At 72.6% G+C, this 55,406-nt stretch carries 53 protein-coding genes (1 of these 53 running past the window's edge); 26 read left to right on the top strand and 27 right to left on the bottom strand.

The window, feature by feature from the left end:
* On the bottom strand, positions 1-311 hold the 5' end (the start) of the coding sequence (locus CHR28_RS19770; RefSeq protein ID WP_094054981.1) for an NAD(P)H-quinone dehydrogenase. 1,138 nt of this gene lie to the left of the window's left edge; only the first 311 of its 1,449 coding nucleotides appear in the window; its start codon is at positions 309-311; the stop codon falls past the left edge of the window.
* Between the two features lie 84 nt (positions 312-395).
* On the opposite strand from CHR28_RS19770, the gene CHR28_RS19765 reads away from it, so the two are divergent.
* From CHR28_RS19765 to CHR28_RS19755, 3 genes are all read left to right on the top strand, one after another.
* Positions 396-833 (top strand): gamma-glutamylcyclotransferase, encoded by a 438-nt coding sequence (locus tag CHR28_RS19765; protein WP_031132788.1) that lies wholly within the window; start codon positions 396-398, stop codon positions 831-833.
* A gap of 94 nt (positions 834-927) precedes the next feature.
* The gene (locus tag CHR28_RS19760) at positions 928-1,752 is read left to right on the top strand and encodes a purine-nucleoside phosphorylase (RefSeq protein WP_020274367.1); all 825 of its coding nucleotides are present in this window, start codon (positions 928-930) and stop codon (positions 1,750-1,752) included.
* A 267-nt stretch (positions 1,753-2,019) separates the two neighbouring features.
* Positions 2,020-3,666 carry a phospho-sugar mutase gene (locus CHR28_RS19755; RefSeq protein ID WP_094054980.1) on the top strand — a complete coding sequence of 549 codons (1,647 nt, stop codon included), beginning with the start codon at positions 2,020-2,022 and terminating at the stop codon, positions 3,664-3,666.
* Between the two features lie 422 nt (positions 3,667-4,088).
* Here CHR28_RS19755 and CHR28_RS19750 read toward each other — a convergent pair whose 3' ends face one another.
* Positions 4,089-4,793, bottom strand: coding sequence for a PH domain-containing protein (locus tag CHR28_RS19750; protein ID WP_094054979.1), 705 nt, complete (start codon positions 4,791-4,793; stop codon positions 4,089-4,091).
* Between the two features lie 124 nt (positions 4,794-4,917).
* Here CHR28_RS19750 and deoC point away from each other — a divergent pair, with 124 nt between their 5' ends.
* Genes deoC through CHR28_RS19735 form a run of 3 tightly spaced genes read left to right on the top strand, consistent with a single transcriptional unit; the run spans position 4,918 to position 8,229 of the window.
* Positions 4,918-5,880 (top strand): deoxyribose-phosphate aldolase, encoded by a 963-nt coding sequence (gene deoC / locus CHR28_RS19745; RefSeq protein WP_094054978.1) that lies wholly within the window; start codon positions 4,918-4,920, stop codon positions 5,878-5,880.
* A gap of 20 nt (positions 5,881-5,900) precedes the next feature.
* A complete protein-coding gene (locus tag CHR28_RS19740; protein WP_094055102.1) occupies positions 5,901-7,337 on the top strand; it encodes an aldehyde dehydrogenase family protein in 1,437 nt (478 codons plus the stop codon).
* Positions 7,330-8,229 (top strand): aldehyde dehydrogenase family protein, encoded by a 900-nt coding sequence (locus CHR28_RS19735; RefSeq protein ID WP_094054977.1) that lies wholly within the window; start codon positions 7,330-7,332, stop codon positions 8,227-8,229. The genes CHR28_RS19740 and CHR28_RS19735 overlap by 8 nt, the downstream gene beginning before the upstream one ends.
* 68 nt (positions 8,230-8,297) lie before the next feature.
* Here the strand turns inward: CHR28_RS19735 and CHR28_RS19730 are convergent, their stop codons facing one another.
* Complete coding sequence (locus CHR28_RS19730; RefSeq protein ID WP_094054976.1) at positions 8,298-8,705, bottom strand: hypothetical protein; 408 nt, start codon at positions 8,703-8,705, stop codon at positions 8,298-8,300.
* 101 nt (positions 8,706-8,806) lie between these two features.
* On the opposite strand from CHR28_RS19730, the gene CHR28_RS19725 reads away from it, so the two are divergent.
* Entirely contained in the window at positions 8,807-9,466 is a 660-nt protein-coding gene (locus CHR28_RS19725; RefSeq protein WP_373453369.1) for a uridine kinase, read from the top strand.
* Between the two features lie 194 nt (positions 9,467-9,660).
* Here the strand turns inward: CHR28_RS19725 and CHR28_RS19720 are convergent, their stop codons facing one another.
* A complete protein-coding gene (locus CHR28_RS19720) occupies positions 9,661-10,452 on the bottom strand; it encodes a SigE family RNA polymerase sigma factor (RefSeq protein ID WP_094054974.1) in 792 nt (263 codons plus the stop codon).
* A 237-nt stretch (positions 10,453-10,689) separates the two neighbouring features.
* Here CHR28_RS19720 and afsQ1 point away from each other — a divergent pair, with 237 nt between their 5' ends.
* The 5 genes from afsQ1 (at position 10,690) to CHR28_RS19695 (ending at position 14,512) form a co-directional block, all read left to right on the top strand.
* Entirely contained in the window at positions 10,690-11,367 is a 678-nt protein-coding gene (gene afsQ1 / locus CHR28_RS19715; RefSeq protein WP_010048893.1) for a two-component system response regulator AfsQ1, read from the top strand.
* A complete protein-coding gene (locus CHR28_RS19710) occupies positions 11,364-12,956 on the top strand; it encodes a sensor histidine kinase (RefSeq protein WP_094054973.1) in 1,593 nt (530 codons plus the stop codon). The genes afsQ1 and CHR28_RS19710 overlap by 4 nt, the downstream gene beginning before the upstream one ends.
* Complete coding sequence (locus CHR28_RS19705) at positions 12,956-13,564, top strand: hypothetical protein (protein WP_094054972.1); 609 nt, start codon at positions 12,956-12,958, stop codon at positions 13,562-13,564. Before CHR28_RS19710 ends, CHR28_RS19705 begins: the two co-directional genes overlap by 1 nt.
* 85 nt (positions 13,565-13,649) lie before the next feature.
* A complete protein-coding gene (locus tag CHR28_RS19700) occupies positions 13,650-14,234 on the top strand; it encodes a VanZ family protein (RefSeq protein ID WP_094054971.1) in 585 nt (194 codons plus the stop codon).
* 65 nt (positions 14,235-14,299) lie between these two features.
* Positions 14,300-14,512, top strand: a complete 213-nt coding sequence (locus tag CHR28_RS19695; protein ID WP_094054970.1) for a PspC domain-containing protein — start codon at positions 14,300-14,302, stop codon at positions 14,510-14,512.
* An 84-nt stretch (positions 14,513-14,596) separates the two neighbouring features.
* Here CHR28_RS19695 and CHR28_RS19690 read toward each other — a convergent pair whose 3' ends face one another.
* Positions 14,597-14,950, bottom strand: a complete 354-nt coding sequence (locus CHR28_RS19690; protein ID WP_094054969.1) for an ATP-binding protein — start codon at positions 14,948-14,950, stop codon at positions 14,597-14,599.
* 141 nt (positions 14,951-15,091) lie between these two features.
* Complete coding sequence (locus tag CHR28_RS19685) at positions 15,092-16,249, bottom strand: adenosine deaminase (protein WP_094054968.1); 1,158 nt, start codon at positions 16,247-16,249, stop codon at positions 15,092-15,094.
* A gap of 123 nt (positions 16,250-16,372) precedes the next feature.
* Here CHR28_RS19685 and CHR28_RS19680 point away from each other — a divergent pair, with 123 nt between their 5' ends.
* The gene (locus CHR28_RS19680) at positions 16,373-17,131 is read left to right on the top strand and encodes an alpha/beta hydrolase (RefSeq protein WP_094054967.1); all 759 of its coding nucleotides are present in this window, start codon (positions 16,373-16,375) and stop codon (positions 17,129-17,131) included.
* A 75-nt stretch (positions 17,132-17,206) separates the two neighbouring features.
* Here the strand turns inward: CHR28_RS19680 and CHR28_RS19675 are convergent, their stop codons facing one another.
* Positions 17,207-18,157 carry a LysR family transcriptional regulator gene (locus CHR28_RS19675; RefSeq protein ID WP_094054966.1) on the bottom strand — a complete coding sequence of 317 codons (951 nt, stop codon included), beginning with the start codon at positions 18,155-18,157 and terminating at the stop codon, positions 17,207-17,209.
* A 63-nt stretch (positions 18,158-18,220) separates the two neighbouring features.
* On the opposite strand from CHR28_RS19675, the gene CHR28_RS19670 reads away from it, so the two are divergent.
* Together CHR28_RS19670 and CHR28_RS19665 are read left to right on the top strand one after the other, a co-directional pair.
* A complete protein-coding gene (locus tag CHR28_RS19670; protein WP_094054965.1) occupies positions 18,221-19,492 on the top strand; it encodes an MFS transporter in 1,272 nt (423 codons plus the stop codon).
* A gap of 246 nt (positions 19,493-19,738) precedes the next feature.
* Positions 19,739-20,755 (top strand): sigma-70 family RNA polymerase sigma factor, encoded by a 1,017-nt coding sequence (locus tag CHR28_RS19665; RefSeq protein ID WP_094054964.1) that lies wholly within the window; start codon positions 19,739-19,741, stop codon positions 20,753-20,755.
* Here CHR28_RS19665 and CHR28_RS19660 read toward each other — a convergent pair.
* A complete protein-coding gene (locus CHR28_RS19660; RefSeq protein WP_143655863.1) occupies positions 20,639-21,025 on the bottom strand; it encodes an STAS domain-containing protein in 387 nt (128 codons plus the stop codon). The genes CHR28_RS19665 and CHR28_RS19660 overlap by 117 nt on opposite strands.
* 135 nt (positions 21,026-21,160) lie before the next feature.
* Between CHR28_RS19660 and CHR28_RS19655 the strand changes: the two genes are divergently transcribed.
* On the top strand, positions 21,161-22,081 hold the full coding sequence (locus CHR28_RS19655; protein WP_094054963.1) for an AEC family transporter: 921 nt from the start codon (positions 21,161-21,163) through the stop codon (positions 22,079-22,081).
* Positions 22,082-22,088: 7 nt separating this feature from the next.
* Here the strand turns inward: CHR28_RS19655 and CHR28_RS19650 are convergent, their stop codons facing one another.
* On the bottom strand, positions 22,089-22,853 hold the full coding sequence (locus CHR28_RS19650; protein ID WP_094054962.1) for a GbsR/MarR family transcriptional regulator: 765 nt from the start codon (positions 22,851-22,853) through the stop codon (positions 22,089-22,091).
* A gap of 221 nt (positions 22,854-23,074) precedes the next feature.
* On the opposite strand from CHR28_RS19650, the gene CHR28_RS19645 reads away from it, so the two are divergent.
* From CHR28_RS19645 to CHR28_RS19635, 3 genes are read left to right on the top strand one after another with little or no spacing between them, the layout of a single operon-like run.
* Positions 23,075-23,743, top strand: coding sequence for a DUF4097 family beta strand repeat-containing protein (locus tag CHR28_RS19645; RefSeq protein ID WP_094054961.1), 669 nt, complete (start codon positions 23,075-23,077; stop codon positions 23,741-23,743).
* Positions 23,744-23,773: 30 nt separating this feature from the next.
* Complete coding sequence (locus CHR28_RS19640) at positions 23,774-24,733, top strand: ATP-binding cassette domain-containing protein (RefSeq protein WP_094054960.1); 960 nt, start codon at positions 23,774-23,776, stop codon at positions 24,731-24,733.
* Positions 24,730-25,548 carry an ABC transporter permease gene (locus CHR28_RS19635; RefSeq protein WP_094054959.1) on the top strand — a complete coding sequence of 273 codons (819 nt, stop codon included), beginning with the start codon at positions 24,730-24,732 and terminating at the stop codon, positions 25,546-25,548. The genes CHR28_RS19640 and CHR28_RS19635 overlap by 4 nt, the downstream gene beginning before the upstream one ends.
* A gap of 113 nt (positions 25,549-25,661) precedes the next feature.
* On the opposite strand, the gene CHR28_RS19630 is transcribed toward CHR28_RS19635, so the two are convergent.
* The 8 genes from CHR28_RS19630 to CHR28_RS19595 form a co-directional block, all read right to left on the bottom strand.
* The gene (locus CHR28_RS19630) at positions 25,662-26,945 is read right to left on the bottom strand and encodes a thymidine phosphorylase (RefSeq protein ID WP_094054958.1); all 1,284 of its coding nucleotides are present in this window, start codon (positions 26,943-26,945) and stop codon (positions 25,662-25,664) included.
* Positions 26,946-27,017: 72 nt separating this feature from the next.
* Positions 27,018-27,422 (bottom strand): cytidine deaminase, encoded by a 405-nt coding sequence (locus CHR28_RS19625; protein ID WP_094054957.1) that lies wholly within the window; start codon positions 27,420-27,422, stop codon positions 27,018-27,020.
* On the bottom strand, positions 27,419-28,693 hold the full coding sequence (locus CHR28_RS19620) for an ABC transporter permease (RefSeq protein ID WP_094054956.1): 1,275 nt from the start codon (positions 28,691-28,693) through the stop codon (positions 27,419-27,421). The genes CHR28_RS19625 and CHR28_RS19620 overlap by 4 nt, the downstream gene beginning before the upstream one ends.
* Positions 28,690-29,808, bottom strand: coding sequence for an ABC transporter permease (locus CHR28_RS19615; protein WP_094054955.1), 1,119 nt, complete (start codon positions 29,806-29,808; stop codon positions 28,690-28,692). Before CHR28_RS19615 ends, CHR28_RS19620 begins: the two co-directional genes overlap by 4 nt.
* Complete coding sequence (locus tag CHR28_RS19610) at positions 29,808-31,397, bottom strand: ABC transporter ATP-binding protein (protein WP_094054954.1); 1,590 nt, start codon at positions 31,395-31,397, stop codon at positions 29,808-29,810. The genes CHR28_RS19615 and CHR28_RS19610 overlap by 1 nt, the downstream gene beginning before the upstream one ends.
* 210 nt (positions 31,398-31,607) lie before the next feature.
* Entirely contained in the window at positions 31,608-32,657 is a 1,050-nt protein-coding gene (locus tag CHR28_RS19605) for a BMP family lipoprotein (protein WP_094054953.1), read from the bottom strand.
* A gap of 293 nt (positions 32,658-32,950) precedes the next feature.
* The gene (locus CHR28_RS19600; protein ID WP_094054952.1) at positions 32,951-33,994 is read right to left on the bottom strand and encodes a BMP family lipoprotein; all 1,044 of its coding nucleotides are present in this window, start codon (positions 33,992-33,994) and stop codon (positions 32,951-32,953) included.
* Between the two features lie 320 nt (positions 33,995-34,314).
* On the bottom strand, positions 34,315-35,547 hold the full coding sequence (locus CHR28_RS19595; RefSeq protein WP_094054951.1) for a M20 family metallopeptidase: 1,233 nt from the start codon (positions 35,545-35,547) through the stop codon (positions 34,315-34,317).
* A 298-nt stretch (positions 35,548-35,845) separates the two neighbouring features.
* Here CHR28_RS19595 and CHR28_RS19590 point away from each other — a divergent pair, with 298 nt between their 5' ends.
* Positions 35,846-36,532 (top strand): class I SAM-dependent DNA methyltransferase, encoded by a 687-nt coding sequence (locus tag CHR28_RS19590; RefSeq protein WP_256984309.1) that lies wholly within the window; start codon positions 35,846-35,848, stop codon positions 36,530-36,532.
* Positions 36,533-36,550: 18 nt separating this feature from the next.
* Here the strand turns inward: CHR28_RS19590 and CHR28_RS19585 are convergent, their stop codons facing one another.
* The 4 genes from CHR28_RS19585 to CHR28_RS19570 are packed head-to-tail and all read right to left on the bottom strand — an operon-like array spanning position 36,551 to position 41,443.
* Positions 36,551-37,777 carry a hypothetical protein gene (locus CHR28_RS19585; protein ID WP_094054949.1) on the bottom strand — a complete coding sequence of 409 codons (1,227 nt, stop codon included), beginning with the start codon at positions 37,775-37,777 and terminating at the stop codon, positions 36,551-36,553.
* A 47-nt stretch (positions 37,778-37,824) separates the two neighbouring features.
* The gene (locus CHR28_RS19580; RefSeq protein ID WP_094054948.1) at positions 37,825-38,763 is read right to left on the bottom strand and encodes an N-acetylneuraminate synthase family protein; all 939 of its coding nucleotides are present in this window, start codon (positions 38,761-38,763) and stop codon (positions 37,825-37,827) included.
* Positions 38,764-38,777: 14 nt separating this feature from the next.
* Positions 38,778-40,061 carry an N-acylneuraminate cytidylyltransferase gene (locus CHR28_RS19575; RefSeq protein ID WP_094054947.1) on the bottom strand — a complete coding sequence of 428 codons (1,284 nt, stop codon included), beginning with the start codon at positions 40,059-40,061 and terminating at the stop codon, positions 38,778-38,780.
* Positions 40,062-40,096: 35 nt separating this feature from the next.
* Positions 40,097-41,443 carry a DUF6716 putative glycosyltransferase gene (locus CHR28_RS19570; protein ID WP_094054946.1) on the bottom strand — a complete coding sequence of 449 codons (1,347 nt, stop codon included), beginning with the start codon at positions 41,441-41,443 and terminating at the stop codon, positions 40,097-40,099.
* 198 nt (positions 41,444-41,641) lie between these two features.
* On the opposite strand from CHR28_RS19570, the gene CHR28_RS19565 reads away from it, so the two are divergent.
* From CHR28_RS19565 to CHR28_RS19550, 4 genes are all read left to right on the top strand, one after another.
* On the top strand, positions 41,642-42,628 hold the full coding sequence (locus CHR28_RS19565) for a glycosyltransferase family 2 protein (RefSeq protein WP_094055101.1): 987 nt from the start codon (positions 41,642-41,644) through the stop codon (positions 42,626-42,628).
* Entirely contained in the window at positions 42,628-43,962 is a 1,335-nt protein-coding gene (locus tag CHR28_RS19560; RefSeq protein WP_094054945.1) for an alpha-2,8-polysialyltransferase family protein, read from the top strand. The genes CHR28_RS19565 and CHR28_RS19560 overlap by 1 nt, the downstream gene beginning before the upstream one ends.
* A gap of 178 nt (positions 43,963-44,140) precedes the next feature.
* Entirely contained in the window at positions 44,141-45,298 is a 1,158-nt protein-coding gene (locus CHR28_RS19555) for an acyltransferase family protein (protein WP_094054944.1), read from the top strand.
* Positions 45,299-45,361: 63 nt separating this feature from the next.
* Positions 45,362-46,279, top strand: coding sequence for a class I SAM-dependent methyltransferase (locus CHR28_RS19550; RefSeq protein WP_094054943.1), 918 nt, complete (start codon positions 45,362-45,364; stop codon positions 46,277-46,279).
* 244 nt (positions 46,280-46,523) lie between these two features.
* On the opposite strand, the gene CHR28_RS19545 is transcribed toward CHR28_RS19550, so the two are convergent.
* On the bottom strand, positions 46,524-47,174 hold the full coding sequence (locus CHR28_RS19545) for a TetR/AcrR family transcriptional regulator (RefSeq protein WP_094054942.1): 651 nt from the start codon (positions 47,172-47,174) through the stop codon (positions 46,524-46,526).
* Between the two features lie 75 nt (positions 47,175-47,249).
* On the opposite strand from CHR28_RS19545, the gene CHR28_RS19540 reads away from it, so the two are divergent.
* The gene (locus CHR28_RS19540; RefSeq protein WP_094054941.1) at positions 47,250-48,695 is read left to right on the top strand and encodes an FAD-dependent oxidoreductase; all 1,446 of its coding nucleotides are present in this window, start codon (positions 47,250-47,252) and stop codon (positions 48,693-48,695) included.
* Positions 48,696-48,711: 16 nt separating this feature from the next.
* Here CHR28_RS19540 and leuE read toward each other — a convergent pair whose 3' ends face one another.
* Both leuE and CHR28_RS19530 read right to left on the bottom strand, forming a co-directional pair.
* Entirely contained in the window at positions 48,712-49,359 is a 648-nt protein-coding gene (gene leuE, locus CHR28_RS19535; protein WP_094054940.1) for a leucine efflux protein LeuE, read from the bottom strand.
* Between the two features lie 61 nt (positions 49,360-49,420).
* Entirely contained in the window at positions 49,421-51,001 is a 1,581-nt protein-coding gene (locus tag CHR28_RS19530) for an acyl-CoA mutase large subunit family protein (RefSeq protein WP_094054939.1), read from the bottom strand.
* A gap of 139 nt (positions 51,002-51,140) precedes the next feature.
* On the opposite strand from CHR28_RS19530, the gene CHR28_RS19525 reads away from it, so the two are divergent.
* Positions 51,141-51,983 carry a L,D-transpeptidase family protein gene (locus tag CHR28_RS19525; RefSeq protein WP_094054938.1) on the top strand — a complete coding sequence of 281 codons (843 nt, stop codon included), beginning with the start codon at positions 51,141-51,143 and terminating at the stop codon, positions 51,981-51,983.
* Between the two features lie 158 nt (positions 51,984-52,141).
* Here CHR28_RS19525 and CHR28_RS37500 read toward each other — a convergent pair whose 3' ends face one another.
* The 3 genes from CHR28_RS37500 to CHR28_RS19510 form a co-directional block, all read right to left on the bottom strand.
* Positions 52,142-53,278, bottom strand: coding sequence for a hypothetical protein (locus CHR28_RS37500; RefSeq protein ID WP_094054937.1), 1,137 nt, complete (start codon positions 53,276-53,278; stop codon positions 52,142-52,144).
* Positions 53,278-53,952, bottom strand: a complete 675-nt coding sequence (locus CHR28_RS19515) for an RNA polymerase sigma factor (RefSeq protein ID WP_031119846.1) — start codon at positions 53,950-53,952, stop codon at positions 53,278-53,280. Before CHR28_RS19515 ends, CHR28_RS37500 begins: the two co-directional genes overlap by 1 nt.
* Positions 53,953-54,436: 484 nt before the next feature.
* On the bottom strand, positions 54,437-55,406 hold a 970-nt coding region (locus CHR28_RS19510), incomplete at its 5' end, for a hypothetical protein (protein ID WP_179272493.1).

The raw sequence follows: 55,406 nt of genomic DNA, 5'->3' as shown, positions 1-55,406 counted from the left end.
AGCGCGAGCCGCTTCACACGCCGGTTGACCTTGCCCAGGTCGACGCCCACGACCCGGGCGGCCTGCTCGATGTGCGGCGTGTCGTCGGCGACGATGATGCCCAGCTCCTCGTAGGAGGAGTCGAAGGTGGTCATCACCTCGGCCGTGGCGATCAGAGTCTTGGACGGCACGCAGTCGGTCAGCACCGACGCCCCGCCCAGACCGTCGCGGTCGACGACGGTCACCTCCGCGCCGAGTTGAGCGGCCACCAGGGCCGCTTCGTATCCGCCGGGTCCGCCACCGATGATCACGATCCGAGTCACGTACTCCATTGTCCCGCACCCCCCGGCGCGCCACCGCCCCGGGGCGGCTCTGTTACGGGAGTGACGCCGTACGGCCTGCCGTACCCTCTCCCCATGTCGCTCTACGCCGCGTACGCCGGCAACCTCGACGCGCGGCTGATGTCCCGCCGCGCCCCGCACTCGCCGCTGCGCGCCACCGGCTGGCTGAACGGATGGCGACTGACCTTCGGCGGCGAGCACATGGGCTGGGAGGGCGCCCTGCCGACGATCGTGGAGGACCCCCTCAGCCAGGTCTTCGTCTCCCTCTACGACATCGCCCCCATGGACGAGGAGTCGCTGGACCGCTGGGAGGGCGTGGGCCTCGACATCTACCGCCGCACGCGCGTACGGGTGCACACCCTGGACGGTGAGGAGTCCGCCTGGGCCTTCACCCTCAACGCGTACGAGGGCGGCCTGCCCTCCGCCCGCTACCTGGGCGAGATCGCCGACGCGGCGGAGTCGGCCGGCGCCCCGCACGACTACGTCATGGAACTGCGCAAGCGCCCCTGCTGAGGGACGGCCTCGTCGGAAACGACAAGACAACGATCGCCACCCCGTCAGCTCCACCATCTACGCGCGTAGGCATTCACCGGCTACCCTCGTCGGCGTGAACGCATCTCTTCTTCCGGACGACATCCAGGGCGACCCCCACGCGGCCGCCGACGCCGCCGCGGCCCGCCTGCGCGAACTCACGGGCGCCGAGACCCACGACGTCGCCCTCGTGATGGGCTCCGGCTGGGCCCCGGCCGTGGACGCCCTGGGCGCCCCCGAGGCCGAGCTCCAGGTCACCGAACTGCCCGGCTTCCCGCCCCCGGCGGTCGAGGGGCACGGCGGCAAGATCCGCTCCTACCGGATCGGCAACAAGCGCGCCCTGGTCTTCCTGGGCCGCACGCACTACTACGAGGGCCGCGGGGTCGCCGCCGTCGCCCACGGCGTCCGCACCGCCGTGTCGGCCGGCTGCAAGACGATCGTCCTCACCAACGGCTGCGGCGGCCTGCGCGAGGGCATGCGCCCCGGCCAGCCGGTCCTGATCAGCGACCACATCAACCTCACCGCCACCTCCCCCATCATCGGCGCCAACTTCGTCGACCTCACCGACCTGTACTCCCCGCGCCTGCGGGCCCTGTGCAAGGAGGTCGACCCCACGCTGGAGGAGGGCGTCTACGCCCAGTTCCCCGGCCCGCACTACGAGACGCCGGCCGAGATCCGCATGGCCCGTGTCATCGGCGCGGACCTGGTGGGCATGTCGACGGTTCTGGAGGCGATCGCCGCACGCGAGGCGGGCGCGGAGGTCCTGGGCATCTCCCTGGTGACCAACCTCGCCGCGGGCATGACGGGCGAGCCCCTGAACCACGAGGAGGTCCTCCAGGCGGGCCGCGACAGCGCCACCCGGATGGGCTCCCTGCTGGCACAGGTCCTGGGCCGCCTGTAAGTCCAGGCAGCCGCGGTGGCGCCCTCCCGCACGCTCCCGCACTCCCGTACGGCGAGAAGGGGACGTGCCGGGGGGTGTCCGCCCGCAGCGGTTGGCGCGTCGACGAAGGGTTAGTCGGTACGCAACCCCGTCGCGCCGTTCCGAGGACGGGGGGGGAGGCGACGGGCACCCCCGGCGCGGCCCCGGCCCACCGCCCACCCTCAGGCGAAGACGCGCCCCCCACCCACACTCGCCCACCCACGACACCGGAGAGGCTGACACCACACCGTGCACGAGGAACTCATCGCCCAGGCCCAGGCGTGGCTCACCGAGGACCCCGACCCGGACACCCGCGCCGAGCTCGCCGGCCTCATCGACGCCCGGGACCACGCCGAGCTCGCCGCCCGCTTCAGCGGCACGCTCCAGTTCGGCACCGCCGGCCTCCGCGGCGAACTGGGCGCCGGCCCGATGCGCATGAACCGCACGGTCGTCATCCGCGCCGCCGCGGGCCTCGCCGCGTACCTCAAGAAGCAGGGCGTCCCGCACGGGGACGACACGGCCGGCCTCGTCGTCATCGGCTACGACGCCCGGTACAAGTCGCGCGACTTCGCCCTCGACACCGCCGCGGTCATGACCGGCGCCGGCCTGCGCGCGGCGATCCTCCCCCGCCCCCTCCCCACCCCGGTGCTCGCCTTCGCGATAAGGCACCTCGGCGCGGTCGCGGGCGTGGAGGTCACCGCCAGCCACAACCCGCCCCGCGACAACGGCTACAAGGTGTACCTCGGCGACGGCTCCCAGATCGTCCCGCCGGCGGACGCCGACATCGCCGCGGAAATCGCCGCCGTCCCCTCCCTCACCACGGTCCGCCGCCCCACCGAGGGCTGGGACACCCTCGACGACAGCGTCCTCGACGCCTACCTCGCCCGCACGGACGCCGTCCTCGCCGAGGGCTCCCCGCGCACCGCCCGTACGGTGTACACGGCGATGCACGGCGTCGGCAAGGACGTCCTCCTGGCCGCCTTCGCCCGGGCCGGCTTCCCGGAGCCGGTCCTCGTCGCGGAGCAGGCCGAGCCCGACCCGGACTTCCCGACCGTCGCGTTCCCCAACCCGGAGGAGCCCGGCGCGATGGACCTGGCGTTCGCCAAGGCCCGCGAGACCGCCCCGGACCTGATCATCGCCAACGACCCGGACGCGGACCGCTGCGCCGTCGCCGTACAGGACGGCTCGGACTGGCGCATGCTGCGCGGCGACGAGGTCGGCGCGCTCCTCGCCGCCCACCTGGTCCGCCGCGGCGCGAGGGGCACCTTCGCGGAGTCGATCGTCTCGTCGTCCCTGCTCGGCCGGATCGCCGAGAAGGCGGGCCTGCGCCACGTGGAGACGCTGACCGGCTTCAAGTGGATCGCCCGCGCGGAGGGCCTGCGCTACGGCTACGAGGAGGCCCTCGGCTACTGCGTGGACCCCGACGGCGTCCGCGACAAGGACGGCATCACGGCGGCGCTCCTGGTCACGGAACTGGCCTCGCAGCTGAAGGAGGAGGGCCGCACCCTCCTCGACCTGCTGGACGACCTGGCGGTGGAGCACGGCCTGCACGCGACGGACCAGCTGTCGGTCCGGGTGGAGGACCTCTCCCTCATCGCGGCGGCGATGAACCGCCTGCGCGAGCAGCCCCCGACCGAGCTCGCGGGCCTGCCCGTCACGCGCACCGACGACCTCACCCAGGGCACGGACACCCTCCCGCCCACGGACGGCCTGCGCTACACGCTGGAAGGCGCCCGGGTCATCGTCCGCCCGAGCGGCACCGAGCCGAAGCTGAAGTGCTACCTGGAGGTCGTCGTCCCGGTCGCCTCGCACGCCGGCCTCCCCGCGGCCCGCGCGCAGGCCACCGAGGTACTGGAGTCGATCAAGCGCGACCTGTCGACGGCCGCGGGCATCTGACACAAGGGGCGCCCGGCTCACCACCGAGCGCCCCGAACGCCGGACCACCCGCCGGGGCGGACCCACCGGGGCCCGCCCCGGCCCCTTTCAGAGCCTCAGCACCGGAACGCGAAAGCGCCTGGGCCGCCCCGCCAGGACCCCCGGCCCTCCGGACCACCCGGCCCCTCCGGGACCACCCGCCCCGCCAGGACCCCCGGCCCTCCGGACCACCCGGCCCCTCCGGGACCACCCGCCCCGCCAGGACCCCCGGCCCTCCGGACCACCCGGCCCCTCCGGGACCACCCGCCCCGCCAGGACCCCCGGCCCTCCGGACCGCCCGGCCCTCCGGACCGCCCGCCCCGCCAGGCCCCCCGGCCCTCCGGACCGCCCGGCCCTTCCAGGACCACTCGGCCCTTCCGGGACCACCCGCCCCGCCAGACCCGTCAGCCCACCGCCACCAGGATCAGGACCAGCACCGCCCCGGCGAGAGCCGGGCCCAGGATCTCGTAGGCCCACCGCACGGTCACCTCGCCCTGCGCCGAGGCCGCCTCCCGCCGGTCCTCGTGCAGCGCGCGCAGATCGTCCATGATCCGGTCGGTCTCGGCCCGCACCGGCCCGTCGGACATGGGCCCCGCGTCGTAGCCGCCGCCGGCCCCGGACCGGGAACCGAGCGCGCCACCGCGCCCCCCGTCCTGCCCCAGCCGCCGCCGCGCCTGCGCCGTCGCCCGCATCTCGCGCCGCGCGGCCCGCTTGCGCGCACGCAGCGAGACGGGGACGGCCCACAGCTGGTACTTCGCGCCGGACTCGGTGAGGACCTCGTTCGAGTAGGCGGACCGCAGGGAGGCGACCCGGCCCCAGGGCACCACGACGACGCGCCAGGGATTGCGGATCCGCAGCCGGTCGTCCCCCGCGTACACGGCGGGCCGCAGCGTGAAGGCGACGACCAGCGGTACGACGAGGAGCAGCACGGCGAGCGCCAGCCAGGGCGTGCGGCCCTCGCCGTTGATCACCGCGTCGATGCCGATCCACGCGGCGATGGCGAGCAGCATCACGCCACCGGCGATGGCCGGAACCGACCGGAACACCCGGTCCCGGGACTCGGCCTCCGACGGCTGCGGCGCTGGTGACTGGGGTTCGGGGCTCGTCATGTCTCGATTCTGCCGGACCGGTTCCGCGCTCGGTCATCCGCCCGAGGCTCTCCCGAGGAGGGTCCCGGGAAGAATCGGAGGGCTGTACAGCCGCTACGCGCGTAGATATGCTCGTCTGGTGACCATGCCCAGTTCTGCACTCACCGCAGCTCACCCCCTCAAGGACGTCACCGCGTCCGACAGCGCGCTGCGCCGCTTCCTCCACGGGCTCCCGGGCGTCGACGCGGTCGGACTCGAGGGGCGTGCGGCCTCCCTCGGCACGCGTTCGATCAAGACGACCGCGAAGGCGTACGCGATCGACCTGGCCATCTCGATGGTCGACCTGACGACGCTGGAAGGCGCGGACACCCCGGGCAAGGTCCGGGCGCTCGGCGCGAAGGCGGTCAGGCCCGACCCGACCGACCGCACGACGCCCACGACGGCCGCCGTCTGCGTCTATCCCGACATGGTGGCCGTCGCCAAGGAGGCCGTCGCCGGCTCCGGCGTGAAGGTCGCCTCGGTGGCCACGGCGTTCCCGGCCGGCCGTGCCTCGCTCGACGTCAAGCTGACCGACGTCCGCGAGGCCGTCGCCGCGGGCGCCGACGAGATCGACATGGTCATCGACCGCGGGGCGTTCCTGGCGGGGCGATACTTGAAGGTGTACGACGAGATCACCGCCGTGAAGGAGGCCTGCGGCACGTCCGCGCGCCTGAAGGTCATCTTCGAGACGGGCGAGCTCTCGACGTACGACAACATCCGCCGCGCGAGCTGGCTCGGGATGCTGGCCGGGGCGGACTTCATCAAGACCTCCACCGGAAAGGTCGCGGTCAACGCGACCCCGGCGAACACGCTGCTGATGCTGGAGGCGGTGCGCGACTTCCGCGCCCAGACCGGCATCCAGGTCGGCGTGAAGCCGGCCGGCGGCATCCGCACGTCCAAGGACGCCATCAAGTTCCTCGTGCTGGTCAACGAGACGGCGGGCCAGGACTGGCTGGACAACCACTGGTTCCGCTTCGGCGCCTCCTCGCTGCTCAACGACCTGCTGATGCAGCGCCAGAAGCTGGCCACCGGCCGCTACTCCGGTCCCGACTACGTGACGGTGGACTGAGCCCCATGAACATGGACAACGTGTCATCGGTTTTCGCATACGCCCCGGCCCCCGAGTCCCGCTCGATCGTCGACATCGCGCCCTCCTACGGCCTGTTCATCGACGGCGAGTTCGTCGAGGCGGCGGACGGCAAGGTCTTCAAGACCGTCTCGCCGTCCTCCGAGGAGGTCCTGTCCGAGATCGCGCAGGCCGGTTCCGAGGACGTCGACCGCGCGGTGAGAGCCGCGCGCCGGGCGTTCGAGAAGTGGTCGGCGCTGCCCGGCTCGGAGCGCGCCAAGTACCTGTTCCGCATCGCGCGGATCATCCAGGAGCGTTCGCGTGAGCTCGCCGTCCTGGAGACCCTGGACAACGGCAAGCCGATCAAGGAGACCCGCGACGCGGACCTGCCCCTGGTCGCGGCGCACTTCTTCTACTACGCGGGCTGGGCCGACAAGCTCGACCACGCCGGCTTCGGCGCGAACCCCCGCCCGCTGGGCGTCGCCGGCCAGGTCATCCCCTGGAACTTCCCGCTGCTGATGCTGGCGTGGAAGATCGCCCCGGCGCTCGCGACGGGCAACACGGTCGTCCTGAAGCCGGCCGAGACCACGCCCCTCTCGGCGCTGTTCTTCGCGGACATCTGCCGCCAGGCGGGCCTGCCCAAGGGCGTCGTCAACATCCTTCCGGGCTTCGGCGACACGGGCGCGGCGCTGGTCGCCCACCCGGACGTGGACAAGGTGGCGTTCACCGGCTCCACCGCCGTCGGCAAGGAGATCGCGCGGACGGTCGCGGGCACCCGCAAGAAGGTCACCCTCGAACTGGGCGGCAAGGGCGCCAACATCGTCTTCGACGACGCTCCCATCGACCAGGCCGTCGAGGGCATCGTCAACGGCATCTTCTTCAACCAGGGCCAGGTCTGCTGCGCGGGCAGCCGCCTGCTGGTCCAGGAGTCGATCCACGAGGAGCTCCTCGACTCCCTCAAGCGCCGCCTGTCCACGCTCCGCCTCGGCGACCCGCTGGACAAGAACACCGACATCGGCGCGATCAACTCCGAGGAGCAGCTCACGCGCATCACCTCGCTCGTCGAGCAGGGCGAGGCGGAGGGCGCCGAGCGCTGGTCCCCGGCCTGCGAACTGCCGGAGAGCGGCTACTGGTTCGCCCCGACGCTGTTCACGAACGTCACCCAGGCGCACACGGTCGCCCGGGACGAGATCTTCGGCCCGGTGCTGTCGGTGCTGACGTTCCGCACGCCGGACGAGGCGGTCGCCAAGGCCAACAACACGCCGTACGGCCTGTCCGCCGGCATCTGGACGGAGAAGGGCTCGCGCATCCTGGCGGTCGCGAACAAGCTCCGCGCGGGCGTCGTCTGGTCCAACACGTTCAACAAGTTCGACCCGACCTCGCCGTTCGGCGGCTACAAGGAGTCGGGCTTCGGCCGCGAGGGCGGCCGCCACGGCCTGGAGGCGTACCTCGATGTCTGAGAAGTCCGAGCAGCAGCGGCTGAGTGTCTTCAAGACCTACAAGCTGTACGTCGGCGGGAAGTTCCCGCGTTCCGAGAGCGGCCGGGTGTACGAGGTGACCGACGCAAAGGGCAACTGGCTGGCCAACGCGCCCCTGTCCTCCCGCAAGGACGCCCGGGACGCGGTCGTCGCCGCGCGCAAGGCGTTCGGCGGCTGGTCCGGGGCGACGGCGTACAACCGGGGCCAGGTGCTCTACCGCGTCGCCGAGATGCTGGAGGGCCGCCGGGACCAGTTCGTGCGCGAGGTGGCCGACGCGGAGGGCCTGGGCAAGTCCAAGGCCGCCGCGGTGGTGGACGCGGCCATCGACCGCTGGGTCTGGTACGCGGGCTGGACCGACAAGATCGCCCAGGTGGTCGGCGGCGGCAACCCCGTGGCGGGCCCGTTCTTCAACCTGTCCTCCCCGGAGCCGACGGGCGTGGTGGCGATCGTCGCCCCGCAGGAGTCGTCGTTCCTCGGCCTGGTCTCCGTGGTGGCCCCGGTGATCGCCACCGGCAACACCGCGGTCGTGGTGGCCAGCGAGAAGGCCCCGCTGCCCGCGCTGTCCCTGGCCGAGGTGCTGGCCACCTCCGACGTCCCCGGCGGCGTGGTCAACGTCCTGTCGGGCCGCACGGCGGAGATCGCCACCCCGCTCGCCGCCCACCAGGACGTCAACGCGATCGACCTCGCGGGCGCCGACGAGGTGCTGGCGGAGGAGCTGGAGATCGCCGCGGCCGACAACCTCAAGCGCGTGCTGCGTCCACAGCCTGTGGATTATGGGCGGACGCCCGGCATCGACCGCATGACGGCGTTCCTGGAGACCAAGACGGTCTGGCACCCCACGGGTTCGCTGGGCGCCTCGGGCTCCTCCTACTAGGAGCCCGCACAGCCGGAGCCCCGGCCCTCCTCCGTCCGGGAGGGCCGGGGCTTCTTCCGTGCGCGTGCCTACTGCTGCGACAGCAGCCCCGCGGCCTGCCCCACCACCGGGATGCCCGCGATCGACTGCGCCTGCGCCACCGGCCCCGTCAGCGCCTGGGACGTCATCGGCTTGAAGTCGGCGAGCTGGGTGCCGACGCCGTTGTCGAGCGGGTCGACTCCCGTGCCGGCGAGCGGGTTGGGCTTGAGACCGGCGACCGGGCCGGTGACGTAGCCGAGCGTGCCGGTCGTGGCCTGGAGGCCGGACTGGGGGTCGATGCGGCCGAGGTCGGTGGGCCGCGTGTTGACCACGCCGAGGAGGGACGCGGTGTCCGCCGCGGCCGTCGTCGTGCCCGCGCCCAGCGCCGCCCCCGCGGTGGCGAGGAGGGCCAGAGCGCGCCGGGCGGTCGGCTTCTTGGGGGAGTCGTGTCGGGCCATCGCTGCCACCTTCTGATGCACTCGGTAACCGAATCAACGCGAAGGGTAGTTGAGGTGTGGCGCGCGCATCAAAGCCGACCCGCGGGGTCGTACGGCGCCCGATGGATGCCTCACACTGGTGTCCCGTGAGTTCCCCTCTGCCCATACCCACGCGAGTCGTGCTGCTCTGCGGCCCCTCCGGCTCCGGCAAGTCCCTCCTCGCGGCCCGCTCCGGCCTGCCGGTGCTGCGGCTCGACGACTTCTACAAGGAGGGCGACGACCCGACACTGCCCCTGGTGGCGGGGAGCTCCGACATCGACTGGGACCATCCGGAGTCCTGGGACGCGGAGGCGGCCGTGGCCGCCATCGTCGAGCTGTGCGGCACGGGCCGCACGGACATCCCCGTCTACGACCTCTCGCTCAGCGCCCGGACCGGCGCCGAGACGGTCGACATCGGCCGGACCCCGCTGTTCATCGCCGAGGGCATCTTCGCCGCCGAGATCGTCACGCGCTGCCGGGAGCTGGGCGTCCTCGCCGACGCGCTCTGTCTGAGCCGCGGCCCGGTGAAGACCTTCCGCCGCCGCTTCCTGCGGGATCTGCGCGAGGGCCGCAAGTCGGTGCCGTTCCTGCTGCGCCGCGGCTGGCGCCTGATGCGGCAGGAGCGCTCGATCGTCGCCCGCCAGACGGCGCTGGGCGCGTACGCCTGCGACCGCGACGAGGCGATGGGCCGGCTGGCGGACGCGGCGGCGGGCCGCTGCGCGGGACTGCGCACGGCGGCCTGAGCGCCCCCGGAGCGCCCGAGCGGCCCGAGCGGAGGTACGCACACGAAAGCGGGACTGGACGGACCCCCCGGCCCTCCAGTCCCGCTCCCCGTTTCCCCCGTGCCCCCCGTGTCCCCACTCTCCTGGGGAGACGCCCCCCAGCGTCTCCACAGATCCCCCGTGGGCCCCCTCTTGTGGTGCTTCCCCCCCAGCCTTCAGGCGACGAGCTCGCCGAAGGCGTCCTCCTCGTCACGGCCGAAGCTGAGGACCTCGTCCTCGCGCAGCCGGCGGAGCGACCGCCAGATGCTGGACTTCACCGTGCCGACACTGATGTCGAGGATCTCCGCGATCTCCGGGTCCGTGCGGCCCTCGTAGTAGCGCAGGACCAGCATGGTGCGCTGGAGCTCGGGCAGCCGGGCCAGCGCCTGCCACAGGACCGCGCGCAGCTCGGTGCCGCGCATCGCGTCCGTGTCGCCGGGCGTCTCCGGCAGTTCCTCGGTCGGGTACTCGTTGAGCTTGCGGCGCCGCCAGGCGCTGATGTGCAGGTTGGTCATGGTGCGGCGGAGGTATCCGCCGACCGCGGCCTTGTCGCTGATGCGGTCCCACGCCCGGTAGGTCGAGAACAGCGCGCTCTGCAGCAGGTCCTCGGCCTCGAAGCGGTCGCCGGTGAGGTGGTAGGCGGTGGCGTACAGGGAGGCGCGGCGCTCCTGGACGTAGGCGGTGAACTCCGCCTCGGTCAGCGAACGGCGCTCCCCCGAGTCCTCCCCGTACGCGGTTCCCCCGTGAACCGCCCCCGTCCCCTTGTTCTCCCCCGTGTGTGCGTCAACCACCGTCATGAACCCGGTGTGCTGACGCCCGGTGCCGCGAGCGCACCCCCGCCCTCCCCCACGCTCGAAACCGCTCGCGCGGGAGGGACCCCCATCGGCACCGGACTTCTCCCCACCCCGGTGCACGTCGTGCAGACGCGTGATCACTGCGCTGGTGCTGGTGCCGTGCAGCGTGTTCATCTCGCGCCCCCCGTCGTGGACTTCCGGTGTGCGGCCCGCCGGTCGGGCGGGCTTCCTTGCCTGTGCCGAAAAGCTTGCCGCGGCACTTTCATCGCCGTGTCCGCCGACTGTCACAGACCTGTCACAGGGGTCGGCCACCGCACGAACACACCTCGTCCACAGGGTTCGGGGGTACCGGCGGGATCCTCTCGGGCCCACCGGTCGAACCCCGAGCCCTCCATGGGCCAGAATGAGCCCGTGCCTTCCCTGTTGCTGATCGAGGACGACGACGCCATCCGGACGGCCCTGGAGCTCTCTCTGACGCGCCAGGGCCACCGCGTGGCGACCGCTGCCAGCGGTGAGGACGGTCTGAAGCTGCTGCGCGAGCAGCGGCCGGATCTGATCGTGCTGGACGTGATGCTGCCCGGCATCGACGGGTTCGAGGTGTGCCGGCGCATCCGGCGCACGGACCAGTTGCCGATCATTCTGCTGACCGCGCGCAGCGACGACATCGACGTGGTGGTCGGGCTGGAGTCCGGCGCCGACGACTACGTGGTGAAACCGGTGCAGGGGCGGGTGCTGGACGCCCGGATCCGGGCCGTGCTGCGGCGCGGCGAGCGGGAGTCCAACGACGCCGCGACCTTCGGCAGCCTGGTCATCGACCGCTCGGCGATGACCGTGACCAAGAACGGCGAGGACCTCCAGCTCACGCCGACCGAGCTGCGGCTGCTGCTGGAGCTGAGCCGGCGGCCGGGGCAGGCGCTGTCCCGGCAGCAGCTGCTGCGGCTGGTGTGGGAGCACGACTACCTGGGCGACTCGCGGCTGGTGGACGCCTGTGTCCAGCGGCTGCGCGCCAAGGTCGAGGACGTGCCGTCGTCCCCGACGCTGATCCGTACCGTGCGGGGTGTCGGCTACCGGCTGGATCCGCCTCAGTGACCCAGCAGGACCCGGGGGGGACCCGCGGCTGGACCGCGGCACGCAAGGGAGTTCTGTCGCGGCTGCGCTTCACCAGCCTGCGGCTGAGGCTGGTCCTCGTCTTCGGCCTGGTGGCCCTGACGGCGGCCGTGTCGGCGTCCGGCATCGCGTACTGGCTCAACCGCGAGGCCGTGCTCACCCGCACCCAGGACGCCGTCCTGCGGGACTTCGAGCAGGAGATGCAGAACCGCGCGAGCGCGCTGCCCGAGCAGCCGACACAGGACGAACTGCAGCACACGGCGGGCCAGATGGCCGGCAGCGACCAGCGCTTCAGCGTGCTGCTGGTGGCCCGCAACGCCGACGGGAAGACCGTCTACGGCAGCTCCGGCGGGCTGAGCGGCTTCTCGCTGCGGGACGTGCCGGTGTCGCTGCGCACGGCGGTGAACAAGACGCAGAAGGCCGACGGGGCCGACAAGCACCCGCACCACCTGTACTGGCAGCGGATAGTCGACCACGACACCCCCTACCTCGTGGCGGGCACGCGGGTGATCGGCGGCGGCCCGACCGGTTACATGCTCAAGTCGCTGGAGCCGGAGGCCAAGGACCTCAACTCGCTGGCCTGGTCGCTGGGGATCGCCACGGCCCTGGCCCTGATCGGCTCGGCGCTGCTCGCCCAGGCCGCTGCGACGACCGTGCTGAAGCCGGTGCAGCGGCTCGGGGCGGCCGCCCGGCGGCTCGGCGAGGGCAAGCTGGACACCCGGCTGCGGGTCTCCGGGACCGATGAACTGGCCGATCTGTCACGGACGTTCAACAACGCGGCCGAGGCCTTGGAGAAGCGGGTCGCCGACATGGCCGCGCGGGACGAGGCCTCCCGGCGGTTCGTGGCGGACATGAGCCACGAGCTGCGGACGCCGCTGACCGCCATCACCGCCGTCACGGAGGTGCTGGAGGAGGAGCTGGAGGCGGAGACCGGGAGCATGGACCCGATGATCGAGCCGGCCGTACGGCTCGTCGTCAGCGAGACCCGGCGCCTGAACGACCTGGTCGAGAACCTGATGGAGGTCACCCGTTTCGACGCGGGCACCGCCCGGCTCGTCCTGGACGACGTCGACATCGCCGACCAGATCACCGCCTGCATCGACGCCCGCGCCTGGCTGGACGCGGTCGAGCTGGACGCCGAGCGCGGCATCCACGCCCGGCTGGACCCGCGCCGGCTGGACGTCATCCTGGCCAATCTGATCGGCAACGCGCTGAAGCACGGCGGCTCCCCGGTGCGGGTGTCCGTCCGTGAGGAGGACGACTCGCTCGTCATCGAGGTGCAGGACCACGGGCCCGGCATCCCCGAGGACGTCCTGCCGCACGTCTTCGACCGCTTCTACAAGGCCAGCGCCTCCCGGCCGCGCTCCGAGGGCAGCGGCCTCGGCCTGTCCATCGCCCTGGAGAACGCCCACATCCACGGCGGCGAGATCACTGCGGCCAACTCGCCCGACTCCGGCGCGGTGTTCACCCTGCGCCTGCCCCGCGACTCCTCCGAACCCGGGGAGCAGCCCGCCGGGAACGGGGACGGGCCCGGGGACGGCACGGGCGAGGACGCGAAGGGGGACGCCTGATGACCGTACGACGCTCACGGGTCGCCGGGCTGTCCGTGCTGGCCCTGCTGCTGGCCGGGTGCGGGATCCGGGCCACGGAGGTGCCGACGAACTTCGGGCCCGCTCCCTCGCGGGTGCAGTGCTCGCTCGCCGAGCCGGACGTGTCGACGCAGGCGGCCCGCGGGCTGCCGGTGCAGGTGTTCCTGCTGTGCGGCTCCCAGCTCGTCACCGTCGACCGGACCGTACGGGTGCCGGACGGCGCGGCCGACTCCGAGCGGCGCGTCCTGGTCGCGCAGGGCCTGCTGGACGAGCTCGCGCAGCCGCCGTCGCCCGCCGAGAAGGAGGCCGGGTACAGCACGGACGTCCGCGGTGGCATCGCGGTGGGCGGGCCCCGGCCCGGCGACCCGGAGGACACGCTGCGGCTCGGCACGGCGCCGGACAGCCTCACCTCGTACGCCCTCGCGCAGATCGTCTGCACGTTCTCCGACTCGGCGGCCGCCGAGGGCGACGGCTCCGTGGTCCTGGCGGGCCCGGGCGCCGAACCGCCGCGCCGCTACGAGTGCACCGACGAGGTGCGGTCCCGCCCGGGCAGCACGGAACCGCCCTCCAAGGAGGTCGCCGCGGAGTGACGCGGGCCGGCTGTGGCGCATGCCTCACCGGCCTCCCGGGGCCCCTCCCGGAACCGTTCCCGCCACGGGCGGCGTCTAGGGGGGCGTGCAGCGTCAAGGCTCCATCGGCGGCAGCGCCGCGTTCCGTGTCCGGGTGACAGGAGGTGTCCTCCTCGTCGCGCATCTCGCGTTCGTCGCCTGGTTGACGCTGCGACCGCTGGACGTGCCCTGGGTGATGCCCGCCAATCTGCGGCCCTTCGCCGGCATCCGGGCCGACCTGGCCCTGGGCTGGCCCGGGGCGGTCCGCCCCATCGGCGAGCAGTTGGCCCTGCTCGCCCCGCTGGGCGTGCTGCTGCCGATGGCGAGCGGCCGGCTGCTGGTCTCGCCCCTGGTGTCCCTGCTGCGCACCGTCGCGGCCGGCGCCCTGCTGTCGCTCGGCATCGAACTGCTGCAGACCGGCGTCCCCGGCCAGGTCGTCGACGTGGACTCGCTGTTCCTCAACACCGCGGGCGTCGCCCTCGCGCATCTCGCGCTGGTGCCCGCCGGCCGCTCCTGGCTGCGCCGTCGCGCCACCGTCCGCCCGCCCCGCGCGCCCCTGCCCGCGGAGGAGCCGGCTCAGGGTCGGACCCCGACGATTCCCAGGGTCGGGATCGCCCCGTGGAGCGACGTTTTGCCGCCTTCGTCTCCGTAGCGTGGAGTGCAGATGGGGTACTCGGACGAGAGGCCTCACGCACACCGACGTTGAAGGAGTCGCACATGTCCCGCCTCGCCCGCCCCACCCACGGCCGCATGATCGGCGGAGTGTGCGCCGCACTGGCACGGCGCTTCGGCACCTCCGCGACGACGATGCGGGTGATCTTCCTGGTCTCGTGTCTGCTGCCCGGCCCGCAGTTCCTGCTCTACATCGCCCTGTGGATCCTGCTGCCCTCGGAGAGCGGGACGCAGAGCAAGGCGCAGACCGCCTGGTGACGCACCCGCGCGAGAACGCCGATGGGGCGCACCCCGTGTCCAGGGGTGCGCCCCGTCGGCGTGTGGGTCCGCCTGGGCGTGCGGTCAGCCGACCGGGACGCCGTTCACCGGCAGGCCGTGCGTGGGCAGGCCCTGCACCGGGAGGCCGCCCAGCAGCTTGGCGGCGGGACCGGTCGGGCCCTCGGCCAGCAGCTGCTCGGCGACCGGCTGGGCGGCGGCGAGTCCGGCAGAGGCCGCCGTCTGCCCCTGGCCCAGCGCCTCGGCCGAGCCCGGCAGCGTCTGGGAGAGCTGCTCCGCCGGAAGCGCCGTGGTGACGGTCTCGAGCGTCTGGGCGGTGTCCGGGAGGGCCGGGGCGGCGTTGGCGGCGCCCGCACCGGCGGCGGCGAAGGCGGCACCGAGAGCGGCGACACCGAGGGACTTGGCAGCAGACTGCTTCATGAAAGGCGTCCTCGTAATGGGATGACGGGGTGTGTGAGCGGTCCAGCGACCGTAGACACCCCGCGCCACCCGCCGCAAACATCGAAATGCGGACGGATTGTGAACACCGCCGGTATGCAATGTGTGCCGCTTTCCGCCCGGTCAGCCGTCGGAGGGTGAAGAACCGCTGGTGGAGGCGGTCTGGCGGAACAGCCATTCGGATTTCAGCTCGGCATATCCGGGCTTGATCACGTCATTGATCATGGCCAGTCGTTCATCGAAAGGAATGAACGCTGATTTCATCGCATTGACGGAGAACCACTGCATGTCGTCGAGCGTGTAACCGAATGCCTCGACAAGGTGCTCGAATTCCCGGCTCATGCTGGTGTGGGACATCAGACGGTTGTCCGTGTTGACCGTGGCCCGGAAGTGCAGCCGGCGCAGCAGCCCGATGGGGTGTTCGGCGTAGGAGGACGCGGCCCCGGTCTGCAGGTTGGAGCTGGGGCACAGCTCCAGGGGGATGCGCTTGTCCCGGACGTACGAGGCGAGCCGCCCGAGTTCGACCCGGCCGTCCTCGTGCACCTGGATGTCGTCGATGATCCGCACCCCGTGCCCGAGCCGGTCGGCCCCGCACCACTGCAGGGCCTGCCAGATGGACGGCAGTCCGAAGGCCTCGCCGGCGTGGATGGTGAAGTGGTTGTTCTCGCGCTTGAGGTACTCGAAGGCGTCGAGGTGCCGGGTGGGCGGGTAGCCGGCCTCGGCGCCGGCGATGTCGAAGCCGACGACGCCCAGGTCGCGGTAGCGGTTGGCGAGTTCGGCGATCTCCAGGGCCCGGGCGGCGTGCCGCATGGCGGTGAGCAGGGCGCCCACCCGGATGCGCTGCCCGTTCTCCCGGGCCCGCCGCTCCCCTTCCCGGAAGCCCTCGTTGACGGCCTCGACGACCTCTTCGAGGCTCAGGCCGCCCTGGAGGTGCTGCTCGGGCGCGTAGCGCACCTCGGCGTAGACGACACCGTCCGCGGCGAGGTCCTCGGCGCACTCGGCAGCGACCCGGGCCAGGGCGTCACGGGTCTGCATGACGGCGACGGTGTGGGAGAAGGTCTCCAGGTATCGCTCCAGCGAACCGGAGTCGGCGGCCTCGCGGAACCAGACGCCGAGCTTCTCCGGGTCGGTCTCGGGAAGCTGGGTGTAGCCGGTGTCGCGGGCGAGTTCGACGATCGTGGCGGGGCGCAGGCCGCCGTCGAGATGATCGTGCAGCAGAACCTTGGGCGCCCGGCGGATCTGGTCCGGAGTCGGGGTGTTCGCGATGGTCTGGCTCGTCATTTCCGCACTCTAACTCCTACGCGCGTAGACGGCGCGTCCTCGGCTGCTTCACCTGTGCGTCGATACGTAACGGTGACCCCGAGGACGGGTCGAGTACACCCACCCTTCTGACACTGTTCTGTCATGGCACACCAAGCGACGCCGGCTCGCAGGGCCCGGCTGGGAAGGGCACTCGGACCGGAGCCGACGGCGGTGAGCGGCGTGGTGCTGCTGCTTCCCGGTGGTGACGAGGTCTCCGGCCGCAGACCGTCGCCGTTGCTGGCGACCGCCTCCGTGCGCGGCCTGGGGCGCCGACTGGCCCGCGCGGGCCGGGAGGAGGGTATCGCCGCGCACGTGGTGCACTACCGCTGCCGCGGCTGGAACGGCAGCGAGGCCAATCTCGCCCGCGACGCGGCGTGGGCGGCGGACGAGGCCGTGCGGCGGTACGGGGACGTCCCGGTCTGTCTGGCCGGGGTGGGGATGGGCGGCCGGGCGGCACTGCACGCGGGTGGGCACGAGGCCGTCAACTCCGTCGTGGCGCTCGCTCCTTGGCTGCCGGAGGAGGACGTGGCGGCGCCACCCGAACCGGTGAAGCAGCTGGTGGGCCGGCAGGTGCTGATCGTGCACGGCACGAACGACGAGCGGACGGATCCGGAGCTGTCGTTCCGGCTGGCGGCGCGGGCGAAGAAGGCCAACCGTGACGTGTGCCGGTTCGAAGTGCACGCGGACGGACACGGGTTGCACCAGTACCGGGACGAAGTGCTGGCGCTGGCCGAGGACTTCGTGATGGGCGCGGTGTTCGGGCGGGCCGTGTCGCGGCCCGTGCGGGACGCGCTGGCCGCGCCGCCGCCGCTGGGCTTGCGGATGCCGCTCGCTGCGGGGTTCAGTCCTTCGCGGCGGTAGCGCCGTCCGGGTTGCCGTGTTCTTCGGCCCGCGGGTCGTGTGCGGCTGCTCGCGCGGTTCCCCGCGCCCCCGGGATCAGGGCAACAGGCTGCCCCTTCTCGAGAGAAGGAACTTCTTGAAGGCCGCCACCGGGGGTGTGTCCGGGTGGCCCTCCAGCCAGGCCACGCCGATCTCGCGGACGGCCCGGGGGGCCGTGACGGTCAGTTCGACCACGCCCGGGCGCGGGACCGCCGGTGGTGGCAGGAGCGCGACTCCCAGCCCCGCCGCCACCAGGCCCCGCAGGGTCTCGGCCTCCTCGCCCTCGAAGGCGATGCGGGGTTTGAAACCGGCCTCCGCGCAGAGGTCGTCGGTGATGCGGCGCAGGCCGTAGCCCGGCTCCAGGGTGACGAAGGTTTCGTCGGCCGCCTCGGCGAGGCGGATGCGGCGACGGCCGGCCAGGCGGTGGCCGTCGGGGACGACCAGGCGCAGCTTCTGCTCGTCCAGGCGGCGGGCGACCAGGTCCGGGGCGTCCGGGACCGGGGAGGTCAGGCACAGGTCGAGGTCGCCGGCGCGCAGGCCTTCGAGCATGGCCTCGCCGTAGTTCTGCACGAGGCTGAAGCGGACGCGGGGGTGGTCGGCGCGGAAGGCCTGGAGGAGGCCGGGCACGGTCTCGGCGCCCATGGTGTGCAGGAAGCCGAAGGCGACCTTGCCGGTGGTGGGGTCGGCGTCGGCCCGGACCTCCTCGACCGCCCGCCCGACCTCCGCCAGGGCACGCTCGACGGAGGTGAGGAACGTGCGGCCGGCCGGGGTGAGGGAGACCGTGCGGCCGTGCCGGGCGAACAGGTCGACGCCCAGGTCCTGCTCCAGCCGGGCCATGGACCGGGACAGCGTCGACTGGGGGACGTTCATCTCCCGGGCCGCGCGGGTGACGTGCTCGGTGCGGGCCACGCCGGCGAAGTACGCGAGGCGGGGCGCCAGCGACAGCACCATGTCTTCTGTGTCACTGGTCGGTGACAGCCACTCCGCTGAACTGGGTTGATGCGCCATGGGAACGATTATGACCGTTCCATGCATTGGACGGATCAGTGGGCACGTCCGTACGTTCGAGGCATGTCTCCCGCCAGTACCGGGGCGTCCACCGTCGTGGGCGCCGATGCCTCCGTCCCTGTCTCCGACTCACGCATGTCGCCGGGCGGGCCCGGCTACCGCCGGATGAGCCTCGCCCTCTTCCTCGCGGGTGTCGCGACCTTCGCGCTGCTGTACTCCACCCAGGCGCTCCTGCCGCTGATCTCCGGCGAGTTCGGGGTGGCGGCGAGCGACGCGAGCTGGACCGTGGCCGCCGCGACGGGCGGGCTGGCGCTGTTCGTGCTGCCGATGAGCGCGCTGTCCGAGCGCTTCGGGCGGCGTACGGTCATGACGGCCTCGCTGGCCGTGGCGGTGACCGTGGGGCTGCTGGTGCCCTTCGCGCCCTCGCTGGGGGTGCTGGTGGTGCTGCGGGCCCTGCAGGGCGCCGCGCTGGCCGGTCTGCCCGCGTCGGCCACGGCGTACCTCGCGGAGGAGGTCAGCCCCAAGGCGCTGGTGACCGCGATCGGGCTGTTCGTCGCGGGCAACAGCGTCGGCGGGATGAGCGGCCGGGTCATCACCGGCTGGGTCGCGCAGGAGTGGGGCTGGCGCGTCGCCGTCGGTGTCATCGGCGTGCTCGCCGTGGCCTGCGCGGTGGCCTTCCGGGCGCTGCTGCCCGCCCCGCGGCACTTCGCGGCCGGCTCGCTGCGGCCCCGCGTGCTGGCCCGCACGGTCCGCGACCACCTGTCCGACCCGCTGCTGCGCCGGCTGTACGCGATCGGCGCGCTGTTCATGACGGTGTTCGGCGGGGTGTACACGGTCATCGGCTACCGGCTCACCGAGGCGCCGTTCTCGCTGCCGCAGGGCATCATCGGCTCGGTCTTCCTGGTGTACCTGGTCGGCACGGTGTCGGCGTCGACGGCCGGACGCCTGGTGGGCCGGCTGGGCCGCCGGGGTGCCCTGTACGCGGGGGGCGGCACGACGGCGGCGGGCCTGCTGCTGTCCCTGGCGGGCTCGCTCCCGCTGGTCCTGCTGGGCCTGGTCCTCATCACGGCGGGCTTCTTCGCGGGCCACGCGGTGGCCTCCTCGGCGGTCAGCAAGACCGCCACGCACGGCCGTGCCCAGGCCTCCGCGCTGTACCAGTCCGCCTACTACATCGGCTCCAGCGTGGGCAGCACGGCCGGCGCCCTCGCCTTCCACGCGGGCGGCTGGGCCGGGACGGTCGGGGTCGGGCTGCTGGCGGTCCTGGGCGTCGTGACGATCACGGTCTTCGGCACGCGCGCGGCCCGCCTGCAACGCCGCCTGGCCCCCGCCGCCTGAGCCACCCGACCGGACCGCTCCCCCTGTGGACCGCTCCCCCTGCCGGGCCCGGCTTTCCCGTTCGCACCACCGGGCCGGGCGGGGGATGTCCCGTGCGCGGGCCCCGGGGTCCGCAACCGCTGTGGATCACCGGCGTTGACCTGCGCCTTCGTGTGCTCGGGGGGCCGTTGTCAGTGGGCTGCGGTAGCTTCCGAAGTGCTGGGGCGCAATGGCGCGTGAACAGAACGTCCACAGGGGTGGGTGGAGATGGCGAACGGCACGGCGACACCGACGGATCTGGACACCAGGCTGGAGGCGCACCGCACGGAGCTGACGGGCTACTGCTACCGGATGCTCGGCTCCTCCTTCGAGGCGGAGGACGCGGTGCAGGACACGCTGGTCCGCGCCTGGCGCAGCTACGACAAGTTCGAGGGCCGCTCCAGCCTCCGCTCCTGGCTCTACCGCATCGCGACGAACGTGTGCCTGGACATGCTGACCGCGGGCAACAAGCGCGCCCGGCCCATGGACCTGACGGACTCCACCCCGCTGGCCCAGGCGGCGCTCTCCCCCCGACCGGACAACACCTGGCTGGAGCCCATGCCGGACGCCCGCGTGCTGCCCACGACCCACGACCCGGCGGAGGCGGCCGTCGCCAAGGAGTCCGTGCGGCTCGCGTTCATGGCCGCCCTGCAGCGACTCCCGGCCAAGCAGCGGGCCGTGCTGATCCTGCGCGAGGTGCTGGCCTGGAAGGCGAGCGAGGTCGCCGAGCTGCTCGACACGTCGGTCGCGTCGGTCAACAGCGCCCTGCAGCGGGCCCGGGCCACCCTCGCCGAGCGGCAGGAGCCGGGCGCGGAGGCGGCCGTCTCGGACCCGCTCGACGAGGACCAGCAGAAGCTGCTGGACCGCTATGTCGCGGCCTTCGAGGGCTACGACATGACGGCGCTGACGGCCCTGCTGCACGAGGACGCCGTGATGACGATGCCGCCGTTCGACCTGTGGCTGACCGGCGTGCGGGACATCACCGGCTTCATGACCACGCTCGGCGCGCCTTGCGCGGGCTCCCGGCTGGTGCCGGTCCAGGTCAACGGCCTGCCCGGCTTCGCGCAGTACAAGCCGGACCCGGACAAGGGCGGTTTCACACCGTGGGCGGTCCAGGTGCTGGAGATCTCAGACGGCCGGATCACCGGGTTCCACTGCTTCCTCGACACCCAGCGCTGGTTCCCGCTCTTCGGCCTGCCCCTCCACCTCGAAGCGGAGACCGACCAGGTCGAGCAGGGCGCGTAGGGCCGGATCGGGGTCGCGCAGCCGGATCCGGCCACCGGCCCGGCGGGCGGCCAGCTGGAGCCGCGCCAGCAGGTCCACGGCGGCCAGGCCCGGCGGGCCGATCCCTCCGACGTCACAGACCACGACCCGGGCACCGCCGGCCTGCAGCAGTGCCCGTACGTCGTCGCTCGGCCCGCTCACCTCGTCCCGGGTGACGGGTCCGGGCAGTACGAGCACGGGCGGTGTCATGGCGTCCACGACCGGTAGACCGGGCGGGCGGCGGTAACTCATCGGGGGTTCCGTCCCTCGGGGCGCCGCGAGGATCACATTGACCTGGCCGCCGCCTTCCCCGGAGGGTGGCTGTATGCCCCATGCATCCGCTCCTCCCGTGCCGTGTGACTCCTTCCGCACTGGTCGGGGGGTGCCGTGCAGGGGGTGCTGAGCGGTTTCGCCGTCATCGCCGTCGTCATCGGGGTCGGCTATCTGATCGGCCGCCGGGGGTATCTGGGCGACGGCGGGCGCGAGGTGCTCACCAAGCTCGCCTTCCACGTGGCCTCCCCCGCCCTGCTCTTCACGACGCTCGCCGGGGCGGACCTGTCGGTGATCTTCTCCGACCGGCTGCTGGTCACGGCGCTGAGCACGGCAGCGGCGGCGGGTGTCTTCGTGGCGGTGGGGGCCGCCCGCGGCTGGGGGGTGGGCCGGACGACGATCGGCGCCCTGTGCTCCAGTTACGTCAACTCCGGGAACCTGGGCATCCCGATCGCCGTGTACGTGCTGGGCGACGCGTCCCTGGTCGCGCCGGTGCTGCTGTTCCAGCTGGTCGGTGTCACACCGGTGGCGCTGACGGTCCTGGACCTGGCGACCGGCGGGGCGAAACGGCCCCTGTGGCAGCGCCTGTTCACGCCGCTGCGCAATCCGATAGCGCTGGGCTCCCTGGCCGGGGTGGCGGCGTCGGCGTCGGGCCTGACGGTGCCCGGGCCGCTGCTGGACCCGCTCACCCTGATCGGCAACATGTCGGTCCCGGCGGTCCTGCTGGCCTTCGGCATCTCCCTGCGCGGCAGCACCCTTCCCCTGCGGGGTGCGGAGCGGGCCCCCGTCCTGCTCGCCGTGACCCTCAAGTCGGTCGTCCAGCCCCTGGTCGCCTGGGCCCTGGCGGCGGGCGTGTTCGGCCTGCGCGGGGCGCCCCTGCTCGACGTGGTGGTCACGTCCGCCCTGCCGGCGGCGCAGAACCTGTTCACGTACGCGAGCAGTTACCGGGTGGGCGAGGTGCTGGCCCGGGAGGCGATCCTGCTGTCGACGGTCCTGGCGGTGCCGGTCCTGGTGGTGGTGGCGACCCGGCTGGGGTGACGGGCCCTCAGTCGGCGGCGGTCCCGGCCGGGGCCGGCTCGGGGGTGCCGTCCGCCGCCGCGGGAGGCTTCGCGTAGAGGACGTCACGGGCCTGTTCCGCCGCGCGGGTCATGCTCTCGGTGACGAAGTCGACGAAGCGGGCGATGCCCTCCAGGCGGTCGGCGGCCGGGGTCCCGGGGCCGAGGACGCCGACGCCCTGCCGTGCGGCCTCGGCGATCTCGGCGCTGCCCCGGGCGGCGGCGATCATCGACTGGTACCAGACGTCGTCGTCGACGATGTAGTGCTCGCGGCGGCGTTCGTCGCGTTCGCGGCGGATGAGGCCCTGGCTTTCGAGGAACGCCACGGCCTTGGAGACGGACGCCGGGCTGACCTGGAGGCGGCGGACGAGTTCGGCGGCGGTGAGACTGCCCTCGTCGGTGGTGTAGAGGCAGGTCAGCACCCGGGACATCATCTTGGGCAGGCCCTGCCGCATGAAGAGGGTCGTGAACACCTCCTCGTAGGCGCGCACGGCCTCGGGGTCCCGGCCGTGGGGCAGCGGGGGCGCGCCGGCGTCCCGGGGCACGGCCCGCCTGCGGCGGTGGGCGCGCTGCTCGGTGGCCCGGTGGGCCAGGTCGGCGCGGTACGCGGTGGGGCCGCCGTTGCGCATCACCTCGCGCGTGACGGTCGAGGTCGGGCGGTCCAGGCGCCGGGCGATCTCCGCGTAGGCGAGTCCGTCGGCCAGTCCCAGTGCGATCTGCTGGCGTTCCTGCTGGGTGAGCCTGCCTCCCGGCATCGCGATCTCCTCCGTCGTGCGTGGAAGCCCCACAGTAGCGTTCACCGCGCGTGGTTGCAACGCCTTCTGGGGCAGATTGTTGCATTGAATATCAACCCATTGCAATGAGATCTATCGTTTCACCTGCGTCGATACACTTCGTACGCAACGAGGTTGTTGCCAGATCCCTGAACGCAACGTAGCGTTTGCGATGTCAGAAACACGGATCGAAGGAGTGCACGATGCAGACGTTCGCCACCACCGCCCCGGTCTCCGCCCTCGTCGACATCCCCGCCGGGGCCATCCGGTTCATCGCCGCCGACCGCGCCGACACCACGGTCGAGGTCCGGCCCGCCGACGCCTCCAGGAGCCGTGACGTGCAGGCCGCGGAGCGGATCGAGGTCGCCTGCGCCGACGGCGTCCTGCGGATCGCCGCCCCCGAGGCGGGGAACCGCGTGCTCGGGCACTCCGGTGCCGTCGAGATCACCGTCCAGCTGCCCGCCGGCTCCCGCGTCGAGGCGAAGGCCGCCGCCGGCGAGCTCCGCGGCGTCGGCCGGCTCGGGGACGTCGTCTTCGAGGGCGCGCAGGCCACGGTCAAGCTCGACGAGGCCGCGGGCGCCCGGCTGACCCTGTCGGCCGGCGAGGTGTCCGTCGGGCGCCTGAACGGCCCGGCCGAGATCAGCACCCGGAAGGGCGACATCACCGTCGCCGAGGCCCTGTCCGGCACCCTCACGCTGCGCACCGAGCACGGCGGCATCACGGTCGGCGCCGCCCGCGGCGTCTCCGCCTCCCTGGACGCCGGCACCTCCTACGGCCGGGTCCACAACGCGCTGCGCAACGCCGACGGTGCCGCCGCCCTGGCCATCCACGCCACCACCGCCTACGGCGACATCACCGCCCGCAGCCTGTAGCCACCCGAGACCCCGAAGGAGCACCTCCCCATGACGGACCTGGCCATCGCGGCGACCGGGCTGCGCAAGTCCTACGGCGACAAGACCGTCCTCGACGGCGTCGACCTGGCCGTCCCGGAGGGAACGATCTTCTCCCTCCTCGGCCCGAACGGCGCCGGCAAGACCACCGTCGTCAAGATCCTCTCCACCCTGACCGGCGCCGACGGGGGCGAGATCCGCGTCGGCGGCCACGACCTCGCCACCCACCCGCAGGCCGTGCGGGCCGGGATCGGCGTCACGGGGCAGTTCTCCGCGGTCGACGGGCTGATCACCGGCGAGGAGAACATGCTCCTCATGGCCGACCTGCACCATCTGCCCAAGGCCGAGGGCCGCCGCGTCGCCGCCGAGCTGCTGGCACGCTTCGATCTCGCCGACGCGGCGAGCAAGCCGGCCTCCACCTACTCCGGCGGCATGAAGCGCCGCCTCGACATCGCGATGACCCTGGTCGGCGACCCGCGCATCATCTTCCTCGACGAACCCACCACCGGCCTCGACCCGCGCTCGCGCCACACGATGTGGCAGATCATCCGCGAACTCGTCACCGGCGGCGTGACCGTCTTCCTCACCACCCAGTACCTGGAGGAGGCCGACGAACTCGCCGACCGGATAGCGGTCCTGAACGACGGGAAGATCGTCGCCGAGGGCACGGCCGAGCAGCTCAAGCGGCTCGTCCCGGGCGGACACGTCCGGCTCCGCTTCACCGACCCGGCCGCCTACCGCCGCGCCGCCTTCGCCCTGCACGACGAGGTCACCCGGGACGACACCTCCCTCGTCCTGCACATCCCCAGCGACGGCAGCCAGCGCGAGCTGCGCCTGCTGCTCGACCGGCTGGACGCCTGCGGCATCGAGGCCGACGAGCTGACCGTGCACACCCCCGACCTCGACGACGTCTTCTTCGCCCTCACCGGCGGCACCCGCCGGCCCGTCCAGCCCGAGGAGGCTGCCCGATGAGCTCCCCCCTGGCCCCCACCCGCCCGGCCCGGCTCTCCCTGGCCCTGCGCGACTCGGCCACGATGCTGCGCCGCAACCTGCTGCACGCCCGGCGCTACCCGTCGCTGACGCTGAACCTGCTGCTCACGCCGATCATGCTGCTGCTGCTCTTCGTCTACATCTTCGGCGACACCATGAGCGCGGGCATCGGCGGCGGAGCGCCGGACCGGTCCGTGTACATCGCCTACATCGTCCCGGGCCTGCTCCTGATGACCATCGGCAGCACCACGATCGGCACCGCGGTCTCCGTCTCCAACGACATGACCGAGGGCATCATCGCCCGCTTCCGCACCATGGCGATCCACCGCGGCTCGGTGATCATCGGGCACGTCGTGGGCAGCGTGCTCCAGTCGATCGTCAGCGTGGTCCTCGTGGGCGCCGTCGGGGTGGCCATCGGCTTCCGCTCCACCGACGCCACCGTCCTGGAATGGCTCGCGGCGTTCGGGCTGCTCGTGCTCTTCGCCACGGCGCTCACCTGGATCGCGGTCGGCATGGGCCTGGTCAGCCCGAACGCCGAGGCGGCGAGCAACAACGCGATGCCGCTGATCCTGCTGCCGCTGCTGTCCAGCGCCTTCGTGCCGCTGGACGCGATGCCGGGCTGGTTCCGGCCGATCGCCGAGTACCAGCCGTTCACCCCGGCCATCGAGACCCTGCGCGGGCTGCTCCTGGGCACGGAGATCGGCCACCACGGATGGCTCGCGGTGGCCTGGTGCCTGGGCCTCGCGGTCCTCGGCTACGTCTGGTCGACGGCCAGGTTCGACGCCGAGCCGAAGTGACCGCCGTGGCGCGGCGGGCCGGCTCCCGCACCGCGGCACACGCCCAGGGGCGGCGCACACCGACGGATGTCGGTGTGCGCCGCCCCTGTCGTGTCCCCGCGGACGGGCGCGGGTCAGGCGATGCGCTCCAGCACCACCGGCGACGGCGTGAAGTCCGTGCCCGCGGCCGCGATGTCGTAGGAGCCCTCGACCGCCTGCAGGGCGTACGCGAAGCGGTCCGGGGTGTCGGTGTGCAGGGTGAGCAGCGGCTGGCCCTCGGTCACGGTGTCGCCCGGCTTGGCGTGCATCTCGACACCGGCGCCCGCCTGCACCGGGTCCTCCTTGCGGGCCCGGCCCGCGCCGAGCCGCCAGGCGGCGACGCCGATGTCGTAGGCGTCGAGCCGGGTGAGGACGCCGGAGGCCGGGGCCTTGATCACGTGCTGCTCCCGGGCGACCGGCAGCTCCGCGTCGGGGTCGCCGCCCTGGGCCGCGATCATCCGCCGCCAGACGTCCATGGCCGAGCCGTCGGCCAGCGCCTTCGCCGGGTCGGCGTCCTTCACCCCGGCCGCGTCGAGCATCTCGCGGGCCAGGGCGATCGTCAGCTCGACCACGTCGGCGGGGCCGCCGCCGGCCAGGACCTCGACCGACTCGCGGACCTCCAGTGCGTTGCCGGCCGTGAGGCCCAGCGGGGTCGACATGTCGGTGAGCAGCGCGACCGTCCGCACCCCGTGGTCGGTGCCCAGGCCGACCATGGTCGAGGCCAGTTCGCGGGCGTCCTCGATGGTCTTCATGAAGGCGCCCGTGCCGACCTTCACGTCCAGGACCAGCGAGCCCGTGCCCTCGGCGATCTTCTTCGACATGATCGAGGAGGCGATCAGCGGGATCGCCTCGACCGTGCCCGTGACGTCGCGCAGCGCGTACAGCTTCTTGTCGGCGGGGGCCAGGCCGTCGCCGGCCGCGCAGATCACCGCGCCGGTGGTGTCCAGGACGTGCAGCATCTCCTCGTTGGACAGCAGCGCGCGCCAGCCGGGGATCGACTCCAGCTTGTCGAGGGTGCCGCCGGTGTGGCCGAGGCCGCGGCCCGACAGCTGCGGGACGGCAGCGCCGCAGGCGGCGACCAGGGGGGCCAGCGGGAGGGTGATCTTGTCGCCGACACCGCCCGTGGAGTGCTTGTCGGCCGTCGGGCGGGACAGGGACGAGAAGTCCATGCGCTCGCCGGAGGCGATCATCGCGGCCGTCCAGCGGGCGATCTCACGGCGGTTCATGCCGTTGAGCAGGATCGCCATGGCGAGCGCGGACATCTGCTCGTCGGCGACCTCCCCGCGGGTGTACGCGTCGATGACCCAGTCGATCTGCTCGTCGCTGAGTTCGCCGCGGTCCCGCTTGGTGCGGATGACGGAGATGGCGTCCATGGCCATGGCTTGGCTTCCTTCCGAGGTTTCCAGAAGCCGTACGGCCCCCCTGATCGACTCAGGAGGGCCGCACGGGAGTTACTTGCTGAGGTGGCCGGGCCCGAAGGCCTGCGGCAGCATCTCCGACAGCGGCAGGATTCCCGCCGGGGTCTCCAGCAGGAGGTCCGGGCCGCCGAACTCGTACAGCAGCTGGCGGCAGCGGCCGCACGGGACGAGCACGTCCCCGTCGCGGTCGACGCAGGTGAAGTGCGTCAGCCGGCCGCCGCCGGTGTTGTGCAGCTCGGAGACCAGGCCGCACTCGGCGCACAGGCCCAGTCCGTACGAGGCGTTCTCGACGTTGCAGCCGGAGATGACCCGGCCGTCGTCGACCCGGGCCGCCACACCGACCGGGTAGCCGGAGTAGGGGGCGTACGCCCGGGACATGGCGTCCCGGGCCACCGCGCGCAGCCGCTCCCAGTCGACGGCCGGGCCGGCGTCGGTCACTTGCCCTGCCCCTTCCGGTACGGCAGCCCGTCCGCCTTCGGCATCCGCAGCCGCTGCGCGGACAGCGCGAGGACGACCAGGGTGATGACGTACGGCGTGGCGGAGACGACCTGGTTGGGGACCTCGTCGGTGGAGGCGTACCAGGCGAACACCAGGGCGGCGACGACCGCGGTGATGATCGACGGGGCGTACTTCTTGCGGACGACCAGCCAGATCGCGCCGATGATCAGCAGCAGCGCGCCGAGCAGCAGCAGGGCGTGCACGTTGGCGGAGCCGCCGCGCAGGTTGAGGCTGTCGGTGTAGCCGAACAGGCCCGCGCCGAGGGCGAGGCCGCCCGGCATCCAGTTGCCGAAGATCATCGCCGCGAGGCCGATGAAGCCGCGGCCGCTGACCTGGCCCTCCAGGTAGAAGGGGTTGGCCACGATGGACAGGAAGACACCGCCGAGGCCGGCCAGACCGCCGGAGATCACGACGGCGATGTACTTGTACTTGTAGACGTTGACGCCGAGGGACTCGGCGGCGACCGGGTTCTCGCCGCAGGAGCGCAACCGCAGGCCGAACGCCGTGCGCCACAGGATCCACCAGGTGGCGGGGATCAGCGCGACGGCGATCAGGGTCAGCCAGGACACGTTGGTGACCAGGCCGCCGAGCAGGCCGGCGATGTCGGAGACGAAGAACCAGCCCTGGTTGTTGAGGTCCCGCAGGGCGTCGGACAGGCCGGGCACCGTGAAGTGGCCGAGGGAGTCCACCGCCGGGGACTGCTTGGCGGAGCCGCCGGTGTGTCCCTCGAAGGCGAGGGGCGCGAGGTAGCGGGTGGCGCCGAGGGCGAGGATGTTGATCGCCACACCGGAGACGATGTGGTTGACGTTGAAGGTGACGGTGACGAAGGCGTGCAGCAGACCGCCGATCGCGCCGCCGAGGATGCCGACCAGGACACCGGTCCACGGGCCCCACTGGAAGCCGGCCCAGGCACCGAACCAGGTGCCGAGGATCATCATGCCTTCGAGGCCGATGTTGACCACGCCCGCGCGCTCGGCCCACAGGCCGCCGAGACCGGCGAGGCCGATCGGCACGGCGAGCTGGAGCGCGGTGGACATCTGGCTGACGTTGGTGATGCCGTCGGCGCCGGTGATGAGACGGACGATCGAGGTGAGCGCCAGTCCGCCGGCGATGATCAGCAGCAGGACGGGCCACGACAGGCGGCGGCCGGTCGGCGCCGCGGGCTGCAGCGTGGGCTGGTTGACGTCGATCGCCGAGGTAGGAGCGGTCATCGGCCAGCCACCTCCTTCGTGTTCTGGGCGCCGAGGACGTGGCCCGCGGCGAGTTCGGCGCCGACGCGGCGCTGCTGGCGGCGCAGACCCCACTCACGGACGGCTTCGTAGGAGACGACGACCGAGAGCACGATCAGGCCCTGCATGATGACCGCGATCTCCTTGTCGTAGCCGTGGAAGTCCAGCTCCGGCGAGGCCTTGTCGAGCCAGGCCCACAGCAGGGCGGCGAAGGCGATCCCGACGGGGCTGTTGCGGCCGAGCAGGGCGATGCCGATGCCGAGAAAGCCGATGCCGGTTGGGAAGTTCAGGCTGTAGGTGTGGGTGTCGCCGAGCAGGATCGGCAGGCCGGCCAGGCCCGCGATGCCGCCGGAGATCAGCATGGCGCTGAGGACCATGCGCTTGGGGTCCACACCGCTGGCCGCGGCGGCGGTCTGCGAGGCGCCGGAGGCGCGCAGGTCGAAGCCGAAGCGGGTGCGGTTGAGGACGACCCAGTAGCCGATGCCGAGCAGCACGGCGAGCAGCACCAGGCCGTAGATCTCGCCGGCGGCCCCCATGGGGATGCCGGGGATCCAGCCGGACTCGTACATCTCGCCGGTGGTGTTGTTGTTGCCGACCTTCACGCCGAAGACGTCCGGCAGCCACAGGTAGGCGATCACGGAGGTGGCGATCGCGTTGAGCATGATCGTGGCGACGACCTCGCTGACGCCGCGGGTGACCTTGAGGACACCGGCGATGCCGGACCAGAAGGCGCCGGTGAGGACGGCCGTCAGGAGCAGCAGCGGGATCTGCAGGGCGGCCGGCAGGTTCATGTGGGCGCCGACGATGGCGGCCATCATGGCGCCGAGCTGGTACTGGCCGTCGACGCCGATGTTGAACAGGTTCATCCGGAAGCCGATGGCCACCGCGAGAGCCGCGATGTAGTACATCGAGGCCTGGTTGATGATCAGGACCTGGATGTCGGAGAAGCTCAGCTGCTCGAACATCAAGGCGAACGGCTCGACCGGGCTCTTGCCCGACGCGATCAGCACGATCGCGCTCAGGACGAAGGCCACGGCGAGCGCGATGACCGGTCCGGCCACCGCGAGGAGCACGCGCTCCTTGTCGAACTTCTTCATCAGCGGGCCTCGTCTTCCGGAGACTCGGACGGCTCGGGGGCCTTCGCCGGGGTCTCGGGGGTCTCTTCGGCGGTCTCGTCGTGTGCGAGGTGCCCGGTGACGGCACCGGTCATGGCCGAGCCGAGCTCCTCGGGGGTGATGGTGGCCGGGTCGGCGTCCGCGACCAGCTTGCCGTTGTAGATCACGCGGAGCGTGTCGGACAGGCCGATGAGCTCGTCCAGGTCGGCGGAGATCAGCAGCACGGCCAGGCCTTCGCGGCGGGCCTCACGGATGTGGTCCCAGATGGCCGCCTGGGCGCCGACGTCCACGCCGCGGGTGGGGTGGGCGGCGATGAGGAAGCGCGGCTTGTGGCTCATCTCGCGGCCGACGATCAGCTTCTGCTGGTTGCCGCCGGACAGCGAGGCCGCCGTGACGTCGATGCCGGGGGTGCGCACGTCGTAGGCCTCGACGATGCGCCGGGTGTCCTCCTGGGCCGCCTTCGGGTCCAGCCACACGCCCTTGGCGAGGGGCTTCTCGGTGACGTGGCCGAGGATGCGGTTCTCCCACAGGGGCGCCTCCAGCAGCAGGCCGTGGCGGTGCCGGTCCTCGGGGATGTAGCCGATGCCCTGCTCACGGCGCCTGCGCGTCGGCCAGGCGGTGATCTCCTCGTCGGCCAGCCGGATGGTGCCGGAGTCGGCGGTGCGCAGGCCGATCAGCGCGTCGACGAGCTCGGTCTGGCCGTTGCCCTCGACGCCCGCGATGCCGAGGACCTCGCCCGCGTGGATGGTGAAGCTGATGTCGTCCAGGAGCGCCTTGCCGCCGGGGGCCGCCAGGTGCAGCTTGTCGACGCTGATGACCGGGCGGTCGGTGACCGTGGACTCCGCCGTCTCGGGCGTGGGCAGCTCGCTGCCGACCATCATCTCGGCCAGCTGGCGCGGGGTGGTCTCGCTGGGGACGGCCGTGCCGACGGTGGTGCCGCGGCGGATGACGGTGATCTCGTCGGCGACCGAGAGCACCTCGCCGAGCTTGTGCGAGATGAAGATGACCGACAGGCCCTCGGACTTCAGTTCGCGCAGGTTGGCGAAGAGCGCGTCGACCTCCTGCGGCACGAGCACGGCGGTCGGCTCGTCCAGGATGAGGGTGGTGGCGCCGCGGTAGAGGACCTTGAGGATCTCCACGCGCTGGCGGGCGGCGACGCCGAGCTCCTCGACCAGGAGGTCGGGCCTGACGTCGAGGCCGTAGCGCTCGGAGAGCTCCTTGATCTTGCGGCGGGCCTTGGCGCCGATGCCGTAGAGCTTCTCGCTGCCGAGGACCACGTTCTCCAGGACCGTGAGGTTGTCGGCGAGCATGAAGTGCTGGTGGACCATGCCGATGCCGCGGGCGATGGCGTCGGCCGGGGACGAGAAGGCGACCTGCTGCCCGTCGACGGCGATGGTGCCCTCGTCCGGCTTCTGCATGCCGTAGAGGATCTTCATCAGGGTCGACTTGCCGGCGCCGTTCTCTCCGACGAGGGCGTGCACGGTGCCCTTGCGGACGCTGAGGTGGATGTCGTGGTTGGCCACGACACCGGGGAAACGCTTGGTGATCCCGGCGAGCTCGACGGCGGTCACCGATTCGTTGACCGCCGCTCCGGCCGGAGGGCTGCTGGACGCGTTGATGGCGCACTCTCCTGGGGACGGGGGCCGTCTACGCGCGTAGCGCCCCTACGGCATACAAAGGGGCCGACACCCCGCGGCGACGGGGCACGAGGAGCGGCTCCCCGTACCCCGTCGAGCGGACGCAACCCCGGGGGTTACCGCCTGCTTCGAGGCAGTCGCTCGTCAGCTGCTCTTGACCTTGATCTCGCCGCTGATGATCTTCTCCTTGGCCGTCTTGATGGCTTCCTGGAGCTCGGCGTCGTCCGCGAACTTCGGGTTGGAGTTCGACAGGCTCACCTCGCCGGTCTTCAGATCGCCACGAACGATACCGGTCTCGGGCTTGCCGTCCTCGACCGACTTCGCCAGGTTGTACACCGCCTTGGCGACGTCCTTCATCGCCGAGGTCAGGATCGAGTCCTTGTACTTGGCGAGGGCTTCCTGCTGGTACTGGTCGGAGTCGACACCGATGGCCCACACCTTGTTGGCGGCGGCGGCCTCGATGACGCCCTGGCCGGACAGACCGGCGGCCGCGTAGACCACGTCGGCCTTCTTCTCGATCTGACCCTCGGCGGCCGTCTTGCCCTTGTCGGGGCTGGAGAAGCCGCCCTCCTCCGCCGTCTGGGTGAGGTACTGGGAGAGGACCTTGACCTTCGGGTTCGTGTCCTTGACGCCCTGCTCGAAGCCCGCCTGGAACTTGTGGATCAGCGGGATGTCCACGCCGCCCACGAAGCCGACGACGTTCGACTTGGTGCTCTTGGCCGCGGCGACGCCGGCCAGGTAGGAGGCCTGCTCCTCGCTGAAGACCAAGTCGGCGACGTTCTTGGAGTTGATGGTGGCGTCGTCGACGATGCCGAAGGTGGTGTCCGGGAACTTCTCGGAGGCACCCTTGATGGCCGCGGCGTACGCGTAGCCGACGCCGATGACCGGGTTGTAGCCCTGCTTGGCCAGGGAGGCCAGGCGCTGCTCCTTGTCGGCGTCCGTCTCGCCCTCGGTGGGCTCCACGTCGGCCGTCTGGTACCCGAACTCCTTCTTCGCCTGCTCCAGGCCCGCGTAGGCCGCGTCGTTGAAGGACTGGTCGCCCTTGCCGCCGACGTCGTACGCGATGGCGAGGCCCTTGTCGCCCTTCGAGTCCGAGGACCCGGCGGAGGTCGAGGTGCCGCCGCAGGCGGAGAGCGCGAGGGCCAGGGAGGCGGTCGCTGCGCCTGCGACCGTGATCCGGGAAATCCGGCGCATGTGTGGGTGCTCCTGTCGTACAACCGAGGTCGCGCAGCGCCGGGACGGTTCAGCTTCAGCGCTGGCTTCGCCGCAGATTAACGCGCGTAGACCTGCCTGAAAACCCCTTCTGTCCACCTTGTTATCCGCCCGTGGCCAAGCCATCACCGCGCCTTGGCCCGGGTGTTGCCGACCGCAAACGCGAGGTGGCACTCGGTGATCCGCCTCCCGGGACAGGCGGACAGCAGAAAACGGGCGGACACCGTGAGGTGCCCGCCCGTCCTGGTGCCCTGCGAGGGCCGTTCCACTCGGTGCTACTCGGTCTTCACCTTGATCGTGCCGTCGTCGATGCCCTGCTTCGCCTTGTCCACGGCCTCCTTGAGGCCCGCGACCTTGGCGAACTCGGGGTTCGACTCGGACAGGCCGACGCCGTCGACCTTCAGGTCGAAGGTCTGCGTGCCGGTCAGCGGCTTGTCGTCCTGGACCGACTTGGCCAGCGCGTAGACCGCTCCGCCGACGTCCTTGAGCGCGGAGGTGAGGATGTAGTTCTTGTACGGGGCGAGCGCGGCCTGCTTGTACTGGTCGGAGTCGACACCGATCGCCCAGACCTTCGCCTTGGCGGCGGCCTCGATCACGCCCTGCCCGGACAGGCCGGCGGCCGCGTAGAGCACGTCGGCCTTCTTCTCGATCTGGCCCTCGGCGGCGGCCTTGCCCTTGTCGGGGCTGGAGAAGCCGCCCTCCTCGGCCGTCTGGGTGAGGTACTGCGACAGCACCTGCACGCCGGGCTTGGTGTCTTCGACGCCCTGCTTGTAGCCGGCCTCGAACTTGTGGATCAGCGGGATGTCCACACCGCCCACGAAGCCGACGACGTCGCTCTTGGTGGCCTTGGCGGCGGCGACACCGGCGAGGTACGAGGCCTGCTCCTCGGCGAAGACGAGGGAGGCGACGTTCTTGCCCTCGACCACGGAGTCCACGATGCCGAAGGTGGTGTCCGGGTACTTGGAGGCCACCGCCTTCATGGCCGGGCCGTAGGCGAAGCCGACGCCGATGACCGGGTTGTAGCCCTGCTTGGCCAGGGAGGCCAGGCGCTGCTCCTTGTCGGCGTCCGTCTCGCCCTCGGTGGGCTCGATGTCGGCCGTCTTGTAGCCGAACTCGTCCTTGGCCTTCGTCAGGCCGGCGTAGGCGGCGTCGTTGAAGGACTGGTCACCCTTGCCGCCGACGTCGTAGGCGATGGCGACGCCGCGGTCGCTGCTGTCGCTGTCGCCGCTGTCACTGCTGGTGCCGCCACAGGCCGTGGCGACGAGCCCCAGCGACGCGACCCCCACCGCGACGCGGGTCAGTTTCGAAATCCGACGCATCTGAAGTTCCCCATTCTCCGAAGCTCCGCAGCGGGTGCTCAGTTCGGCGCACATTAACGCGCGTAGACACTCCTGGGAACGGGTCGCCGCGGGGCCGTTATCCATTCGTGCCGATGGCCGGTTACGCCCTTGTGAACCACGGGATCGAACGGGGTCGAAAGGTGCACTCGGGGACACGGCGCGTGCCTGCTCGTCACGCGCACCAGGCTGCCCCGGGGCTGCGCCGCTCGCAACCGGGGGCCGCCGTGGGGGGCGCGGGCGTCATCCCGGCGCGGCGCCGTCGTGGCTCGTCGCGCGGTTCCCCGCGCCCCTGACGGGGTTTACCGCAGGCCGTTGACCAGAGCTGCCGCTGTGAAGAGTTCGACGCCTACCGTGATCGCCGACTCGTCGACGTCGAAGTCGCCCTGGTGGAGGTCGCGGATCTGGCGTTCGCCGGGGGTGCGTACGCCCAGCCGGGCCATCGCGCCGGGCACGTGCTCCAGGTACCAGGAGAAGTCCTCGCCGCCGAGGCTCTGCTCGGTGCCCACGACGGAGTCGACCCCGCGCCGGGCGATCATGGCGTCGCGCAGCAGCTCGGTCACGCCGGGCTCGTTGACGACGGGCGGGACGCCGCGCACGTAGTTGATCTCCGACTTGGCGCGGTGCAGGTTGGCGATCTCGTCGATCGCCGCGACCACCACGTCGGGAGCCTGCCGCCAGGCCTCGATGTCGAGGCAGCGCACGGTGCCGGAGAGCTCGGCGTGCTGCGGGATGACGTTCGGCGCGTGGCCGGACTCGATGCGGCCCCAGGTGATGGCGAGGCCGCTGCGGCTGTCGAAGCGCCGGCCGACCAGGGCGGGCACGTCGGTGACCACGCGGGCCGCCGCGGTGACCAGGTCGGTCGTCAGGTGCGGACGCGCGGTGTGGCCGCCCGGGCCGTCCAGGCCGATCTCCAGCCGGTCGCAGGCGGAGGTGATGGGACCCTCCCGGAGCCCGATCTTCCCGGCGTCGACCCGCGGGTCGCAGTGCACGGCGATGATCGCGCCGACGCCTTCCAGCGCGCCGCACTTGATCGCGTCGGCGGCACCGCCGGGCAGCACCTCCTCGGCCGGCTGGAAGATCAGCCGGACGGGCCGGGGCAGCTGGCCCCGCTTGTGCAGTTCGGCGAGGACGAGGCCGGCGCCGAGGACGACGGTGGTGTGCACGTCGTGGCCGCAGGCGTGGGCGCGGTCGGGCACGGTCGAGCGGTACGCGCACTCGGTCTTGGTGTCCGGGATGGGCAGGCCGTCGATGTCGGCGCGCAGGGCGAGCATGCTGGGGCCCCCGTCCCACTGGTCGCCCTGTACGCCGATGTCACAGACGAGCCCGGTCCCGACCGCGAGGACGCGTGGCTTGAGGCCGGCCCGGACCAGCCGCTCCTTGATCGCCGCGGTCGTGCGGAACTCCTGGTTGCCGAGCTCCGGGTGCATGTGCAGGTCGCGCCGGAACGCGATCAGCTCGGCGCGCAGAGCGTCGGGAAGCGCGCCGGGAAGCACGGCTCCCGCGGGAAGGTCGACCTCGGACTCCAGTGACATCAGTGGCTTCACCCTCTGAAGGGTAGGGCGCCGGGGTGGCCGCCCGACCCTGGATCAACAAAACTTCAACCCGTTAGGGGAAGAAAATATGACTGCCGGACGCATGGCTATCAACTGAGATGGGTAAACTCGCCCGCCTTTCAGGCCGAGTCGGCGCTTGCGGCCCTCGACTATGACGTCGGCCACATCCGGCTCGGCGGTTCGGTGTCCCTCCATCCTCCTTCACGGATACCACGCCTTGCGCGGTGAACACGGGCGCGTTCATCTGCCGGACGCGTACGCCGATAGGGTGCGCCCCGTGCGCGCCGACCGTTCCGAGTTCCTCGACCCGACGCGGGCCTCCTACGACGCCGTCGCCGAGGCCTATGCCGCCGAGCACCCGGACAGCCTGGCCGGCAGGCCGCTGGAGAGCGCGCTGCTCACGACGTTCGCGGCGCTGGCCGGTGCGGTCGGCGGGCCTGCGCGGCCCCCGGTGGCAGACCTCGGCAGCGGCCCCGGGTACGTGACGGCCCGGCTGCGCGACCTCGGGCTGCCGGTGTTCGGGGTGGACCTCTCGCCCCGCATGGTGGCCCTGGCCCGCCGGGCGCACCCGGACCTGCGGTTCCACGTGGGTTCGATGACCGCGCTCGACCTGCCGGCCGAGTCGCTCGGGGGCGTCGTCGCGCTCTACTCGGTGATCCACGTGCCGGACGACCACCTGCCGTCGGTCTTCGCCGAGTTCCACCGGGTGCTCGTACCGGGCGCGCCCGTCCTGCTCGCCTTCCAGTCCGGCGCGGCCGACGGGCACCGGCGTCTGACGGAGCGCTTCGGCCGGCGGATCTCGCTCGACTACTACTGGCGCACCCCGGAGTCGGTGGCCGCCCGGCTCCGGCAGGCGGGCCTCGACCTCTACGCCCGGGTCGTCCGGGAACCCGAGGACGGCGAGACGCTGCCACGCGCGTTCCTGCTGGCCCGGAAACCGGCAGTCGCCGACGCGACCGCCTGATCCGGCCGACGGGGCCGTCTAACCCGCTGCCATCGCGCCCGCGGTGCCCGACGGGCCGGCCAGACCTGCCGGGCCCGGCAGGCCGGTGAAGGGCGCCGTGTTCGCCGTGTTCGCCGTGCCCGGCGTTTCCGTCGGGGCCGCCTGGACCGTGGGGTCGGCGGGGGGCGTGGCGGTCGTCGGGGCCGTCGGGGTCGCCGTCGTCAGGCCGTGGGTCTCGCGGGCCGTGCCCGTGACGCCGGCGAGGAAGCCCTGGGCGCGGGGCGAGGCGTGCTCGGTCAGCCAGGCCGGGTCGATGTCGCAGACCGCGACGCGCACCTCCGTGCCGGACAGGGCGAGCGGGAGGGTGTGGACGACCGTGGACGGGAAGCTGAGGATCGTGCGGCCGATGGGGCCGCGGCGGGCGATCAGTTCCAGGGGGAGTTCGGGGCGGACGATCTCCAGGCCGGTCTCGACCGCCAGCCGGTGCAGCTTGTCGGTGCTCTCGCGGCGGTGGGCGAAGTAGCGCGTGGCGCCGTGGGCCGCGGCCAGGGCGCGGACGGCCTCCAGGTAGCGGCCGCCGTCCACCACGCCCGTCTCCACCAGGGACGTGCCCACCATGTCCGCGCCCTTGGTCAGGCGCGGCGGGCCGAAGCGCTCCCGGGTCCAGGCGAACGTGTGGGCCCGGACCGTGACGCCCTCCGGGGTCTCCGCCATCGGCATGGAGGAGAAGATCTCGACGTGCCGCCCGTCGCCGGGGGTCAGGCGGCGGCGCGCCGAGGCGGACACCGGCGCGAAGAGCACGTCCCGCGGGCCGGGCCGGCCGCCCTTGCGGTGCCAGCGCACCAGGCGTTCGCCCCGGGCGAGCTGCCCGACGAACTCCATCGTCGCCGTGCCGTCGTCGACGACGACCAGGTCACGGGCGCGGGTGATGGTCAGCAGCAGCTGGACGTAACGGGAGAAGGGGTCCCCCAGCACGACGCGGTGTGCCCGGCGGAGCAGACCGGTCAGGCCGCCGATGGTCTGGAAGGGCGCCAGCGGCCCGCCGCGCGCCTCCTCCCAGCGGACCTCGTGCCCCTCGTCGCGGGCCAGGTCGGACATCCGCCGCAGCTGGCCGCGCGTCATCGGGTCGACGGGCGACAGCACCACGAGGGTGAGCTCCACGCCGGGCGCATGCGCGTGCGCCCACTCCAGCACGTTCAGCAGCTGTACCGGGCTCTCGACGAAGGCGAGAGTGTGGGGGCCGGCGTTCCCGGCGCGGGGGCTCATCGACGTACGACCGTCCCGTCGTAAGGGGGGTTGTGGGGGTGGTGCGCTCAGACGCCGACCGGCTCGCCCGCGGCCGTGGCGATCTCCGCCTCGGCGACCACGCCGGCGACGCGGCGCAGCTTCTTCATCGGGCCCAGCTCGGACTCGTAGACCTTCTTGACGCCGTCGCCGAGGGAGGCCTCGATGGTGCGGATGTCGCGGACGAGGCGGGTCAGGCCCTGCGGCTCGACGGAGGCGGCCTGGTCCGAGCCCCACATGGCGCGGTCGAGGGTGATGTGACGCTCGACGAAGGTGGCGCCCAGGGCGACCGCGGCGAGGGTGGTCTGCAGGCCGGTCTCGTGGCCCGAGTAGCCGATCGGGACGTTCGGGTACTCCTGCTGCAGGGTGTTGATCACGCGCAGGTTGAGCTCCTCGGCCTTGGCCGGGTAGGTCGACGTGGCGTGGCACATCAGGATGTTGTCCGAGCCGAGGACCTCCACCGCGTGGCGGATCTGCTTGGGCGTCGACATGCCGGTGGAGAGGATCACCGCGCGGCCGGTGGCCCGCAGGGCGCGCAGCAGCTCGTCGTCGGTGAGGGAGGCGGAGGCGACCTTGTGGGCGGGGACGTCGAACTCCTCCAGGAAGGCGACGGCCTCGGTGTCCCAGGGGGAGGCGAACCAGTCGATGTTCTTCGACTTGCAGTAGTCGTCGATGGCGCGGTACTCGTCCTCACCGAACTCCACGCGGTGGCGGTAGTCGATGTAGGTCATCCGGCCCCAGGGGGTGTCGCGCTCGATGTCCCACTGGTCGCGCGGCGTGCAGATCTCCGGCGTGCGCTTCTGGAACTTCACCGCGTCGCAGCCGGCCTCGGCGGCGGCGTCGATCAGCTTGAAGGCGTTCTCGAGCTCGCCGTTGTGGTTGATGCCGATCTCACCGCAGACGTAGACCGGACGGCCCGGGCCGACCTCGCGCGAACCGAACTGGCGGATACGGGAGTTGGTGCTCATGGCAGGAGATGTCCTTACTTGGTGAGGGAATCGAGAGAGGGGCCGAGGATCCAGCTGGCGATCTCTCGGATCGCGCCGTCGCCACCGGGGACGGTGGTGACCGCGCGTGCGGCGCCGCGCACGACGTCGTGGGCGCTCGCGACCGCCACGGGCCAGCCGACGAGGGCGAAGCACGGGAGGTCATTGACGTCGTTGCCGACGTAGAGCACGCGCTCCGGCGCGATGCCCTGCTCCTCGCACCACTGCTTCAGCGCGAGGTCCTTGCGGTCGATGCCGTGCAGCACCGGGAGCTTGAGCTTCCGGGCCCGGGCGGCGACCACAGGGTTCTGTTCCGTGGACAGGATCAGCATCTTCAGGCCGCTCCTGCGGAGGGCCGCGATGCCGAGTCCGTCCCCGCGGTGCACGGAGACGAACTCCCGTCCGTCGGAGTCGACGAGCACCCGGTCGTCGGTCTGGGTGCCGTCGAAGTCGAGGACGACCGCGTCGATGTCGCCGGCGGTCGGGAGGGCGCCGGGCCGGTCCGCGTCGAACAGCGGCGCGAGGGCCCGGGCGCGGGCGAGGTCGTGCGGGTCGTCGATCTCCAGCACGCGCGCCGGGTCCGTGCGGACCAGTTCGGTGCGGCCGAAGAAGCGGTGCTGGTGCTCGCGGAAGCCGGTCGCCTCCATGGCGTAGGCGGCACCGGTCTCCAGCAGGTCCTGGGGGCGGTCCTGGCGGCGGGGCCGGAAGGACTTGTCGTGGTTGACGCCGTAGCCGCCGCCGGCCGCCGCGCCGGCCTCCGTCACGGAACCGGCCTCCGTCACGGAACCGGCCGCCGCCTCGTCGTCGGCGTCGCGCCAGATGAAGCCGTGGAAGGGCGCGACGGTGACGGCGGTGTCGGCGCCGTTCCGGGCGATCGCCCCGACGACCCCGTCGATGTCCTCGCGGACCAGGAACGGGCTGGTGCACTGCACGAGCAGGACCACGTCCACCGGCGCCCCGTGCAGGGCCTCGTGGGCGTCCATGGCGTGCAGGACGGCGGCCTCGGAGGTGGCGGTGTCGCCGGCGATGGCGGCCGGGCGCAGCACGACCTCGGCGCCGGCCTGGCGGGCCGCGGCCGCGATGGCCTGGTCGTCGGTGGAGACCACGACGTCGGTCACGAGCCGCGCGGCGCGGCACTCGCGGACCGCGCGCGCCACCAGCGGCACCCCGCCGACGGGCAGGAGGTTCTTCGCGGGCACGCCCTTGGAGCCGCCGCGTGCGGGGATCACCGCGAGCACGCGGCGCACGGAGGCGCCTTGGCCGGCTTCCGGTCGGGACATGGGGTCTACTCCTTGGGCAGGGGTCTCGGGGCGGCTCACAGCTCCCCCATCCGCCGGATGACGGGCGCCACGCGCTGCACGCCGTGCCGGTAGGCGCCGCGCGCCGCCCGGCGCACGATCTGCCGGACCGGTCCGGGCTCCTTGTCGGCGGCGGGCGCACCGGGCAGGGGCGTGCCGTCCGGGCCGAGGTGGTGGCGGGCGAGGATCCCGGGCAGGTAGCCGGGCGCGGTGACGGGGGTGTAGTACGGGGTCAGCGGGGGCAGGCCGCCGGGCCGGCCGAGCAGCTCGGCGATGCGCCCCCGGGCCGCGTCGAAGGCGGAGTCGTAGGAGCCGTCCGCGACGACGCCCTGCCGGGAGACCCACTCCTCGTCGGGGACGGGCCGGTGCCCGGCGTCGAGCTGGTCCCAGGAGGCGAGGCACCCGGAGCCCACGAAGTGGTGGTTGCCGAGGGACTCGCGCACGCCCAGGTCGGTCAGCACGACCGTGGGGATGCGGCGGTGCAGCGACTCCAGGGCGGCCGTGGAGCTGACCGTGACCAGCAGGTCGGTCCGGTCCAGGACCTCGCCCATGTTGCCGTAGACCAGCCGGAAGTTGGCCGGCGGATCGAGGCGCTGCACCAGCTTCTGGTACGGCAGTTCCTCGATGTGGGTGGTGTGCTCGCCCGGCTTGGAGCGCAGCTTCAGCAGCACCTCGCGCTCGGGGTGCCGGCGGGCGTGCTGCACCAGCCGGTTCAGCAGGTACGTACGGTCCTTGCGGCTCTCGGGGACCGAGGGCTGGGCGGCGAACACCACCGTGTACCGGTCGCGTTCGCCTTCGTAGGGCGCGCCGCCGAGGAACGGCAGGGCCACCTCCGTCACCGACGCGGCGTCGGCGCCCACGCCTTCGTACACGGCCCGGAAACGGTCCGCGTCCTGGCGGGAGTTGGCGAGGACGAGGTCCGCGCCGTGCCGCAGCAGCAGGCCGTCGGCGAGCTTCTCGTAGACGACGCCGACGTAGCCGGTGACGACGACGGGCCGTGAAGTGCGGCCCTCCCAGGCCCGCCTGAGGCCGTGCAGCATGGCCTGCACACCGCCGCCCACCAGGGACAGCACGAGGACGTCGTAGGACTCCTCGGTCATGGCGCGCAGGAACTCGACCGCGGTGACCTCCCGCAGCGAGTCGGCGCGCACGCCCACTTCCCGGAGCTGGCGCGGGGTGGGCGTGGCCCGGCCGCGCAGCAGGAATCCGTCGAGGACGGGGCCGACTTGCGCGTCCTCGCGCGCTCCGGTTTCCATGGACGGTCCCGGGGCGATGCGGTGCGCGGTCAGCGCACCCCATTTCCATCGGGTGTCGGAGTCCGCGAGGACCGCGATGCGCGGGCGCTTCGGTGTACTTGCTGGCACGTCGATGACGCTAGGAAGCGAATCCTAGGTATGGCGGAACCGGGACTCAACGAAAAGTTAACAACACCCCACCGAGAGCCGAACTGGCCTGCTGGAAAGCGGGAAGTACACGGGGTGCACCGTTCTGACACATGGAGTTCACCCGGTGTACGTTCACCGGAAAGTTCCGCTGCCGGCCGGCCTCCTAACGTTTTGCGGGTGCCTAAGCTTTCCGTGATCGTGCCGTTCTACAACGTGCAGCAATATGCCCCGGACACCCTCAGAAGCCTTCGGCTGAACGCCGACCGCGATTTCGAGTTCATCCTGGTCGACGACCATTCGAAGGATGAAACCCCGGCCATTCTCGAACGGGCGGCCGAGGAGCTTTCGGATGTCGCGCGGGTGCGTTACATCCGACACGAGAAGAACGGCGGCCTCGCCACCGCCCGCAACACCGGCCTGGACGCGGCGCAGGGCGAGTACCTGACGTTCCTGGACGGTGACGACTGGCTGGCCCCCGGCTACCTCACCGAACTGGTGTCCGCCATCGACCGGTTGGGATGCGACTTCGTGCGCACCGACCATGTGCAGGCCACCGCCCGGGCCCGCTCGGTGCACCGGGTCCCGGTCGGCCGCCGCTGGGAGGCGTTCGACCCGCGCGAGGCGATCCTCCCGGCCCACCGCTCCACGTCGGTGGACTACGCCTACGCCTGGGCCGGCGCCTACCACCGCCGTCTCGTCGACAAGGGCCTGCTCCACTTCACCGACGGGCTGCGCACGGCCGAGGACCGGCCGTGGATCTGGAAACTGCACCGGGAGGCGGAGTCGTTCGCCGTGGTCAGCCTGCTGGGCGTCTTCTACCGGCGCGGGGTGGCCTCGTCCCTGACGCAGATCGGCGATGTCCGCCAGCTCGACTTCATCCGCGCCTTCGACCAGGTGATCGAGGAGACGGCCGCGGACCGGGAGGCGGACCGGCTGCTGCCCAAGGCGGTGCGCACCTACTGCGCGATCATCGCCCACCACCTCTCCAACGAGGACAGGTTCGAACCGGCCGTGGCCAGGCAGCTGCGGTCGATGAGCGCGGCGGCCATCAAGCGGATGCCGCAGGACGCGCTCGCCGACGCCCTGGAGGCCATGGACATGGACCGCGCGTCCAAGCTGCGGCGGCTGCGCCGCCGGGTGACCACGACGGGAGCGGCCGCCTGATGCCCGGGACCACTCAGATCTTCTGCGCCTCGACGCTGTACGGCGTCGCCACCCTGGCCGCCGCGATCGACTCCGACCTCTTCGAGGAGCCGGACCGCCGGGTGCTGCTGGTGTTCAACAACTCCGCGACGCCGGAGACCACCCCGGCCCTCGACGAGATGCCGGGCTTCGCGCCGCTGCGCGAGCACTTCGACGACGTGCTGTCCTGGAACGAGGCCATCCGCCCCTTCCACCCCGGGGCGTGGACCCCGCGCGCCGACGACATCCCGCTCTTCGAGCGCTACCTGCGGATGCTGTGGGGGCTCGGCGACGACCACGTCAGCCTGGTCCTGGAGTCGATCCAGGTGGCGCCCGCGCTCACGGTGGCCCAGCTGTTCACCGACGCCCCCGTCGACGTCTACGCCGACGGCCTGATGAGCTACGGCCCCACGCGCAACAAGCTCGACCCGCTGGTCGGCACCCGCGTGCGGCGGCTGCTCCACCTGGACCTGGTGCCGGGCCTCACGCCCATGCTGCTGACCGAGTTCGGCGTGCCGGCGCACCTGGTGCCGACGCCCGCGTTCCTGAAGGTGCTGGGCGAGGTCACCGAGACCGTGCCCGAACTGCCCGCCCTGCCCGCCGGCTCGGCGCTGCTGCTCGGCCAGTACCTGTCGGCGCTGAACATCCTCTCCCCCGAGGAGGAGGAGGACCTGCACGTGCGGATGATGCGGGGCGCCGTCGCCCGCGGCCACCGCACGGTCGTCTTCAAGCCCCACCCGACCGCCCCGGCCCGCTACAGCCGCGCCCTGGAGACCGAGGCCGAGAAGCTCGGCGTCGACCTCACCGTGCTGGACACGCCCGTCCTCGCCGAGGTCCTCTTCGACCGCGCCCGGCCCGCCCTGGTCGTCGGCTGCTTCTCCACCGCCCTGTTCACGGCGTCGGCCTTCTACGACCTGCCGGTCGCCCGCATCGGCACCGAGCTGCTGCTGGAGCGGCTGACGCCCTACCAGAACAGCAACCGCGTCCCGACCACGCTGGCGGACGCCCTGCTGCCCGGCCTGGACGGCGGCACGGAGGGCGACGTCCTGCCGGCCGAGCGCCTGCCCGGCCTGCTCACCGCCGTCGGATTCACCATGCAGCCGCAGATCTACCCGGAGCTGCGGGAACAGGCCGAGCAGTTCCTGGCCCGGCATCTCGGCCCGCGCACCCGGCGCTACTTCAAGAAGCGCCGCCTCACCTCGCTCGGACTGCCCGGGGGAATTCCGCAGCGGCTGGCGTTCCTGCCCCGCAATTCCACGGCGCGCCGGGTGGTACGGCGGGCGCGGGCGCTGCGCAACAAGGCGGTGCGCCGCTGAAGAAGGTGTGCCCGAAAGCCGGTGACGGCGACATCCAGATGAACCCATGGAAACCGGCAGGCGAAGCCTGTCGCCATCGAACAAGATTCCGTCAACTCCCGTCCTAGGGTGACAGGCGCCCTGCCCGCCCACAGGCGGCTCAGGTAAAGGACATACGAGCCACACAGAGGTTTTGAGCGTGACCGAGACGGTCGTCAGCACCCGTAAGCCCCGGCCCGGCCGCGCCGTGCCGGTCGAGTCCCCGGGCGCCGCGACCGTCCCACGGCGCCGGGAGAAGAAGTCCGCGGGCCGGCTGCGCGCCCTCGACGGCCTGCGGCTGGTGGCCGCCCTGATGGTCGCGGCGTACCACTACGGCGGGCGCGACGGCGATGTCGCCGAGGCGTGGGGCTCCTCGCCGAAGCTGCAGTTCCCCACGCTGCACGAGTGGTTCGCCTACGGCTGCCTCGGTGTGCAGGTGTTCTTCGTGATCAGCGGATTCGTGATCTGCATGAGCGGCTGGGGCCGGCCGCTGAAGTCGTTCTTCGCCTCCCGCGCCTCCCGGCTGCTGCCCGCCTACTGGGTGGCGGTCGTGCTCGTCACGGCCGTCTTCGCCCTGCCGGTGGTCGCCTACCAGGCGGTCTCGCCGAGTGACGCGCTGGTCAACCTCACCATGCTGCAGATGCCGCTCGGCGCGGACCGGGTGCTCGGGGTGTGCTGGACGCTGTGGGCGGAGGTCCGCTTCTACGCCCTGTTCGCACTGTGCGTCGTGCTGCCCGGGGCCACCCGGCGCCGGGTCGTGATGTTCTGCGCGCTCTGGACGCTGGCCGCGGTGATCGCCGACAACGCGCAGATGCCGCTGCTCGACATCGTCCTGATGCCGGAGTACGCCCCCTTCTTCATCGGCGGTGTCGGCCTCTACCTCGTCCACCTCGACCGGCGGGACGTCCACGGCTGGGGCATCGTCGCCGTCAGCTGGCTGCTCGGGCAGCACTACGCGGTGCAGGACCTGTGGCACGCGGCCGACGCGGGCGGCTTCTCGTACCGCTCCTCGCTCGGCATCATGCTCGTCGTCACCTTCGGCTTCGTGGCGGTCGCGGCGATCGCGCTGGGCCTGCTGCACCGGGCGAACTGGCGCTGGCTGACGGTGGCGGGGGCGCTGACCTACCCGTTCTACCTGGTCCACGAGCATCTGGGCTGGGTGGCGATCCACGCCCTGCACCGCGGTCTGGGGCTGCCGTCGGCGGCGACTTTCCCGCTGACGGTGGCGTCAATGCTGCTGCTGGCGTGGGTGCTGCACAAGTATGTGGAGAAGCCGCTGACACCACGGCTGCGGGAGCTGCTGGCCAAGGCCGGCTGAGCTGTTCACGGGCCGTTCAACCACCCGTCGGTTCGGGCAACGCTCACAGAGAAGGCTCGTCTCATGACCCACCCACACGTGACCGACAAGCACCCCGGCGAACTGGCGGACGTCCCGGGCTGGTTCCCGCCACTGGACCAGATGCTCTTCACCTGGTTCCTGGAGCGGCAGCACAAGCAGGGAACCCACGGCGACCTGCTGGAACTGGGCGTCTACATGGGCAAGAGCGCGATCCTGCTCGGCCGTCACCTGCGGCCCGGCGAGACGTTCACGGTCTGCGACCTGTTCGAGGGCGAGGCGCCGGACGGCGCCAACCAGGCGGAGGCGGCGAAGTCGTACTCCTCGCTGACCCGGCAGGCCTTCGAGCGGAACTACCTCTCCTTCCACGACACCCTGCCGACGGTGATCGCCGCGCCCAGCTCGGTGGTGGCCGAGAAGGTGGCCCCGGGCACCTGCCGCTTCGTCCACATCGACGCCTCGCACCTGTACGAGCACGTGCACGGCGACATCGGCGCGGCCCACGACATCCTGCTCCCCGACGGCATCGTGGTCCTCGACGACTTCCGCTCGGAGCACACGCCGGGCGTCTCGGTCGCCGCCTGGGAGGCCGTCCTCAACCGCGGTCTGCGGCCGGTCTGCCTCAGCACGCAGAAGCTGTACGGCACCTGGGGCGATCCCGAGCCGCTCCAGGAGGATCTGCTGGAGATGCTGCGGCAGCGGACGGACGTCGGGCTGAGCGTGCAGGAGGCGGCCGGGCACCGGCTGATCCGCACCCGCTCCCGGGGCATGAAGCCGCCGCCCTTCCCGGCCTCCCGGCACTACGTGGCCCCGGTCCCCGCGCCGGCCCCGGCCGAGACCGCCGGGCCCCGTGCCGCGCGCCCGGCCCGGCCCGCCCCGTCCCGGGCCCGCCGGCTCGCCAGGGACCTGCTGCCGCCGGTCCTCACCCGGGCCGTACGGCGGGCGCGCGCGAGCAGGGCCTGAGACACCGGGTGCCGTGGGGCGCCGGGGTGCCGTGGGGCGCCGGGGTGCCGTGGGGCGCCGGGGTGCCGTGGGGCGCCGGGTGTCCCGGGCGCCGGGTGTCCCGGGCGCCGGGTGTCCCGGGCGCCGGGTGTCCCGGGCGCCGGGTGTCCCGGGCGCCGGGTGTCCCGGGCGCCGGGTGTCCTGGGCGCCGGGTGTCCTGGGCGCCGGGTGTCGTGGGGCGCCGGGTGTCGTGGGGCGCCGGGTGTCATGAGAGGCCGTAGCGTGCCGCGATCCCCTCGATCACGAGGGCCAGCCCCTCCTCGTAGTGCCGGCCGTAGTCCTCGAAGATCTCCGCGCCCGCCCGGGCCGACAGCGGGAAGTCGGCCATCAGGCGGGCGCGTTCGTCCATGTCGTAGCCCTCACGGCGCTCCCCGGGCAGGGGATGGACGCCCTGCTCCTCGGTGACGAAGCCGAGCGTGTACAGGTAGGTCGTGTTGAGCGCCCGGGCGGCCTGCGCGAGCGTGAGGCCGGCGGCCGTGAACAGGCGCAGGTTGTCCTCCATCTGCGCGGCGTGCTCGATGCCGGTGAAGCGTGAGCCGCTGAAGACCTTCGCGCCGTCGCGGTAGCCGAGCAGCGCCGTGCGCAGTCCCCGGTTCGCCTTCAGCAGCCGCTCCCGCCACGTGTCGGCGGGGTCGAGCGAGCTCCCGGCGACCATCCGGCGGTACATCTCCGTCGCCATCTCGTCGAGCAGCGCCTGCTTGTCCTTGAAGTGCCAGTAGAGGGCGGGCGCCTTCACGTCCAGTTCCCGGGCGATGGCGCGCAGGGTCAGGCCGTCCAGGCCCACCTCGTTCAGCAGCCGCAGCGCGGTGTCCGCGACCCGGCGGCGGTCCAGGGGCGCGCGTCGTTCCGTCGTCACGCTTGACAACTTAACACCGTTAAGGCCACGCTCGGGACACAGCAGCACTTAACAGCGTTAAGGAGTGGTGGGCGTATGGACACGGACGTGCTGGTGGTGGGCGCGGGCCCGGCCGGGCTGGTGCTCGGCATCGATCTCGCCCGGCGGGGCGTGCCCGCGCTGGTCGTGGAGCGGGCGGAGAAGCTGTTCCCCGGCTCCCGGGGCAAGGGGCTGCAGCCGCGCACCATGGAGGTCTTCGACGACCTGGGCGTGCTGGGCGCCGTCCGCGCGGCGGGCGGAACCTACCCGGTGGGGATGGTCTGGCAGGACGGCAGGCGCGCGGGTGAGCACCGGATGTTCGACCCGGCCGAGCCGAGCGAGGACGCCCCGTACAACGAGCCGTGGATGGTGCCGCAGTGGCGCACGCAGGAGATCCTGCGGGCGCGGCTGGAGGAGCTGGGCGGGCGGGTGGCCTTCGGCCGGGAGGCCGCATGTCTGACTCAGGACGCCGAGGGGGTGCGCGCGGAGTTCGCCTCCGGCGGGGCGGTCACCGCCCGCTACCTCGTCGCCGCGGACGGCGGCCGCTCGACGGTGCGCCGGCTGCTGGGCATCGGCATGACGGGCGAGACCGTCGACCCGAACCCGACGCTGGTGGCGGACGTCCGCGTCAGCGGCCTGGACCGGGAGAACTGGCACCTCTTCCCGCCCGGCCGGCACGGCTTCCTCGCGCTCTGCCCGCTGGCCGGCACCGAGGACTTCCAGCTGATGGCGCACTTCCCGGACGGGACGGCCCCGGACCTCTCCCTGGAGGGCGTCCGCGAGGTCGTCGCCGCCCGTACGCATCTCGCGCCGGAGGCCGTGACGGAACTGCGCTGGGCCTCGGACTTCCGCCCCCGGGCCGCCCTCGCGGACCGCTTCCGCTCCGGGCGGGTGTTCCTCACCGGCGACGCGGCCCACGTGCACTCCCCGGCCGGCGGCCAGGGCCTCAACACCAGCGTCCAGGACGCCTACAACCTGGGCTGGAAACTGGGCGCGGTCCTGCGCGACGGCGCGGCGGCGGACCTGCTCGACTCCTACGAGGAGGAGCGCCGGCCCGTCGCCGCGGAGATGCTCGGGCTGTCCACGCGCGTGCACCGCGGCGAGACCCGGCGCGGCGACGCGACCCGCCAACTCGGCCTCGGCTACCGGCAGTCCTCGCTCACCCGGGAGACCCGGACCGCCCCGGGCCCGCTGCGCGCGGGCGACCGCGCACCCGACGGGACGGTGGCGGGCGTCCGGCTCTTCGACGCCTTCCGCGGCCCGCACTGGACGCTGCTCGCCCTGGGGGACGGGGCACCGGCCGTCCCGGACCCCGGCGCGCGGATCCGCGTCGTACGGGGCCCCGCGCCCGGCCCGTACGCGCCGGGCCTGTATCTCGTGCGCCCCGACGGCTACCTCGGCTGGGCCGGCGACACGGCGGCCGGACTCCCCGCCCATCTGGCCCGCTTCGGCCTCTCCGGCGTCTCCGTCTCAGGGCTCTCCGGCCTCTCCGGCCTGGGCTGACGAGGCCGGCGCGGGTTCAGGAGCTCGTCAGCGACAGCTTCACCGCGAAGCCCAGGAACAGCGCGCCCGCCGCCGACGTCGCCCCGGCCGACAGGCGCCTGCGGCGGCGGAAGGCCGCGGCCAGCCGGGTGCCGCCGAAGATCAGCGCGCTGAGGTACAGCACGCTCGCGAGCTGCGCGAGGACGCCGAGGACGACGAAGGACAGGGCCGGGTAGGCGTACCCCGGGTCCACGAACTGCACGAAGAAGGCGACGAAGAACAGGATCGCCTTCGGGTTGAACAGGCTGACGACGAAGGCCCGCCGGAACGGCCGCTCCTCGGCGGGCGCGGTGGCCTCGCCCTGGGCGGTGCGCTCCCCGCGGGTCCGCCACATGCCCCAGGCGGCCCGCAGCATGCCGATCGCCAGCCAGGTCAGATACCCGGCCCCCGCGTACTTGACGATGGCGAACAGCACGGCGTTCGCCTGCAGCAGCGAGGCCACCCCGGCCGCGGACAGCGTCATGAGCACCGTGTCCCCGCACCACACGCCCGTGGCGGCGGTGTACCCGGCGCGTACGCCGCGACGGGCGGCCACGGACAGCACGTACAGCGAGTTGGGACCGGGCAGCAGGATGATCAGCACGAGGCCCGCCAGGTAGGTGGGCAGATCGATGACACCGAACATGGAAGGGAGTGTCGCACGGAGGCTCGGCGTCCGGACCTGGGCCTCCCCGGCTTCCGGGCGGTCAGAAGGCGTCCGACGGGACGTACGCCCCCCACACCTCACGCAGGGCGCCGCAGACCTCGCCCACCGTCGCCCGGGCCCTCAGCGCCTCCCGCATCGGATACAGCACGTTGTCGTCGCCCTCGGCGGCCTTCTTCAGGGCGGTGAGGGCGCTGTCGACGGCCGGCTGGTCGCGCCGCGCGCGCAGGGCGGCCAGGCGTTCGACCTGCCGGGCCTCGATGGCCGGGTCGACCCGCAGCGGCTCGTAGGGCTCCTCCTCGTCGAGCCGGAAGCGGTTGACCCCGACCACGACCCGCTCGCCGGAGTCGGTCTCCTGGGCGATGCGGTAGGCATTGCGCTCGATCTCGCCCTTCTGGAAGCCGCGTTCGATGGCCTCGACCGCCCCGCCCAGCTCCGCCACCCGGTCCATCAGACCGACGGCCGCCTCCTCCACGTCGTCGGTCATCCGTTCCACCGCGTACGAGCCCGCGAAGGGATCGACGGTGGCCGTGACGTCCGTCTCGTGCGCCAGGACCTGCTGGGTGCGCAGGGCCAGGCGGGCGGAGGTGTCGGTGGGCAGGGCGATGGCCTCGTCGAAGGAGTTGGTGTGCAGCGACTGCGTGCCGCCCAGCACCGCCGCCAGCGCCTGGACGGAGACCCGGACCAGGTTCACCTCCGGCTGCTGGGCCGTCAGCTGCACCCCGGCGGTCTGGGTGTGGAAGCGCAGCATCTGCGACCTGGGGTCGCGCGCGCCGAACTCCTCCCGCATCACCCGCGCCCAGATCCGGCGCGCCGCACGGAACTTGGCCACCTCCTCCAGCAACGTGGTGCGCGCGACGAAGAAGAACGACAGCCGTGGCGCGAAGTCGTCCACGTCCATCCCCGCCGCCACCGCCGTGCGCACGTACTCGATGCCGTCGGCCAGCGTGAAGGCGATCTCCTGTGCGGGCGAGGCACCCGCCTCGGCCATGTGGTAACCCGAGATGGAGATCGTGTTCCACCGCGGCAGCCGCTCCCCGCAGTACCGGAAGATGTCCGCGGTCAGCCGCAGCGACGGCTTGGGCGGGAAGATGTAGGTGCCGCGGGCGATGTACTCCTTCAGCACGTCGTTCTGGATGGTGCCCGTCAGCCGCTCGGGCCTGGCGCCCTGCTCCTCCGCGACCAGCTGGTACAGCAGGAGCAGCACCGCCGCCGGGGCGTTGATCGTCATCGACGTCGAGACCTGTTCCAGCGGGATCCCGTCGAACAGCACCCGCATGTCCTCGACCGAGTCGATCGCCACCCCCACCTTCCCGACCTCGCCGTGCGCGAGCGGGGCGTCGGAATCGTGGCCCATCTGCGTGGGCAGGTCGAAGGCGACCGACAACCCCGTCGTGCCGTGCGCGATCAACTGCCGGTACCGGGCGTTGGACTCACCGGCCGTGCCGAAACCGGCGTACTGACGCATCGTCCACGGCCGGCCCGTGTACATCGTCGGGTACACCCCCCGCGTGTACGGGTAGCTCCCGGGTTCCCCCAGCTTCTGTGCCGGATCCCAGCCGTCCAGGGCCCGCGGCCCGTACACCGGCTCGATGGGCAGTCCCGACTCCGACTCACGCGCCATGGTGCGATGCCTCCCGGAAGCTGTGACCTCGCTCACCACCATGCCCCCTGGTTCGCCGCGGGTCACGCCCGGGGAACATCTCAGGTGACATCCGGGCGGACCGGTGAGACGACGGGGGGGCCGTGTGCGTACTACGGGCATGGGGAGAGCGACGGCGGCAGCGGCCGCCGTGCTGGTCGCGCTGACCGGCTGCACCGTGCAGACCCCGGCAGGCGCCGACGGGAAGGGCCGCTCGCCGGTGCACATCGAACTGCCCGACGGCACCCCGACACCCGCGCGCACCCCCGCAGGCCGTGGCGAGGACCGGCCGGGCACCGCCCCGCCCTCCGGCGACACGCCCCGGGCCGCGCCCCGCGTGCTGTGGTCGCGCGGCTCCACGGGCCGGGACGTCCGCGAGCTGCAGGCGCGACTGCGGCAGGTCGCCTGGCTGTTCGACGGGCCGACCGGGACGTACGACGGGGCGACGGAGCGGGCGGTCAGCGGCTTCCAGGGCAAGCGCGGGCTGCCCCGCACCGGGCGCACCGACACCGTCACCTGGGAGCGGCTGCTGCGGATGACCCGCGAGCCGGGCCGCTGGGAGCTGTACCTGATGGGCGGCCAGCCGGCCGATCCGCCGGACCCGCGCTGCCGCGACGGCCGGGTGCTGTGCATCGACAAGACCAGCAGGACGCTGCGCTGGATGGTCGACGGACGCACCCTGTCGACGATGGCCGTCCGCTTCGGCTCGGAGTACACGCCGACGCGGGAGGGCGTCTTCTCCGTCTACTGGAAGTCCCGCGACCACGTGTCCACGCTCTACGACTCCCCCATGCCGTACGCCATGTTCTTCAGCGGCGGCCAGGCCGTTCACTTCTCGGCGGACTTCGCGGCCCGGGGCTACGCGGGCGCCTCGCACGGCTGCGTCAACGTCCGGGACGAGGCGGCGATCGCCGGCCTGTACGCGCAGGTGCGCAACGGCGACAAGGTCGTCGTGTCCTGGTGACGAGCGGGGAGGAAGGAGTGGGGCGCGGGCGGGACCGGGGGAACGTGTCCCGCCCGCGCTCAGGTGCACGAGCCGTAGGTACGGGGGGAACCCCGGCTCTGTGCGACGGCCGATGACCAGTCGGCTCACTCATTACTGCGCCGGGGCGGCCGAAAACGTCACACCCTCGGCCAGAGGATTTTCAGGGAGTGCGAAACCGCAGGTCGCAGGGGTGCGGAGCGTGCGGCGCGGTCGCGGTCCGCGTCGCCCTCGGCGTCGGCCCCCTTCGCCTCGGCCCCCTTCGCCCCCTGACCGGTCTTCCGGCCGCCCTGGCCCCCGGCCTCGCGCTCGGCCTTCCGCTCGGCCTTCCGCTCGGCCTTGCGCTCCGCCTTGCGCTCGGCGGCGTCCTGCTTGCGGTCGTGTCCGTGGCCCCGGCCGCGGTCCCGGTCGTGGTGCTCGCCCTGGCCGTGGCCCCGGCCCTCGCCGTCGTCGTCCCGCCCGCCGGAGCGGGGATCGGCCTGGGCGAGAACGCCCTTGCAGTACTTCCACACGCGGGTGCCGCCCGCCGCGTCCCGCAGGGCGTGTCTGCGGTCGTCGTCCAGCCGCCGGCCGGCGCGCAGGTCGCGGCAGGCCTCGGTGATCTCCTCGGAGCCCTCGGGGCGGTCCCCGCCGGCGCCGGGCTCGCCGGCGGTGTCCTCGTGGGTTCCCTCCGGTCCGGAGTCACCGGTACCGCCCGTCGCGGCGCTGTTCGGGGCGTCGTCGCCGGGAGCCGCTCCGCCCTGCCCGCCGTCGGTGGGCGAGGGCGAGACCAGGGGGCGCTCGGGCGGGGTGACGGTGGCCGAGGCGGAGGCACCGGCGCCGGACTCGTCGCCGCCGAACGGTGCCCCGAGGACTCCGGTTGCGGCCACGGCGGCCACGCCGCCGACCATGCCCACGGCCAGCGAGGCGGCCAGCGCCAGACCGGCGGGACGGACGCGTCGGGAGCGCCGGACGCCACCCCGGCCGCTGCCGCGTGCGGCGCCGATCCGGACCAGCCCGGCATCGGCGGCCTCGGCTGCGGACGGTTCGAGGGGGGCGGTGAAGGCGGCCGCGGCGTCGGCGCGTTCCTCGCGGGCCTTGCGGAAAGCCGCTACCGCGGCGGCCTCACCGGGGAGTTCCTCGCTGGTGGGCGGGGGTGGCGCGGACAGCGCGCCGAGCGTCCTGGCGAGCCGTTCGGCCTCGCCGCGGTGGGCGCCGTCGACAGCCTCCGGTGGCTCTCCGCTCAGCAAACGCTCCGCCGTTTCGCGGTCCAGCCACCTGTACTGCTCGTCGGCCATCACACATCCTTCTGCGTCCGCGCAACGCTGTGCGTCACACCTGCGGACGTCACCGCACCGCCACGCGGTTCTCGCTGGGGCGGCAGGGCATCGAGCACCCCGGCCGATTCCGGATCGGCCTGAGGATTGTCGCCCAGCAGCTCCGCGAGCCGCTTCAGGCCCCGGTGCGCCGCCGTGCGGACCGCGCCCGGGCGCTTGCCGAGCGTCTCCGCTGCGGTCTTCGCGTCGAGCCCCACGACCACGCGCAGCACGACCGCTTCGGCCTGGTCCTGCGGGAGCCGGGAGATCAGGGAGAACGTGCCGTCGGTGGCCAGCGCCTCGATGGCCTCGCCCGCGGTGTCGGACTCGGCGGCGCGGCCGGTCAGTTCCGTCTCGTCCCCGCCGATGGCGGGCCGCCGGCCGCGCATGCGTATGTGGTCCAGGGCGCGGTTGCGGGCGATCCGGGCGGCCCAGCCACGGAACCGGTCCGCGTCGCCGGTGAACCGCTCCAGGTCCCGGGCTATCTGCAGCCACGCCTCGGACGTCACGTCCTCGGCGTCGGGGTCGCCGACGAGCGTGCGTACGTATCCGAGCAGCCGCGGGTGCACGGCGCGGTACACAGTCCGGAACGCGGTTTCATCCCCGTCCTGTGCCGCACGCACCGCGGCGGTCAGCTCCGCGTCGTCCCCCAGCACCGCGTGCCCTTCTGCGCCTGAGCCGGTGCCGCTGTCGCGGCCCGGGTTCTCGCCGTCGTCGTTCCTCGTTGATCATTGCGGTTCACAAGCCCGCAGGTGGTTGCGGTGGTCTTGCTGCCTCCGGTGTGGCGCGAAAGGCACGTTACGACCTGAAACCACTCCCCGTCCATGTCCCCCCGAGATGCAACTAAGCCGTGACACGCAGGGGTGTGACAGAAAACGCACACCGGGCGCTGTAGGAAGTACGGGCCGCCGCGCGGCCCGTGCCGCGCGACGGCCGGGGCCTCTCCTGTGGGGGGTGGCGGCCCCGGCCGTTGCCATGGCGGGGCCGGACCGGCGTGCCGAGCGCGCGCGAGGGGCCTCCGCGAGGCGGCGGACGCGCACTCTTGCGCCGCGGACGGACACCCGGGCCGTACGGACGGTCGCTCGCGCGGCGTGACGGGCCCCCGGGGTAACACGCTGCGGATCCCGATACCGAACTCGACTACGGGCGACGGTCGTTGGACTGGTCGGGCTTGCCCTGACCGCCGGAGGAACCGCTGCCTTCGGTGCCCTGCGCACCGTCGCGGCCGGCGCCCGAGCCGTTGCCGCCCGACCCGCTCCCCCCGGTGTCCGGGTCGCCCTCCTGGGCGTCCGTGCCACGGCCCTCGTCGCCCCGGCCGTTGCCCTCGGTCGCGGGGCCGCCGTTGGCGTTGCCTGAGCCGGGCGTGCCCTCGCCCTTGCCGGGTGCGGCGGTGCCGTCGGCCTTCTCCTCGGCCCGGGCCAGCTGCTCGGCGCAGTAGGCCGTGACCTTCCTCTCACCGCCCGCCTCATCGATGAGGCGCTGCCAGGCCGTGGCGTCCAGGGCCTTGCCCCGGCCGCCGACCCGCTCGTAGGCGCGGCAGTGCGCCTCGGTGTCCCGGGCGGTGCCGGAGCGGTCCGGGCGCGCGGAGGCGGAGCCGGACGCAGCCGGGGCGTCGGTGGCGCCGCCGGCGGAGGGGCCGGGGGCGCGGGTGGAGGCCGGCGGCCGGGCCCGTTCGCCGGAGTCGTCCGTGGCGACCGAGCCGATCGCCGCCACGGCGACACCGCCCAGCGTGAGACTGGCGAGCAGCACGGAGAGCGTGGCCTTCAGCGAACGGCCCGGAAGCCGGCGCTCCCGGGGCCGCCAGTCGTCCCGGCGGCGGGTGCGTCCCTGCTGGGCACCGGCCTGACGGGCAGCCCGAAAGGCGGCGACGGCCCGCTGCTCGGCCTCGGCGTCGATACCCCCGTGAATCAGGGCGGCGGCAAGCAACACCTCCAGCTCGGCCTCCCTCAGGGCGGCGGAACCGGGCCCGTCCGGGCTACCGAGGCCGGCGGAAGGGTGGTGGCCGGTGGGCCGGTCGTGGCCGGTGGACCAGTCGTGAGCGGCGGGCCGGTCGGAGCCGGTGGGCCGGTCCGGGCCCGTTGCGCGGTCGTGAGCGGCGGGCCGGTCGGAG

It is taken from the genome of Streptomyces sp. XY006 (assembly GCF_002237655.1).
Lineage (GTDB): Bacteria > Actinomycetota > Actinomycetes > Streptomycetales > Streptomycetaceae > Streptomyces > Streptomyces levis.
Note: the sequence above shows the minus strand (reverse complement) of the source record. Positions and strands in the feature narration are given on the sequence as shown.

What these genes read in the sequence shown, in the direction of transcription:
- CHR28_RS19765 (WP_031132788.1), top strand. Translation starts at nt 396, where the DNA reads ATGTCGCTCTACGCCGCGTACGCCGGCAACCTCGACGCGCGGCTGATG.
- CHR28_RS19750 (WP_094054979.1), bottom strand. Translation starts at nt 4,793, where the DNA reads ATGACGAGCCCCGAACCCCAGTCACCAGCGCCGCAGCCGTCGGAGGCC.
- deoC (WP_094054978.1), top strand. Translation starts at nt 4,918, where the DNA reads ATGCCCAGTTCTGCACTCACCGCAGCTCACCCCCTCAAGGACGTCACC.
- CHR28_RS19735 (WP_094054977.1), top strand. Translation starts at nt 7,330, where the DNA reads ATGTCTGAGAAGTCCGAGCAGCAGCGGCTGAGTGTCTTCAAGACCTAC.
- CHR28_RS19730 (WP_094054976.1), bottom strand. Translation starts at nt 8,705, where the DNA reads ATGGCCCGACACGACTCCCCCAAGAAGCCGACCGCCCGGCGCGCTCTG.
- CHR28_RS19725 (WP_373453369.1), top strand. Translation starts at nt 8,807, where the DNA reads ATGGATGCCTCACACTGGTGTCCCGTGAGTTCCCCTCTGCCCATACCC.
- CHR28_RS19720 (WP_094054974.1), bottom strand. Translation starts at nt 10,452, where the DNA reads ATGAACACGCTGCACGGCACCAGCACCAGCGCAGTGATCACGCGTCTG.
- CHR28_RS19705 (WP_094054972.1), top strand. Translation starts at nt 12,956, where the DNA reads ATGACCGTACGACGCTCACGGGTCGCCGGGCTGTCCGTGCTGGCCCTG.
- CHR28_RS19695 (WP_094054970.1), top strand. Translation starts at nt 14,300, where the DNA reads ATGTCCCGCCTCGCCCGCCCCACCCACGGCCGCATGATCGGCGGAGTG.
- CHR28_RS19690 (WP_094054969.1), bottom strand. Translation starts at nt 14,950, where the DNA reads ATGAAGCAGTCTGCTGCCAAGTCCCTCGGTGTCGCCGCTCTCGGTGCC.
- CHR28_RS19685 (WP_094054968.1), bottom strand. Translation starts at nt 16,249, where the DNA reads ATGACGAGCCAGACCATCGCGAACACCCCGACTCCGGACCAGATCCGC.
- CHR28_RS19680 (WP_094054967.1), top strand. Translation starts at nt 16,373, where the DNA reads ATGGCACACCAAGCGACGCCGGCTCGCAGGGCCCGGCTGGGAAGGGCA.
- CHR28_RS19675 (WP_094054966.1), bottom strand. Translation starts at nt 18,157, where the DNA reads ATGGCGCATCAACCCAGTTCAGCGGAGTGGCTGTCACCGACCAGTGAC.
- CHR28_RS19670 (WP_094054965.1), top strand. Translation starts at nt 18,221, where the DNA reads ATGTCTCCCGCCAGTACCGGGGCGTCCACCGTCGTGGGCGCCGATGCC.
- CHR28_RS19665 (WP_094054964.1), top strand. Translation starts at nt 19,739, where the DNA reads ATGGCGAACGGCACGGCGACACCGACGGATCTGGACACCAGGCTGGAG.
- CHR28_RS19660 (WP_143655863.1), bottom strand. Translation starts at nt 21,025, where the DNA reads ATGAGTTACCGCCGCCCGCCCGGTCTACCGGTCGTGGACGCCATGACA.
- CHR28_RS19650 (WP_094054962.1), bottom strand. Translation starts at nt 22,853, where the DNA reads ATGCCGGGAGGCAGGCTCACCCAGCAGGAACGCCAGCAGATCGCACTG.
- CHR28_RS19645 (WP_094054961.1), top strand. Translation starts at nt 23,075, where the DNA reads ATGCAGACGTTCGCCACCACCGCCCCGGTCTCCGCCCTCGTCGACATC.
- CHR28_RS19640 (WP_094054960.1), top strand. Translation starts at nt 23,774, where the DNA reads ATGACGGACCTGGCCATCGCGGCGACCGGGCTGCGCAAGTCCTACGGC.
- CHR28_RS19635 (WP_094054959.1), top strand. Translation starts at nt 24,730, where the DNA reads ATGAGCTCCCCCCTGGCCCCCACCCGCCCGGCCCGGCTCTCCCTGGCC.
- CHR28_RS19630 (WP_094054958.1), bottom strand. Translation starts at nt 26,945, where the DNA reads ATGGCCATGGACGCCATCTCCGTCATCCGCACCAAGCGGGACCGCGGC.
- CHR28_RS19620 (WP_094054956.1), bottom strand. Translation starts at nt 28,693, where the DNA reads ATGACCGCTCCTACCTCGGCGATCGACGTCAACCAGCCCACGCTGCAG.
- CHR28_RS19615 (WP_094054955.1), bottom strand. Translation starts at nt 29,808, where the DNA reads ATGAAGAAGTTCGACAAGGAGCGCGTGCTCCTCGCGGTGGCCGGACCG.
- CHR28_RS19605 (WP_094054953.1), bottom strand. Translation starts at nt 32,657, where the DNA reads ATGCGCCGGATTTCCCGGATCACGGTCGCAGGCGCAGCGACCGCCTCC.
- CHR28_RS19600 (WP_094054952.1), bottom strand. Translation starts at nt 33,994, where the DNA reads ATGCGTCGGATTTCGAAACTGACCCGCGTCGCGGTGGGGGTCGCGTCG.
- CHR28_RS19595 (WP_094054951.1), bottom strand. Translation starts at nt 35,547, where the DNA reads ATGTCACTGGAGTCCGAGGTCGACCTTCCCGCGGGAGCCGTGCTTCCC.
- CHR28_RS19585 (WP_094054949.1), bottom strand. Translation starts at nt 37,777, where the DNA reads ATGAGCCCCCGCGCCGGGAACGCCGGCCCCCACACTCTCGCCTTCGTC.
- CHR28_RS19580 (WP_094054948.1), bottom strand. Translation starts at nt 38,763, where the DNA reads ATGAGCACCAACTCCCGTATCCGCCAGTTCGGTTCGCGCGAGGTCGGC.
- CHR28_RS19575 (WP_094054947.1), bottom strand. Translation starts at nt 40,061, where the DNA reads ATGTCCCGACCGGAAGCCGGCCAAGGCGCCTCCGTGCGCCGCGTGCTC.
- CHR28_RS19560 (WP_094054945.1), top strand. Translation starts at nt 42,628, where the DNA reads ATGCCCGGGACCACTCAGATCTTCTGCGCCTCGACGCTGTACGGCGTC.
- CHR28_RS19550 (WP_094054943.1), top strand. Translation starts at nt 45,362, where the DNA reads ATGACCCACCCACACGTGACCGACAAGCACCCCGGCGAACTGGCGGAC.
- CHR28_RS19540 (WP_094054941.1), top strand. Translation starts at nt 47,250, where the DNA reads ATGGACACGGACGTGCTGGTGGTGGGCGCGGGCCCGGCCGGGCTGGTG.
- leuE (WP_094054940.1), bottom strand. Translation starts at nt 49,359, where the DNA reads ATGTTCGGTGTCATCGATCTGCCCACCTACCTGGCGGGCCTCGTGCTG.
- CHR28_RS19530 (WP_094054939.1), bottom strand. Translation starts at nt 51,001, where the DNA reads ATGGCGCGTGAGTCGGAGTCGGGACTGCCCATCGAGCCGGTGTACGGG.
- CHR28_RS19525 (WP_094054938.1), top strand. Translation starts at nt 51,141, where the DNA reads ATGGGGAGAGCGACGGCGGCAGCGGCCGCCGTGCTGGTCGCGCTGACC.
- CHR28_RS37500 (WP_094054937.1), bottom strand. Translation starts at nt 53,278, where the DNA reads ATGGCCGACGAGCAGTACAGGTGGCTGGACCGCGAAACGGCGGAGCGT.